This is a genomic window from Sporichthya brevicatena (assembly GCF_039525035.1).
Classification (GTDB): Bacteria; Actinomycetota; Actinomycetes; order Sporichthyales; family Sporichthyaceae; genus Sporichthya; species Sporichthya brevicatena.
The window spans coordinates 137,885-194,000 of sequence record NZ_BAAAHE010000014.1 but is presented as its reverse complement, the minus strand read 5'-3'; the positions used below and the strand labels follow the sequence as shown (position 1 = coordinate 194,000).

Annotated in this window: 52 protein-coding genes and 1 pseudogene (1 of these 53 only partly in view); 15 read left to right on the top strand and 38 right to left on the bottom strand. The window is 71.8% G+C overall.

The features are described 5' to 3' along the window. The 4 genes in view from ABD401_RS09855 to ABD401_RS09840 are tightly spaced (each overlapping or abutting the next) and all read right to left on the bottom strand, a layout consistent with a single transcriptional unit that may run on beyond the window. A protein-coding gene (locus tag ABD401_RS09855; protein ID WP_344604133.1) for an ABC transporter ATP-binding protein crosses the window boundary here: on the bottom strand, nt 1-432 show its 5' portion. The gene continues 393 nt to the left of window position 1, outside the view; 432 of the gene's 825 nt are visible here — the first part of the coding sequence; it begins with the start codon at nt 430-432; the stop codon falls past the left edge of the window. Further along, entirely contained in the window at nt 429-2,477 is a 2,049-nt protein-coding gene (locus ABD401_RS09850) for an ABC transporter permease (RefSeq protein ID WP_344604131.1), read from the bottom strand. The genes ABD401_RS09855 and ABD401_RS09850 overlap by 4 nt, the downstream gene beginning before the upstream one ends. Then, complete coding sequence (locus tag ABD401_RS09845) at nt 2,474-2,983, bottom strand: hypothetical protein (protein ID WP_344604129.1); 510 nt, start codon at nt 2,981-2,983, stop codon at nt 2,474-2,476. Before ABD401_RS09845 ends, ABD401_RS09850 begins: the two co-directional genes overlap by 4 nt. Further along, nucleotides 2,980-3,315, bottom strand: coding sequence for a hypothetical protein (locus ABD401_RS09840; protein WP_344604127.1), 336 nt, complete (start codon nt 3,313-3,315; stop codon nt 2,980-2,982). The genes ABD401_RS09845 and ABD401_RS09840 overlap by 4 nt, the downstream gene beginning before the upstream one ends. A 394-nt stretch (nt 3,316-3,709) precedes the next feature. Here ABD401_RS09840 and ABD401_RS09835 point away from each other — a divergent pair, with 394 nt between their 5' ends. Next, complete coding sequence (locus ABD401_RS09835; RefSeq protein ID WP_344604125.1) at nt 3,710-4,168, top strand: Rmf/CrpP family protein; 459 nt, start codon at nt 3,710-3,712, stop codon at nt 4,166-4,168. A 28-nt stretch (nt 4,169-4,196) separates the two neighbouring features. Here ABD401_RS09835 and ABD401_RS09830 read toward each other — a convergent pair whose 3' ends face one another. From ABD401_RS09830 to ABD401_RS09815, 4 genes are all read right to left on the bottom strand, one after another. Continuing rightward, nucleotides 4,197-4,679: a hypothetical protein gene (locus ABD401_RS09830; RefSeq protein WP_344604123.1), complete on the bottom strand. Its 483-nt coding sequence runs from the start codon at nt 4,677-4,679 to the stop codon at nt 4,197-4,199. Next, on the bottom strand, nt 4,676-7,012 hold the full coding sequence (locus ABD401_RS09825; protein WP_344604121.1) for a molybdopterin oxidoreductase family protein: 2,337 nt from the start codon (nt 7,010-7,012) through the stop codon (nt 4,676-4,678). The genes ABD401_RS09830 and ABD401_RS09825 overlap by 4 nt, the downstream gene beginning before the upstream one ends. Nucleotides 7,013-7,106: 94 nt before the next feature. Next, entirely contained in the window at nt 7,107-7,967 is an 861-nt protein-coding gene (locus tag ABD401_RS09820; RefSeq protein WP_344604119.1) for an LLM class F420-dependent oxidoreductase, read from the bottom strand. 57 nt (nt 7,968-8,024) lie between these two features. Further along, nucleotides 8,025-8,660, bottom strand: coding sequence for an exopolysaccharide biosynthesis protein (locus tag ABD401_RS09815; RefSeq protein ID WP_344604117.1), 636 nt, complete (start codon nt 8,658-8,660; stop codon nt 8,025-8,027). Nucleotides 8,661-8,816: 156 nt separating this feature from the next. Between ABD401_RS09815 and ABD401_RS09810 the strand changes: the two genes are divergently transcribed. Further along, nucleotides 8,817-10,946: an acyl-CoA dehydrogenase family protein gene (locus ABD401_RS09810; protein WP_344604115.1), complete on the top strand. Its 2,130-nt coding sequence runs from the start codon at nt 8,817-8,819 to the stop codon at nt 10,944-10,946. A gap of 1 nt (nt 10,947) precedes the next feature. Here ABD401_RS09810 and ABD401_RS09805 read toward each other — a convergent pair whose 3' ends face one another. The 5 genes and pseudogenes from ABD401_RS09805 to ABD401_RS09785 all read right to left on the bottom strand — a co-directional run bounded on the left by ABD401_RS09805 (nt 10,948) and on the right by ABD401_RS09785 (nt 14,617). Beyond that, on the bottom strand, nt 10,948-11,844 hold the full coding sequence (locus ABD401_RS09805; protein ID WP_344604113.1) for a hypothetical protein: 897 nt from the start codon (nt 11,842-11,844) through the stop codon (nt 10,948-10,950). A gap of 253 nt (nt 11,845-12,097) precedes the next feature. Continuing rightward, a pseudogene (locus ABD401_RS09800) lies at nt 12,098-12,777 on the bottom strand (GOLPH3/VPS74 family protein). Between the two features lie 80 nt (nt 12,778-12,857). Further along, the gene (locus tag ABD401_RS09795) at nt 12,858-13,640 is read right to left on the bottom strand and encodes a thioesterase family protein (protein WP_344604111.1); all 783 of its coding nucleotides are present in this window, start codon (nt 13,638-13,640) and stop codon (nt 12,858-12,860) included. Between the two features lie 23 nt (nt 13,641-13,663). Continuing rightward, on the bottom strand, nt 13,664-13,903 hold the full coding sequence (locus ABD401_RS09790) for a hypothetical protein (protein ID WP_344604109.1): 240 nt from the start codon (nt 13,901-13,903) through the stop codon (nt 13,664-13,666). A 36-nt stretch (nt 13,904-13,939) separates the two neighbouring features. Beyond that, nucleotides 13,940-14,617, bottom strand: coding sequence for a hypothetical protein (locus tag ABD401_RS09785; RefSeq protein WP_344604107.1), 678 nt, complete (start codon nt 14,615-14,617; stop codon nt 13,940-13,942). A 129-nt stretch (nt 14,618-14,746) separates the two neighbouring features. On the opposite strand from ABD401_RS09785, the gene ABD401_RS09780 reads away from it, so the two are divergent. Then, nucleotides 14,747-15,283, top strand: coding sequence for a hypothetical protein (locus tag ABD401_RS09780; protein ID WP_344604105.1), 537 nt, complete (start codon nt 14,747-14,749; stop codon nt 15,281-15,283). A gap of 80 nt (nt 15,284-15,363) precedes the next feature. Here the strand turns inward: ABD401_RS09780 and ABD401_RS09775 are convergent, their stop codons facing one another. The 7 genes from ABD401_RS09775 to ABD401_RS09745 are packed head-to-tail and all read right to left on the bottom strand — an operon-like array spanning nt 15,364 to nt 22,181. Continuing rightward, on the bottom strand, nt 15,364-16,128 hold the full coding sequence (locus ABD401_RS09775) for a hypothetical protein (RefSeq protein WP_344604103.1): 765 nt from the start codon (nt 16,126-16,128) through the stop codon (nt 15,364-15,366). Between the two features lie 11 nt (nt 16,129-16,139). Then, the gene (locus tag ABD401_RS09770) at nt 16,140-16,982 is read right to left on the bottom strand and encodes an enoyl-CoA hydratase/isomerase family protein (RefSeq protein ID WP_344604100.1); all 843 of its coding nucleotides are present in this window, start codon (nt 16,980-16,982) and stop codon (nt 16,140-16,142) included. Then, nucleotides 16,979-17,842, bottom strand: coding sequence for an LLM class F420-dependent oxidoreductase (locus ABD401_RS09765; protein WP_344604098.1), 864 nt, complete (start codon nt 17,840-17,842; stop codon nt 16,979-16,981). The genes ABD401_RS09770 and ABD401_RS09765 overlap by 4 nt, the downstream gene beginning before the upstream one ends. After that, nucleotides 17,839-19,347: a carotenoid oxygenase family protein gene (locus ABD401_RS09760; RefSeq protein ID WP_344604096.1), complete on the bottom strand. Its 1,509-nt coding sequence runs from the start codon at nt 19,345-19,347 to the stop codon at nt 17,839-17,841. The genes ABD401_RS09765 and ABD401_RS09760 overlap by 4 nt, the downstream gene beginning before the upstream one ends. Further along, the gene (locus ABD401_RS09755) at nt 19,344-20,951 is read right to left on the bottom strand and encodes an AMP-binding protein (RefSeq protein ID WP_344604094.1); all 1,608 of its coding nucleotides are present in this window, start codon (nt 20,949-20,951) and stop codon (nt 19,344-19,346) included. The genes ABD401_RS09760 and ABD401_RS09755 overlap by 4 nt, the downstream gene beginning before the upstream one ends. 37 nt (nt 20,952-20,988) lie before the next feature. Beyond that, nucleotides 20,989-21,759, bottom strand: coding sequence for an SDR family NAD(P)-dependent oxidoreductase (locus tag ABD401_RS09750; RefSeq protein WP_344604092.1), 771 nt, complete (start codon nt 21,757-21,759; stop codon nt 20,989-20,991). Next, a complete protein-coding gene (locus tag ABD401_RS09745; protein WP_344604090.1) occupies nt 21,756-22,181 on the bottom strand; it encodes a hypothetical protein in 426 nt (141 codons plus the stop codon). The genes ABD401_RS09750 and ABD401_RS09745 overlap by 4 nt, the downstream gene beginning before the upstream one ends. Before the next feature lie 64 nt (nt 22,182-22,245). On the opposite strand from ABD401_RS09745, the gene ABD401_RS09740 reads away from it, so the two are divergent. Further along, nucleotides 22,246-23,460 carry a cytochrome P450 gene (locus ABD401_RS09740; protein WP_344604088.1) on the top strand — a complete coding sequence of 405 codons (1,215 nt, stop codon included), beginning with the start codon at nt 22,246-22,248 and terminating at the stop codon, nt 23,458-23,460. On the opposite strand, the gene ABD401_RS09735 is transcribed toward ABD401_RS09740, so the two are convergent. After that, entirely contained in the window at nt 23,457-24,386 is a 930-nt protein-coding gene (locus ABD401_RS09735) for an acyl-CoA dehydrogenase family protein (RefSeq protein WP_425566095.1), read from the bottom strand. The two genes, ABD401_RS09740 and ABD401_RS09735, sit on opposite strands and share 4 nt — an antisense overlap. A 292-nt stretch (nt 24,387-24,678) precedes the next feature. Between ABD401_RS09735 and ABD401_RS09730 the strand changes: the two genes are divergently transcribed. After that, nucleotides 24,679-25,701, top strand: coding sequence for an acyl-CoA dehydrogenase family protein (locus ABD401_RS09730; RefSeq protein WP_344604084.1), 1,023 nt, complete (start codon nt 24,679-24,681; stop codon nt 25,699-25,701). Here ABD401_RS09730 and ABD401_RS09725 read toward each other — a convergent pair. Continuing rightward, on the bottom strand, nt 25,680-27,143 hold the full coding sequence (locus tag ABD401_RS09725) for an aldehyde dehydrogenase family protein (RefSeq protein WP_344604082.1): 1,464 nt from the start codon (nt 27,141-27,143) through the stop codon (nt 25,680-25,682). The genes ABD401_RS09730 and ABD401_RS09725 overlap by 22 nt on opposite strands. Nucleotides 27,144-27,209: 66 nt before the next feature. Between ABD401_RS09725 and ABD401_RS09720 the strand changes: the two genes are divergently transcribed. Together ABD401_RS09720 and ABD401_RS09715 are read left to right on the top strand one after the other, a co-directional pair. After that, on the top strand, nt 27,210-27,614 hold the full coding sequence (locus tag ABD401_RS09720) for an SCP2 sterol-binding domain-containing protein (protein WP_344604080.1): 405 nt from the start codon (nt 27,210-27,212) through the stop codon (nt 27,612-27,614). A gap of 26 nt (nt 27,615-27,640) precedes the next feature. Further along, nucleotides 27,641-28,336 (top strand): ABC transporter ATP-binding protein, encoded by a 696-nt coding sequence (locus ABD401_RS09715; protein ID WP_344604078.1) that lies wholly within the window; start codon nt 27,641-27,643, stop codon nt 28,334-28,336. Here the strand turns inward: ABD401_RS09715 and ABD401_RS09710 are convergent. The 4 genes from ABD401_RS09710 to ABD401_RS09695 form a co-directional block, all read right to left on the bottom strand. Beyond that, nucleotides 28,326-30,236, bottom strand: coding sequence for an ABC transporter permease (locus ABD401_RS09710; protein WP_344604076.1), 1,911 nt, complete (start codon nt 30,234-30,236; stop codon nt 28,326-28,328). The genes ABD401_RS09715 and ABD401_RS09710 overlap by 11 nt on opposite strands. Further along, on the bottom strand, nt 30,233-30,652 hold the full coding sequence (locus ABD401_RS09705; RefSeq protein WP_344604074.1) for a hypothetical protein: 420 nt from the start codon (nt 30,650-30,652) through the stop codon (nt 30,233-30,235). The genes ABD401_RS09710 and ABD401_RS09705 overlap by 4 nt, the downstream gene beginning before the upstream one ends. A gap of 62 nt (nt 30,653-30,714) precedes the next feature. Continuing rightward, on the bottom strand, nt 30,715-30,990 hold the full coding sequence (locus ABD401_RS09700) for a hypothetical protein (RefSeq protein WP_344604072.1): 276 nt from the start codon (nt 30,988-30,990) through the stop codon (nt 30,715-30,717). Further along, nucleotides 30,987-32,399, bottom strand: a complete 1,413-nt coding sequence (locus ABD401_RS09695; protein WP_344604070.1) for a hypothetical protein — start codon at nt 32,397-32,399, stop codon at nt 30,987-30,989. The genes ABD401_RS09700 and ABD401_RS09695 overlap by 4 nt, the downstream gene beginning before the upstream one ends. A 136-nt stretch (nt 32,400-32,535) precedes the next feature. On the opposite strand from ABD401_RS09695, the gene ABD401_RS09690 reads away from it, so the two are divergent. Beyond that, entirely contained in the window at nt 32,536-33,285 is a 750-nt protein-coding gene (locus tag ABD401_RS09690) for a TetR/AcrR family transcriptional regulator (protein WP_344604068.1), read from the top strand. Between the two features lie 15 nt (nt 33,286-33,300). Here the strand turns inward: ABD401_RS09690 and ABD401_RS09685 are convergent, their stop codons facing one another. The 4 genes from ABD401_RS09685 to ABD401_RS09670 are packed head-to-tail and all read right to left on the bottom strand — an operon-like array spanning nt 33,301 to nt 39,416. After that, complete coding sequence (locus ABD401_RS09685) at nt 33,301-34,875, bottom strand: class I adenylate-forming enzyme family protein (RefSeq protein WP_344604066.1); 1,575 nt, start codon at nt 34,873-34,875, stop codon at nt 33,301-33,303. Between the two features lie 29 nt (nt 34,876-34,904). Further along, the gene (locus tag ABD401_RS09680; protein ID WP_344604064.1) at nt 34,905-35,747 is read right to left on the bottom strand and encodes an enoyl-CoA hydratase-related protein; all 843 of its coding nucleotides are present in this window, start codon (nt 35,745-35,747) and stop codon (nt 34,905-34,907) included. 10 nt (nt 35,748-35,757) lie between these two features. Continuing rightward, the gene (locus ABD401_RS09675; RefSeq protein ID WP_344604062.1) at nt 35,758-38,409 is read right to left on the bottom strand and encodes an AMP-binding protein; all 2,652 of its coding nucleotides are present in this window, start codon (nt 38,407-38,409) and stop codon (nt 35,758-35,760) included. Then, nucleotides 38,406-39,416 carry a cyclase family protein gene (locus ABD401_RS09670; protein ID WP_344604060.1) on the bottom strand — a complete coding sequence of 337 codons (1,011 nt, stop codon included), beginning with the start codon at nt 39,414-39,416 and terminating at the stop codon, nt 38,406-38,408. Before ABD401_RS09670 ends, ABD401_RS09675 begins: the two co-directional genes overlap by 4 nt. A 144-nt stretch (nt 39,417-39,560) precedes the next feature. On the opposite strand from ABD401_RS09670, the gene ABD401_RS09665 reads away from it, so the two are divergent. Then, nucleotides 39,561-41,039 (top strand): ABC transporter substrate-binding protein, encoded by a 1,479-nt coding sequence (locus tag ABD401_RS09665; RefSeq protein ID WP_344604058.1) that lies wholly within the window; start codon nt 39,561-39,563, stop codon nt 41,037-41,039. A gap of 84 nt (nt 41,040-41,123) precedes the next feature. On the opposite strand, the gene ABD401_RS09660 is transcribed toward ABD401_RS09665, so the two are convergent. Together ABD401_RS09660 and ABD401_RS09655 are read right to left on the bottom strand one after the other, a co-directional pair. Further along, nucleotides 41,124-41,459 (bottom strand): cupin domain-containing protein, encoded by a 336-nt coding sequence (locus ABD401_RS09660; protein ID WP_344604056.1) that lies wholly within the window; start codon nt 41,457-41,459, stop codon nt 41,124-41,126. A gap of 17 nt (nt 41,460-41,476) precedes the next feature. Beyond that, on the bottom strand, nt 41,477-41,926 hold the full coding sequence (locus ABD401_RS09655) for a MarR family winged helix-turn-helix transcriptional regulator (RefSeq protein ID WP_344604054.1): 450 nt from the start codon (nt 41,924-41,926) through the stop codon (nt 41,477-41,479). A gap of 97 nt (nt 41,927-42,023) precedes the next feature. Between ABD401_RS09655 and ABD401_RS09650 the strand changes: the two genes are divergently transcribed. Beyond that, on the top strand, nt 42,024-42,986 hold the full coding sequence (locus ABD401_RS09650) for a universal stress protein (protein WP_344604052.1): 963 nt from the start codon (nt 42,024-42,026) through the stop codon (nt 42,984-42,986). Here ABD401_RS09650 and ABD401_RS09645 read toward each other — a convergent pair. Beyond that, nucleotides 42,947-43,336, bottom strand: coding sequence for a TraR/DksA family transcriptional regulator (locus tag ABD401_RS09645; RefSeq protein ID WP_344604047.1), 390 nt, complete (start codon nt 43,334-43,336; stop codon nt 42,947-42,949). The two genes, ABD401_RS09650 and ABD401_RS09645, sit on opposite strands and share 40 nt — an antisense overlap. 194 nt (nt 43,337-43,530) lie before the next feature. On the opposite strand from ABD401_RS09645, the gene ABD401_RS09640 reads away from it, so the two are divergent. Beyond that, nucleotides 43,531-44,703, top strand: a complete 1,173-nt coding sequence (locus ABD401_RS09640; RefSeq protein ID WP_344604045.1) for a PucR family transcriptional regulator — start codon at nt 43,531-43,533, stop codon at nt 44,701-44,703. On the opposite strand, the gene ABD401_RS09635 is transcribed toward ABD401_RS09640, so the two are convergent. The 3 genes from ABD401_RS09635 to ABD401_RS09625 are packed head-to-tail and all read right to left on the bottom strand — an operon-like array spanning nt 44,689 to nt 49,665. Further along, nucleotides 44,689-47,220 carry an ABC transporter permease subunit gene (locus ABD401_RS09635; RefSeq protein ID WP_344604043.1) on the bottom strand — a complete coding sequence of 844 codons (2,532 nt, stop codon included), beginning with the start codon at nt 47,218-47,220 and terminating at the stop codon, nt 44,689-44,691. The genes ABD401_RS09640 and ABD401_RS09635 overlap by 15 nt on opposite strands. Before the next feature lie 40 nt (nt 47,221-47,260). Further along, a complete protein-coding gene (locus tag ABD401_RS09630; protein WP_344604041.1) occupies nt 47,261-48,247 on the bottom strand; it encodes a hypothetical protein in 987 nt (328 codons plus the stop codon). Beyond that, nucleotides 48,247-49,665, bottom strand: coding sequence for an ABC transporter substrate-binding protein (locus ABD401_RS09625; protein WP_344604039.1), 1,419 nt, complete (start codon nt 49,663-49,665; stop codon nt 48,247-48,249). The genes ABD401_RS09630 and ABD401_RS09625 overlap by 1 nt, the downstream gene beginning before the upstream one ends. A gap of 107 nt (nt 49,666-49,772) precedes the next feature. Between ABD401_RS09625 and ABD401_RS09620 the strand changes: the two genes are divergently transcribed. Continuing rightward, complete coding sequence (locus tag ABD401_RS09620) at nt 49,773-50,579, top strand: class I SAM-dependent methyltransferase (RefSeq protein WP_344604037.1); 807 nt, start codon at nt 49,773-49,775, stop codon at nt 50,577-50,579. A gap of 57 nt (nt 50,580-50,636) precedes the next feature. Here ABD401_RS09620 and ABD401_RS09615 read toward each other — a convergent pair whose 3' ends face one another. Next, nucleotides 50,637-51,629: a hypothetical protein gene (locus tag ABD401_RS09615; RefSeq protein ID WP_344604035.1), complete on the bottom strand. Its 993-nt coding sequence runs from the start codon at nt 51,627-51,629 to the stop codon at nt 50,637-50,639. Between the two features lie 6 nt (nt 51,630-51,635). Next, nucleotides 51,636-53,159 (bottom strand): AMP-binding protein, encoded by a 1,524-nt coding sequence (locus tag ABD401_RS09610; RefSeq protein ID WP_344604033.1) that lies wholly within the window; start codon nt 53,157-53,159, stop codon nt 51,636-51,638. A 105-nt stretch (nt 53,160-53,264) separates the two neighbouring features. Here ABD401_RS09610 and ABD401_RS09605 point away from each other — a divergent pair, with 105 nt between their 5' ends. From ABD401_RS09605 to ABD401_RS09595, 3 genes are read left to right on the top strand one after another with little or no spacing between them, the layout of a single operon-like run. After that, on the top strand, nt 53,265-53,666 hold the full coding sequence (locus ABD401_RS09605; RefSeq protein WP_344604031.1) for a Zn-ribbon domain-containing OB-fold protein: 402 nt from the start codon (nt 53,265-53,267) through the stop codon (nt 53,664-53,666). Next, nucleotides 53,663-54,820 carry a thiolase family protein gene (locus ABD401_RS09600; RefSeq protein ID WP_344604029.1) on the top strand — a complete coding sequence of 386 codons (1,158 nt, stop codon included), beginning with the start codon at nt 53,663-53,665 and terminating at the stop codon, nt 54,818-54,820. Before ABD401_RS09605 ends, ABD401_RS09600 begins: the two co-directional genes overlap by 4 nt. Beyond that, on the top strand, nt 54,817-56,043 hold the full coding sequence (locus ABD401_RS09595) for an acyl-CoA dehydrogenase family protein (protein ID WP_344604027.1): 1,227 nt from the start codon (nt 54,817-54,819) through the stop codon (nt 56,041-56,043). Before ABD401_RS09600 ends, ABD401_RS09595 begins: the two co-directional genes overlap by 4 nt. The last annotated feature ends 73 nt before the right edge of the window (nt 56,044-56,116 follow it).

Genomic DNA, 56,116 nt, shown 5'->3' with positions numbered 1-56,116 from the left:
CGTGATCCCGCAGAGTTCCAGGGCGTCCGCGGCCCGCGCGGCGATCTTCCTGCGCTCCCCCGGCGGGCAGAACATCTGCCCGAAGGGGCGGCCGGCGGCGAGGAAGGACTCGACGCCGAGCTCGACGTTCTCCACGACCGTCATCGAGTCGAAGAGCTCCATGCGCTGGAACGTGCGGCCCAGGCCACGCGCCGCGCGCTTGGAGGTGCCGTGCCCGTCCAGGACCGTCCGGCCCAGCCGCACGGAACCGCTCGCCGCCGGGACGACCCCGGTGCAGGCGTTGAACGTCGTGGTCTTGCCGGCCCCGTTCGGGCCGATGAGGCCGGTGATCTGCCCGGCCGGCGCCGTCAGCGTCACCTCCGAGACCGCGACCAGACCGCCGAAGCGGACCGTGACGCCGTCGATCTCCAGCGACGGGAGCTCGCGCGTCATGCCGCCACCCCCTCACGCACACGGCCCTGAACTCGCTGGACCCGGACGGCCGTCGGGGTGCGCCGCCCGACGCGGGCGATGCCGCGTCGGCCGAGCGTCGGCACCCGCAGCGCCGGGGCGATCGCCACGCCGAGGGCGAGCGCACCGAAGATCGCGCCCTGGTAGTCGACGAAGGTCTCGCTGTTGAACGGCTCGTAGATCCGGATGACGACGAACAGCACCGCCGCGATCACCGGCGACAGGATCGGCCGGCGGCCGCAGAAGGTCAGGACCGCCACCAGCACGAGGGAGTTGAAGTACCCGAACGAGCCACCCGCGTTGCCGGAGGCGGACTGCGGGACGCCCGCGATCAGGACGCCACCCACCGCGGCCAGGAACGCCGAGAGGCTGAAGACCATCAGGCACGTCAGGCGCGTGTTGGTCGCGTGCGCCGCCAGGGCCGCCGGCGAGTCGCCGAGGCCGCGGAGCAGACGACCGAGGCGGCTGCGACGGACCGTCAGAATCATGGCGACGCACCCCAGCGCGATGACCAGCGCCGTGTAGTAGTAGCCGCGGTCGCTCGCGGTGTCCATGCCGAACAGCTCCGGACGGGAGACCGAGCGGATGTCGGCGGCGCCGAACATGAAGTCGGTGGCGTAGATCAGGTTCTGGAACAGCAGCCCGAACCCGAACGTGGCCACCGCCAGGTACGTGCCCGACAGACGGAACGACGGGATCGAGACCAGCGCACCGACCGGGATCGCGACCAACGCACCCGCGAGCAGCGCGAGCAGCCACGGCCACCCGGCGTTCTGCGCGTGGTAGAAGGTCGTGGCCCCGACGGCGGCGAACGCCATGTGACACAGCGAGAGCTGGCCCGAGGTCCAGATCAGCAGACCCAGCGAGGCGAGCACGATCGCGAACCCGATCGCGGTCGTGTACTGGTTGATGTCGGCGGAGTCGACGACGAACGGGACCATCACCGCGGCCGACAGCCCGAGCGCGCCGGCCGGGAGCATGACCTGCGGCGGGAACTGGCGGATCGGCGTCGCCCGCCGGGCCCGCTTCGCACCGCGCTCGATCAGCTTGCGCCTGGGCACGAACAGCAGCGCCGCGACCAGGACCAGGAACGGCACCTGCGTGTAGAGCTGCGAGAGCACGACGTCGGTCTGGCCGGCGAGCTTGTCGGACAGGATGTTCATCGTGATGCCGATGCCGATCGCGGACGCGAACGTCAGCGGCAGGCTGGAGAACCCGCCGAGCGCCGCGGCGCCGAACGCCGTCACGTAGAGCAGCAGCATCTGGTTGACCTGGATGCCCAGGCCCGGAGCGATCAACATGCCCGAGATCGAGACGAACGACGAGCCGATCGCCCACGCGTAGCGGCGGACCACGACCGGGCTGGTCGCCTCCAGCGCGAGCAGGTTCGGGTCCTCGACCACGGCCTGCATCGCGACACCGAGGCGGGCGCGCTTGAAGTACAGGTACAGACCGGCCGTGGAGGCGAGAGCGAAGACCGTGACGATGACCTGGCTCGCCTGCACGCGCACCTCGCCGATCGCGAAGCTGTCCGTCGGCAGGTACTGCGAGAACTGCAGGGTCGCCGGGCCGTAGGCGCCGGTGAGGACCGACTGCAGGAAGACCAGCAGACCGATCGTCGCCACGATCTTCATGACCGGGGGCGCCTCGGCCAGCAGGTAGGCCATCCGCTCCAGGATCAGCGAACCGCCGATGCCGACGATCAGCAGCGCCAGCAGCGCCGCCACCGGCCACGGCATCCCGGCGTCGATCCGGAAGCTGTAGAACACGTACGCCGACGCGGCCGCCTGGCCACCGATGGCGAGGTTGAAGATGCCGGAGGTCTTGAAGGTCAGAACCAGGCCGAGCGCCGCGAGAGCGTAGATCGAGCCGTCCGAGATGCCGTTGATGACGAACGGCCACAAGTCGTTCGCCGACGCCAGGAGCCCGCCGACCAGCAGCAGGACCACGGTCAGGCCGATCTGCTGCGGACGGCCCTTGAGGTTCGTGCGCGCGGCGTCGCCCGCGCGGGTGAGAACGGTGCTCATGGGCGGCACGCTCCGCACGCCGCGCGGCCCGCGGCCTCGTGCGCCGAGCGTTCGGCCGCCGGCCAGTTCCGCCCGGTCGCGAGCGGGCAGTCCGCGCGGTGGAACCGGCGCAGCGACTCACCCGCCACCAGCACGGGCGAGGACGCGCGGGGGGCCAGGCTCTCCTTCGCGGTCGCCGCGGTCTCGGGAAGCGCGGCCGCGCGCGCCACCGTGGCCGGGCGCAGCTGAGCCCGCCGGCGCTCGACGAGGCGGCGACGGCGGGTGCAGATCGAGCGACGCCCGTTGAGGAACCAGGACACCAGTCCCGCGCCGGCCAGCAGCGTGCCGGCGGCGGAGAGGTTCAGGGCGGCAATCTGGTCACCCTCGACGAGCTTGTCCGACGCGCTGTACCAGCCGACGAACCACAGCAGGGCGCCGACGCCGACCAGGATCGACGTGACCGCGAGGTCGGCCGGGGTCCACAGCGTCGCGGCCACCGGGGGGCGACGTCGCTGACGGGTCGTCACTGAGCCGACCCCACCAGGGAGTTCGGCGTCACGACGGTCGGAGCGGCCTGGGCGGCGGCGTCCTCCTCGGCCTGGAGGGCGAGCAGCTCCTCCAGCTTGTCCAGCTGCGTCCACTCGTCACGCAGGTCGGCGGACAGCCAGAGGATCCCGCCCAGACCGAGCAGGAACAGTCCCCCGAACCCGGCCGAGATGACGTACGGGATCTGCTCGGCGGTGTAGAGCTTGTTGCTGACCCCGATCCAGCCCAGCACCAGCGCGATCGCGCCGGCCACCACGCAGACCCACGCACCGGCTCGGTCCCAGCTGAGCCGGAGCCACTGTCCGAGATCCATCTGCAGTTCCTCTCCGTCCTGACGGGTCGGCGCACCGCAGCCGGCCGGCACGGGTCGGCCGGGTCGGCGTGCAGGTTGCTGCCCGTCGAGGGGCGATTCGGGGGCGGGTCGGGCCGCAGCCCGGGAAGTTCACCGGTTGTCGGGGGGGCGCCGGGGGTGGCGCAGGTCCCATGGTGACGAAACTTGCACAGGTTGTCTAGAGGGCTTGTCCAAGATCTTGCACAGGGTGCCTAATCAGCGTTCGGCGGGCGCCCGGGTCGGTTCCACCGGCGTCGATTCTGCCTGCGTACGGCGGGTCCGCTCGGTTCTGTCGGTCCGGAGCGCTACACAGTGAACAACGAGTCATCGGCTCCTGAGCAACATGCGCAACAGGCGAGACCGGAAGAGGGCAGCGATGGGGCAAGTCCTACGGCTGGTCGGGTCGCCCGACCCGGTCGAGGTGCTCGACGCCGAGGAGCGGCGAGCGGCGCTGGTGCTGATCTACGCGTGCGCCCAGCAGCGGCGGCGCGGAGCGCTGGCCCGGCACCGGCGGCAGCCGTGCGACCCCTGGGCGTTTCTCGACCCCGAGGAGCCCGACGCCCGCGCCCTCGCCCAGGCATGGGTCCGCGGGTGGGAGGACCACGAGGCGGTCCTGACCGCGGTCGGCCGCGGGGCCTGCGCGGCCGAGGCCGGCCAGTCCCCCGAGGCGTGCCCCTACCCCGCCGACTCCGACGACGAGGACGAGAGCTTCCTCGTCAAGCACTGGCTCTACGGCTGGCGCGCCCGCGGCGGCCGGTGCGGCGGTGAGCCCCGGATCGCCCCGGTGATCCCGCTCCCCCGTGAAAAAAGGGTGACACCCCTTACTGCGCAGTAAGGGGTGTCACCCTTTATTGACACGGGCGTCAGGTGAGCAGAACCTGGGTCGCGGACTCCTTGAGCTTCGCGTTCGCCCAGCGCATCTGACGGAGGTTCTCGGTGTGCGCGCGCTGGGCCAACTCGATCAGCGGGAGGTCCTGGACACCCTGCGCCCCCTGGGCGATCAGCTCCCAGTCGACCGAGACACCGGCGGCCGCCAGGTAGATCTCCCGCAGGTCGAGCAGCAGGAGCATCCCGGCCTCGGGCTCGCGGCCGAGGACCTCGGCCGCGCGCTCCCGGAGACGTTCGACCAGACGCGTCTCCAACCGCGGCTCGGGGTCGAGGTCCTCGTCGTAACGGCGGGCCTGCTCCGCGATCGCGCGGACGTGCTCGGTCGACCAGGCCGCGAGGGTGCGGGACAGGTGGTAGACGTCCTGGTCCGCCTCGTGTCGCTCGCCGGCGTGCAGCAGCCGTTGGGCGAGTTCGGTCTCGGAGCGGTGCAGTTCCCGCAGGGCCAGGCCGAGCTTCATCGCTGCCCACCGTCCTTCGTCAGGTTCCGCACCGACACCGCGGCGGTCTTGAACAACGGCTGGCGCGACGCCGGGTCCCAGGACGTGATCGTCAGTTCGTTGGCGGCGCGCTCGTGGCCGTCGTCCTCGGTCTTGGTGTCCCAGTAGCCGTAGTGAAACGGCAGGAACACCACGCCCTCACGGATCCCGCCGATCCGCGCCGGGGCGCGCACACTCCCGCGCGGGGAACGGATCTCGAGCAGGTCGCCCTCCTCGACACCGAGCCGCTCGGCGTCCGGGGCCGACACCTCCACCCACACCTCCGGCGCGGCGGCGTCGAGCTGCGGGGCGCGGGCCGTCTTGGTCCGGGTGTGGAAGTGGTAGAGCGTCCGCCCGGTTGTCAGGACGAACGGGTGATCGTCGCTCGGGGTCTCCGGCGGCGGCGTGTACTCGGCGCCCTTGAACATCGCCTTGCCGTCCGGGTTGAAGGCTCGGTACTCCGCCGGCTCCATCGGGGCGCCGGTGAGCAGATCGCGGCCGTAGGTCTCGCAGTAGTCCGCGGCCGCGAAGAACTTCCCGTCCACGTACAGCCGTTCGGTCCCGTCGGGGTTCTCGGCGGTGCACGGCCACTGGACGCCGCCGCGCTCACGCAGCATCGCGTAGCTCAACCCGGTGTAGTCGCAGGGGCGGCCGCGGCTGCACTCCTGCCAGGCCGCGAACGCACTCGCGGGGTCGGTCCAGTGGATCAGCGGCTCCCCGGACCGGTTGCGGAGGTCGAGGCGCCGGGCGTAGTCGAGGAAGATGTCGAGATCTGACCGAGCGTCACCCGGGGGGTCGACCGCCCGACCCGAGTAGTGCACGGTGCGGTCGGCGTTGGTGAACGTGCCCTCCTTCTCGGCCCACGTGGCGGCCGGGAGGACGACGTCGGCGAGCTCGGTGGTCTCGGTCGGGAAGATGTCCTGGACGACCAGGAACAGACGTTCCTGCGCGAGGATCGACCGGATCCGCGCGAGCTCCGGCAGCGACACCGCCGGGTTGGTCGCCGAGACCCACCACATGCGGATCGACCCCTCCTCGATGTAGCGCAGCTGCTGCATCACGTGGGTCGGCGGGCTGTAGTGCGGAATGTCGTGCATGTCGAGGCCCCACACACGCGCCAGGTCCGCGACCTGCGCGTCGGAGGACCAGTTGCGGAAACCCGCCAGGTCGCCGTCCGCGCCGCACTCGCGGGTGTTCTCCGCGGTGGGCTGGCCGTTCATCTGCAGGATCCCGCAGCCCGGCTTGCCCAGCATCCCGCGCAGGAGGTTGAGGTTGTTGACCTGCACGGCCGCGGCGGTCGCCTGGTGCGACTGGTAGAAGCCCTGCAGGACCGTCGACAGCAGTCGCTGCGCGGACCCCACCACCCGAGCGGCCGCGCGGATGTCCGCCGCCGGCACGCGGCAGATCTCCGCGGCCCACTCGGGCGTGCACGGCTTCACCTGCTTCGCGAGTTCGTCGTAGCCGACGGTGTGGGCGGCGATGTAGTCCTCGTCCGTCCACCCGTTCACGATCACCTCGTGCAGCAGCGCATTCATCAGGGCGAGGTTCGTCCCGGGCAGCGGCGCGAGATGCACGGTGGCGTGCTCGGCCACCGGCGTCCGGCGCGGGTCGACGCAGATGACCTGCGGCGGGTTCGGTCCGGCGAGGCGGTCGAGGATTCGCGACCACAGCACGGTCTGCGTGGCCGCCATGTTGTGGCCGAAGAGCGCGATCACGTCGGCGTGGTCGACGTCGGCGTACGAGCCGGGCTGGCCGTCGCACCCGAAGCTCTGCTTCAGCGCCTCGGCGGAGGTCGCGGTGCACAACCGGGTGTTGCCGTCGACGTGGTTGGTGCGCAGCCCGCCGTGCGCGAGGACGCCCAGCGTGTAGTACTCCTCCAGGAACAGCTGGCCCGACGTGTAGAAGCCGATCGCGGACGGCCCGTGCTCGTCGAGCAACTCGCGGGTCCGGCGGACGATCGCGTCCATCGCGGTGTCCCAGTCGGTCTCGACCAGGTGCCCGTTGCGCCGGATCAGCGGACGCGTCAACCGGTCGGTCGAGTTGTTCGCCTGCCAGCCGTAGAGGTCCTTCGGCCCGAGCCGGCCGTGGTTGACGCGGTCGTGCGCGCGGCCGCGCACCCCGACGATCCGGCCCCCGGCCACCGCGACGTCCAGCGCGTCCCCGTTGGAGTGCAGGATGCTCGCCGTCGGCACCCACCGCTCGACGTCAGCCTCACTCACCCCGTCGGCGAGGTAGCTGTCGACCCGCTCCGGCCAGGTCTCCCCCGGCCCGTAGGGAGTCCGTGCGCCCCAGGGTTCCGCGATCCGTGCGTCCATACCGAGGACGTGCCCGCCCCCGATTCCGGCTAACGCCCCGTTTCCTGGCCGTCCCCTTCGAACCAGTGGGGGTGGGGCCGGACGGATCAGCGCGTCAGACGCCGGCGGCGGTGAGGGCGTCGAGGGCGCGGTCGAGGTCCTCGGGCCCGAAGGCGGCGAGGGGGACGATGAGCCGGTCGACCCCGAGGTCGCGGTAGCGGTCGGCGAGGCCGGGGCCGAAGCTGCCGAACGCGGGGGCGATGGAGATCTGGAAGCCGTCGCGCGAACGGCCCTCCTTCTCCAGCTCGACGTCGAGCCGGGTCAGCACGCCGGGCAGGTCCTCCGGGGTGATGTTCATGCCGTTGTACCCCTGACCGAACCGGGCGGCCCGGCGCAGGGCGGCGTCACTGCCGCCGCCCACGTGGATCGGCGGGTGCGGCGTCTGCACCGGCTTCGGGTACAGCCGGCTCGGCGGCAGCTCGTAGTAGCGCCCGGAGTACGACGCGACCTCGTCGGTCCACAGCGCCCGCATCACCGCGAGGTGGTCGTCGGTGCGCAGACCCCGATTCGCCCACGGCACGTTCAGCGCCTCGTACTCCTCCCGCAGCCAGCCCACCCCGACGCCGAAGTCGACGCGGCCGCGGGAGAGGACGTCGAGGTCCGCCACCTGCTTGGCCGTGTAGACCGGGTTGCGCTGCCCGACGATGCAGATGCCGGTGCCGAGGCGGACCGTCGTCGTCCGCGCGGCGAGGTAGCTCAGCGCGACGAAGGGCTCCAGCAACCCGGCGTCCGCCGGCACGGGGGCCCGGCCGTCCGGGCTGTAGGGGTAGCGACTGTCGTAGGAGTCGAAGAGCACCACGTGCTCGGCGACCCACACCGACTCGATCCCCCGCTCCTCGACGGCGACCGCCAGGTGATCGAGGAACTCGGGCCGGCCCGCGCCGTACGCGAGCCCGAACATGACACCGATCTTCACACCGCACCTCCGCGGCGACATCTAAATGCATTAGGTGACGCGACGGAAGGGCCGGTCTCAGAACATGCTGCCCATCGCGGAGGCGACGGTCCCGGCGAGGGCGACGATCAGCGCCATCCCGCCGACCCCGGCCAGCACGCCGACGCCGACGAGAATCGCGTCGCCGAACAGCACCCCGAGGCTGACCAGCACGATGCCGGCCGACGGCAGGGTGTCGAGGCCGCTGAACGGGGGCGCGACGATCGCGCCGATCACGAAGAGCACGACGATCAGGCCGAACACGATCCGCCCCGCGTTGCTCTGCACCGTGCGGGCGAAGCGCGGCCGGGCGATCTTCTCCACCTTCTCCAGCGGAGTGACCAGCCGGCGCCGCGCCTTCTCCGACTGCAGCGACTTCAGCTCCTTGTCCCGCACCCGCCGCGGGAGCCACGGCTCGTCGCGGCCCACGACCAGCTGCAACGCGAGCAGCAGCGTCGCGGCTTCGAGGACGTGCGTGATGCCCGCCGTCGGGATCGGCAGCGCCGAGGGCATCATCAGCAGCACGAACGCGACCGCGAACGCCTGCTGCCCGAAGTGCTTGAGCAGCCCGCCGAGCGTCTTCGGCTCGTCGTCACCCAGCCACGCATCGAGGCGGTCGCTGAGCGCGCGCTCGGGGATGGCCTGCTCCGGGGTCGCGCCCCGCGCCGTCGTCATGCCCAGGCCCTACCCCCGAAGGGCCCGGTTCAGCCTCGGAGCACCGGTGCCCGTTCCACTCAACAAAATGAGATTTGGTATCTCTAAAATGGTCGCGCCAGTCTCGGCAGGGTGCGGACCGGCCCGCTACGGTGCGGCGAGACCAAGGAGCAGCCCATGGACGAAGCAGCACTGCGGCGCGAGGTTCGGGCGTTCGTCGCCGAGCAGGTCCGCGAGCTCGGCATCCGCCTGGAGTGCGACGCCTGGCTGTCGGGCTGCTCGCCCGCATTCAGTCGGGCTCAGGCCGCCCGCGGCTGGCTCGCCATGACCTGGCCGACCGAGTACGGCGGGCACGCGCGCGCCGAGCGCGAGCGCCTTGTCGTCAACGAGGAGCTCCTCGCCGCCGGGGCGCCGGTCGCCGCGCACTGGATCGGGGACCGCCAGTCCGGCCCGTCGATCCTCAAGCACGGGACGGAGGAGCAGAAGCAGCGACTCCTGCCCGCGATGGCCCGCGGCGAGTGCTTCTTCGCGATCGGCATGTCCGAGCCGGACAGCGGCTCGGACCTCGCGTCGGTGCGCACGACCGCCCGCCGCGACGGGGAGCACTGGGTCCTCAACGGCACCAAGGTCTGGACCAGCGGCGCCCACGAGGCGCACTACATGATCGCGCTGGTGCGGACCTCGCCCCTGGACCCGAAGGCGCGGCACGCAGGCCTGAGCCAGTTCCTCGTCCCCCTGCGCGCACCGGGGGTGACGATCAACCCGATCGTCTCCCTCGACGGCGGCCACCACTTCAACGAGGTGGTACTCAGCGACGTCCGCCTGACCGACGCGGACCTGCTCGGCGCCGAGGGCGACGGCTGGAAGCAGGTCACCTCCGAGCTGGCCTACGAACGCTCCGGGCCCGAGCGCTTCCTCTCGACCTTTCCCCTGCTCGCCGCTGCTGCTGACACCTCGTCAGAGTTCGGCATCGCCCTGGCCGAGCTGACGACGCTGCGCGCGATGTCCGCCGCGGTGGCCGAGGCTCTGGGCCGCGGGCAGGCGCCGGCGGTCGAGGCCGCCCTGGTGAAGGACCTCGGGACGCGGTTCGAGGGCCGGGTCATCGACCTGGCCCGGCGGCTGCACCCGCGCGAGGCCGACCCCGACTCCGCCGACGATCTGACGCGGCATCTGGCGCACTCGGTCACCCACTCCCCCGGGTTCACCCTCCGCGGCGGGACGAACGAGATCCTGCGCGGGATCGTCGCCAAGTCCCTCACCACCGACCCGGTCAAGCCCGCGAGCGAGGCCGGTGCCGCGGTCGCCGCCATGTGCGCCGGCACCGAGGTGTTCGAGCCGTCGGGCGTGTGGGCCCCCGAGCGCAGCCGCGCCCTGCTCAAGCGGATGCTCGACGACGGCTGGCACCGCGTCGGCCTGCCCGAGGAGCTCGGCGGGCACGGCGGCGAACTGCGTGACGCGGCGGACGTCGCCGCGGCGCTGGTCGGGTCGCCGTCACCGTTGGCGGACACCCTGATCGGGGCCACCGCGCTGCTCGCCGCGGCCGGGCTCGCCCTGCCCGACGACGCCGAGGTCGTGGTGGTCGTCCCGGCGACGGACGGCGCGCTCACGGGTGGCCGGGTCACCGCGTCCGCGCCCCGCGTCGCGTGGGCGAGCTGGGCGTCGCACCTGCTGGTACCCGTCGCCGACGGGGACGGGACGACCGTCGCCCTCGTCCGGGCCGCGGACGCCACGATCACGCCGGGGCGCAACGTCGCCGACGAGCCCCGGGACGCGGTCGCCCTCGACGCCGTCCCCGTCGCGACGGCGTCGGTCGACCGGCCGGTCGCGGACGTCCTCGCCGACGTCGAGCGCACCGGCGCCCTCACCCGCAGCGTCCAGATCGCGGCGGCGCTGGCGCGGTTGGTCCCGTTGACCGCGACGCACGTTCACGACCGGGTCCAGTTCGGACGCTCGCTCGTGCAGTTCCAGGCGGTGCAGCAGGCACTGGCCGAGCTCGCCGCGGAGGCGTCGGCGGCGCGGGCGATCACCGACCTCGCGGTGGCCTCGACCGGCACCCCGCGGGCGTCGCTGCTGACCGCCGCGGCGAAGACCCGCTCGAGCGTCGCGGCCGGGACCGGGGCGCGGATCGCGCACCAGCTCCACGGCGCGCTCGGCGTCAGCCAGGAGCACGCGCTGCACCGGCTGACCCGGCCGCTGTGGTCATGGCGCGACGAGTGGGGCAACGAGGCGACCTGGGGCCGGCACCTCGCGGAGCGGGCCGTGGCCGAGTCGAACGGCGACCTGTGGGCGTGGCTCGTCGACGCCTGACTCAGCCCGCCTCGCGGCGGTTGAACTCCGCCCAGGCGACGCGACGTTCGACGACGTCGTCGAGGTCGCGGAACCGGCACGTCCCGCAGTAGCGCTTGCCGACCGGGTCGAGCCCGAACCGCTGACGGTAGGCCAACTGAGGCCCCGTCAGCTCTGACTCGGGCGGAGTGTCGCGACGGCAGGTGAAGGCGAGGCAGCAGCCACCCTTCTGGGCGATCAGCACGCGGCCGAGGGCGTCGGACTCGGCCCACACCAGCTTCGGCCGCGCCTTCCACGGCATGCCGGGCACCGCCACCGCGGCGGTGACGATCTGCTCCGCCAGCGGTGTGACGGCGAGCTTGTCGCAGTACGCGAGCTCGCTGACCACGCCGTCGGCGACCTCGTCCCAGAGCCCGGAGAGGCCGACCTTCGCCAGGCTCCGGCAGGCCTCGATCAGCGGCGCCGCAACCTCGACGAGCGCCGCCATCGTCCGCGGGAGGACCTCCGCGGCCGGCACGACCTCGACGTCCGCGCTGCCGGCCCACGGGTGATCCAGGGCCACGATCGCGCGCACCCGGCCGGGCCGGACACGCTCGGGCCGCCCCTCCTCGACAACGTCGAAGACCAGCGAGCCGCCGTCGAGCACCAGCCCCGCCCCCGCGGAGGCGAGCCCGAGCCCGACGATCCGCCCGAGCTCCCCGGCGAACCAGCCGGCGAGGTAGGTCGCGCCCGCCTGCGGCGTCACGTCCCGGGCCCGCAGGCGCCGGTGCGCCTCCCGGAGCACCGCCGCGTCGTCGACCAGCACCTGCGCCCGGCTGAGCGGCCGCGTCGGGTCGGTGGACGTGCTCGCCGTGAGGGCGAGGAACTCCCCGCTCAGCCAGGTGGCGAGGTCGGGAGCCGTGGGGTCGGGGAAGCGCACGTCGGTCCTCAAGGGCTGCGGCACCGGCCGCCGGGACGGCCGCGATCAGGGTCCACGCGCTCCACGCCAGCGCTGCGCGCGAGGTAAGGCTTACCTTACCTCGGTCGCGGCAAAAGGAAACCCTCCGTTCGGACACCCCTCCCCCTGGAGATGACATCTCCACTCGACAAGGCCCGAATCAGTGGAGATGACATCTCCACTCGACAGGGCCCGACTCAGTGGAGATGACATCTCCACCGGGGCGGGGGGGCGGTCAGGAGCCGCTGCTGGCGACGGCGCCGCTCGCGGCGACCGCGGCGAGGATCGCGGCCTGACTCGCCTGGACCGCCTTGCGGACGGCGTCGCTGGCCCAGCTCGCCTCGGCGACCTCCTTGGCCCGCTTCTTCAGGTCGCGGGCGGAGAGCGGGCCGCGGTCGACGACCTTGGCCACGAGGTCGACGGCGGAGAGCAGGGCGATCACGGTGCCCGTCCGCTCCCCCGCGTCGCCCCCGTCGAGGAGGATGCGGTGCAGGTCGGCGCGGAGCTCCTCCTCGTGCCGGGAGTCCTCGGCGGGCCAGCGCGTGCGCGGGAACAGGCCGAGAACCTTCGTCTCCTCACGGCGCAGCACGGCACGTTCGACGAGACGGTCGCAGAGCTCGTCCGGCAGTCGCTTGCCGAGCCGCCCACGAGGTCCTGCGGGGAGCGGGGCTTCCGGTCGATCTCGTCGAGCGCGGCGAGCAGGACCGGGTCGTCGACCGCGGCGCGGTCCTCCACCGTGACGCGGGTCCGCTTCCACAGCCCGGTCTCGGTCTCGATCTCAACGGCCCCGGCGAGCGCCAGCTCCGCCAGCACCGCGCCGGCCAGCACCGGGCCGCGCTTGTCACTGCCGGCCGCGAACGCCCCCGACTCGTCGTCGAGGAGCAACAGCAGGACGTCCTCCGCGATCAGCGTCATGCCGTCCCCCCATGCACAAGAGATGTCATCTTCAATGCACGTGCACAAGAGATGTCATCTCCAACGGTAGGTGACGACGGTCAGGAGCGGGGGGCGACGAAGAGCGACTGCGCGCCGAGGGCGACGAGCCGGTCCCGGTCGTAGAGGCGGGACGAGGCGAGACCGAAGCCGGAGTTGTCGAGGCGGGTGACGGCGTCGAGGCAGATCCACTCCCCGGCCGGGGGCGCGACGAGGTGGACCGTCAGGTCGGTGTTGATGAACAGCCACTCGTCGGGTTCGAGGCGGTGGGACACGCCGTTGCCGGAGTCCGCGAGGGCGAGGACGCGCTGCAGGCCCGTCGGCTCCTCGCCGGCGACGAGCGGGAAACGCATCCGCGCCCACACCGCCGCCTGCCCGACCCCGCGCCGGGTGCCGGGCACGGCCCGCCACTGCATTGCGCGCAGGTAACCACCGCCCCATTCGAAGAACGGGCCGTCCTCCTCGGAGAACTCCGGGACGGGGTCGACGGGGCCGCCCTCCGGCACCGGCGGCAGGTCGATGGCCGCGGTGCGCATCCGCCACGCCTGGGCACGCAGCACCGCGCGGTCCCCGGCGACGAGTTCGCCCTGGACGAGCTCGACGTTGCGGCCGGGCCGGAGCACCTGGGTCCGGACCTGCAGGTCGGCGACCGGCACGGCGCCGAGGATGTCGAGGCTGATCCGCGTCAGCGTGCCGGGCCAGGAGGTCTCCATGCGCTCCAGTGCGCGGCCGAGGAGCGCTGACGGCGGTCCGGCGTGCTGCGAGTCGGGACCCCACGGGCCGACGGTGTGCTCGGTCGAGCGGTAGGTCTCATCGCCCAGAGGTTCGTAGAACGCGTCTGCCACGCGGCCAGCCTACGAACCGGTGCTCAGAGCTCCGGTGGTCGCATCAGCCGTGGCTTGCCGAGGCCCAGCCTGCGCTTCATCCGCGAGCGCCGCGACGGTGGTTGCCAGTCCGGCACCAGCCCGTCGATCTCCTTCGGCGGGACGCCCTGGATCCGCAGCAGGTGAGGTCCTTCAGCGAGGAAGCCGGCGAGCGCGGGCGCCGTCTCCAACAGGTCCGCGGCAGTCGCATCGAGGATGGCCCGCTCCCGCGCCGTCATCGACATGTAGATCTCCCCGTGTCGTCCGGTCTCGCCGAGGGCCTACCCGGACCTCTCCCGGCCACGCACGGAACGGGCCGCAGCGTAAGCACCCTCACGTAGTCGCTGCTCCCAGGCGTAGAACACCAGACCCGGCAAGGGATTCTGGACGGGGTCGAAGGAGATGAGCGGGTCCGTCGTGTCCGGCTCGGCGTCGAGGACGATCTCGCCGAACGGTGTCACCCCGCCGCGGGCGTCGGCCGCGGAGAGCCGGATCCGCCGCGGGAACGGGGCACGCCCGTCACCGCGGGCGAACAGCCACAGCGGACCGGTCGGCGTGCGGTAGGCCATCAGCGTCCCGTAGTCCGCGCCCGGGTCGCGGCGCGGCAGCAGGGTGAACTTCGTCAGGACGCCGGTACCCGTCGTCGCGAGCAGCAGGTCGGCGGGCCCGTCGGGACGCTGTACCCGGATCGTCAGGCCGAGGATGTCGGGCCAGGGGTCGGGCAGGCCGGTCGCGCGGGAGAAGCGGACGAGAACGCGGTCCTCGCCGGGCTCGTCGAGCCACGGCACGCCCCAGGAGCGCAGGCAGCCCCACCGGCGCAGCGTCCCGGCCACCTGCGCCCCCGCCGGGTGCAGCGGCTTCGGCGCGGGGCGGACCTTCGCCACCGTCCCGAACACCGCCGCGAGTGCTGCACCGCCGGCGTCCGCCGCGGTCCGGCCCAATTGTACCGCTCGCTCCACATCGTCCCCTTCGTCGCAGTCGGTGGCCCTACCCGGCGCGGGGATGATCAAGCACGCGCGGGCTTCGAACTGCCCGCTGCGGGGAAGGGGATCGTCGAGCGCATCGACCCGCGGTCACCGGAGGTTGTCATGGGCCTGCTCAAGCGACTGCTCGGTCGGGAACCGGACGTGCCGGCGCAACGGTCCCGATCCGCGGACGAGCAGGCACTCGAGCGCTATCGCTACCTGCTGCGGACCGCTCCCCCCGAGACCGTCGAGGACGCCCACGCCGAGGCCTTCGCCGCCCTGACGCCGGATCAGCGCCGCCAGGTCCTGGCCGAGCTCGCCGCCGTCACGCCCGAGCACGAGCGTCCGGCCTCGGACGACCCCGACACCCTCGCCCGCGCCGCCACCCGCGCCGAGATGCGCCAGCCCGGGACCCTCGAGCGCACCTTCGGCGGCCTCGGCACCGGCGGCCTGGGCACCGGGTCCCTCCTGGCCGGCATCGCCGGCGCCTACGCCGGGACCTCCGTCGCCGCCGCGCTGCACACCGACCCCACCCACGACGGCGGCATCGACTGGGCCGGCCCCTCCGAGGGCCACAGCTGGGGCGGCGGCTTCGACGGCGGCGGCTTCGACGGCGGCGGCTTCGACGGGGCCGGCTTCGACGGGGGCGGCGGGTTCTGACCCGAGGTCAGCGCTGTCAAGAAAGGGTGACACCCCTTACTCGCGAGTGAGGGGTGTCACCCTGTCTTGACAACGCCCGATCAGGGGACGGTGACCGGCGGAGAGGCCGGATCCGGAGACCCCACCGTCGCGGGTGCTGCCTCGGGAGCGGCGGGCTGCTGGGCGTCGATGGCCCGCCAGAGCAGGGTCGCCATCGCGGCCATCCACATCCCGAAGAAGGAGAGCGGGATCCACCACGGGAACATGCCGCGCCAGGCGAAGGGCCCGGAGTCGAAGAAGAACACCGCGACGCCCGGCACGAACAGGAGCGCGATGTACAGGTTGAGGTAACCCGCCCACCGGGGGAAGACGGGGTTCGGTGAGGTGTCCTGCAGGATCGCGACCGCGATGGACAGGTTCTGCAGCACGGCGAAGACCGGCGTCCCCACGAAGAACAACCAGGCGAGGTAGTACATCGCCTCGGCGACCTGGGGATCGAGCCGCTCCGGCTTGTAGGCCATGGCCTCCAGCACGATCATCGGCGTGAGGAAGAGGAACGCGCCGAGCGCCCCCGAGGCCAACTGTGTGGAGGCCATCGGCGTGTGCTGACCGCCTTCGACCCGGCGCAGCTGCACCGAGATCACGGAGATCCAGGGAAAGAGCAGGGCCGAGCCGAAGATCATCAGCACCCCGCCCGCACGGATGCGCCCCTGGTCCTCGGTGAAGAGCTGGACGATCTCCTCGCCGGTCAGCCTCGGGTCCGGAGGCGGCACGAAGCCCATGATCAGAAACGCGATCAGGAACGTCAGGGCCATCAACGGGCCGGACACCACACAGAGCTTCTGACTGAACGCGTTGACCTTCACGCCGACCGCTCCTATTCGCCGGTGTACTCGGTGGGTTCCTTGGCCAGCAGCGCGTGCAGGGCACGCTGGGCGTCCTTGCTGGGGATGCAGATGCGCTGGTTGTCCCACTCCAGCGACAGCTGCTGCTCGAAGGTTGCGCTCCCGGTGGTTCGCAGAGCCCGGATCGTGGCGCGCACGGCCAGGGGCGGCGCCGCGGCGAGCCGCGCGGCCAGCTCCTGCGCCGCCGGCAGGACCTGGTCCGCGGGCAGCACCCGGTGCACCAGCCCGCACTCCAGCGCGGCGGCCGCGTCCAGGGTCACGTCCTCCAGCATCATGCGCGTCGCCATCGGCACACCCACGACGCGCGGCAACGTCCAGGACAAGCCCATCTCCGGCCCGACGCCGACGCTGAGGAACCCGGACCGGAAGCGCGCACCCTCCGCCGCGATCCGTACGTCGTGCAGCAGGGCCAGCGACAACCCGCCGGCGGCGGCTGAGCCGTTCATGGCGGCGATCAACGGTTTCTGGATGGCCGAGAAGCGCAGCACCCAGCGTCCGATGCCGAGCCGGTCGAACCGACGAGCCTGTTCGGAGAGCACCGGAAGCCCCATGTCCCCGGCGAAGTCCGGGTCGTGCAGCAGGTCGTCGACCGGGCGCCCCACCCACTCCCCGAGGTTCTCGACGTCCGACGACGAGCACCAGAACGGGCCGTGCGCCGTGACCACCACCGCACGCACGGCGTCGTCGTTCTCCAGGGACTCGGAGGCCTCGAGCAGCTCACGGAACAGCGTCCCGCCGACGGTGTTGCGTTCGGCCTCACGGTCGATGGTCAGCGTGGCGACGCCGTCCCGGACGTCCACGATCAGATCGCTCACACCGCTGCCCTCCGGTTCGTGTGCGCCGCGAGGTACTCCCGGAACCGCTCCTCCGACGAGAGCGGCGCGCGCAGGACGACGCGGCTGGCCCCGGCGTCGAGGTACTCGGCCACCGTGGCCGGGTCCGTCCGTTCCAGACACATGACCGTGACGTCGAGGCCGTCGGGATCGCGGCCCGCCTCCCGGGCGTTCTGCCGGAGTGTCTCGATGCCCTCCGGCAGCGCACCGGGGTGCGCCAGGGACAACGGGAGCCACCCGTCGCCGTGGCGGGCCACCATCGGGGTTGGGTTGATGTTCCCGAGCAGGACCGGGATGTGGGGCTGCTGGACGCACTTGGGCCACGACCAGATCCGGTCGAAGTGGACCCACTCGCCGTGGAAGGAGGCTTCCTCCTGGGTCCAGATGGCTTTCATGGCCGCCAGGTGTTCCAACGCGCGGGCCCACCGACGCGAGAAATCGACGCCGTGATTCTCGATCTCGCCCCGGTTCCACCCGGCACCGATGCCGAGCAGCAGTCGCCCGTCGGAGAGGTGATCGAGGGAAGCGAGCGTCTTCGCCAGCAAGATCGGGTCGTGATGACCGATCAGGCTGACGCCCGTGCCGAGGCGGATCCGTTCGGTCACGGCCGCAACCGTCGCCAGCACCTGGAACGGGTCGAACAGACGGCTGTACTTCTCCGGCATCTCCCCCAACGGCCCTTGGGTGTGGCCGGCCGCCGGGATGTGTGAGTGCTCCGGCACCCAGATCGACTCGATGCCGGCGTCCTCGGCGATCCGCGCCAGCGTCCGCAAGGGGGCGGAGGTCTCGGTGTAGAAGAAGAACAGCCCGATCCGGGACGGCGGAACCGGCACTGCGCTCACGAGAAGTCCATCCAGTGCCCGTGCGGCGACCAGCCGATCTGGAAGGGCAGGGCGATCCGCGTGATCGGCCCGTCCGAGAACCCGCGCGTGTCGAAGATGAGGAACTCCGACGTCCGCTCGGCGAAGCGACACACCGGCACGAGGAAGAACCCGTCGCCCTCGGGAGCGTCCGGCGAGCGCGGGGCGAGCGTGCCCTCGAACACGGTGACGTGCCGGTCCTCGTCGACGAGGTACTCCTCCTCCGCCCCGGTGCGCACATTGCGGCGGACCACCGTGTTCATCCGCATGCCACCGTCGGGCTGCGGGTCGCCGGCTGTCAGGAACGCCCACTCGTAGGGCCGGCCGTAGTACCGCTCGTCCACCTTGGGCAGTTCCACCGGGCGATCGCCGAGTTTCTCGGTCCGCATCGTGCCGCGTTCGAGGTCGACGACCCACCGGCCGATCCCGCTCGTCGCCAGCTTCCAGAACGGCACGAAACCGTCTCCCGGCGCGAACCGGTCCTCGAACTGGAAGGGCGGACGGTCGAAGATCGGGGCGTCGAGCACAATCGTGTTGCCCACGTGATTGGCCGAGAGCATGTGCATGACGTACTCGGCCTCGAAGTCCGCGGAGATCCAGCGCACCGGGCCGTCGAGGTCGTCCCGATCGACCAGGGCGAGGGACATCGGCAGCGCCGGGTCCCAGGCGTAGGCCGAGTGGCCGGCGCGGATCCGGTCCTGCCCCACGGTGAACGGCTGGAACGGGACCACGAGGTACCGCTCGGTCAGCCACACGTCGTGCGCGACCGTGTTGTACGGGGCGTCCTCCAGCGGGCGGCTGCGGACCTTGCCGCCCGGCGCGACCCAGTGCAGCGTCACGTAGGGCGGACGGTCCGAGTACGACCAGCCGTACAGCTCGCCGGTGCGCTCGTCCCACTTCGGATGGGCGGCGAAGGCGCCGTCACCCGGATGGGCCCGCGCCACCATCGCCGTGCCCAGTTCGGCGGACCACGGGACGACCCCGATCGTCTCCAGCGTGATCGGGTCCAGCGCCACCGGGGCGTTGTTCTCCCCGAGCGCCAGGATCTGGTTCCCGAACGGGACGACGTTGACGCCGTTGGTCCCCTGCGGGACGCCGGCGGTGCGGGAGTTGCGCTCGACCTCGCCGAGGGCCCAGGCTCGCCAGTCGCCGAAGTGCGCGTCACTCCACTCGAAAAGGGCCCGCCCCGCGGCCTCCTCGGCCAGGTACTTGGGGGTGCGCGTCCACCGGTTGCGGAAGTCGGCACGGCCCTCGCGGAACACCAGCGCCTGGATCATGCCGTCCATCGAGTACGGGGTGTCGAGACCCTGGATGGTGGGGCGTTTCCAGGCCGGCCCGTTCCGGTAGAACCCCCCGTTGAGTTCGGGCGGGATCTCTCCGTAGGTGACGGCACAGTCCTCGACCGTAGCCTCGAAACGCATGGGGGCGAGCGGGCCGCGGAGCCCCCGCGGGACGCGGACCGGCACGGCCGTGGTCGACGCCGTCATCGGCGGTCCCCGGCGGCGACCGTGAGGCCCATCGCCTCGAGGTCCCAGGTCGAGTCGGTGACGCCCCGGGCGCGCAGTTCGTGCTTGAGCACCCGGTTCATCGCGTTCTTCGGCAGCGCCTCGACGAGTTCGACGTACCGCGGAACCGCGAAGAACGGCAGTTGTTCGCGGAAGAACTCGAACAGGGCCTCGGGAGTCAGGTCCGCCCCGGCGGCGGGGACGATGCACGCCTTGATGTCGTCCTCGGTCGCGGGCGACGGGACGGCGTGAACGGCGACCTCGGCGATCCCGGGGTGCTTGCCGATCGCCGCCTCGACCTGCAGCGAGGAGACGTTCTCGCCGCGGCGGCGCATCGCGTCCTTCTTGCGGTCCACGAAGGTGATGAAACCTTCGGCGTCCATCCGGCCGGTGTCCCCCGTGTGGTGCCAGAGATTGCGGAACGCCTCCACGGTGGCCGCCGGGTTGTTCCAGTAGCCCGAGAACAGGCTGTCCGGCTCGAGGGGCCGCACCACGATCTCGCCCACCTCGCCCCGGGGCACCTCGACGTCCGCCCCATCGACGATCCGCACCTCCAGCCCCGGCGCCGGCGCGCCACACGTCTCTCGCTTGCGTGGCGAGGACGGCGGGCTGATGCAGACCGGCGCGCACTCGGTCTGGCCGTACGCCTCCGAGCTGACAACGAGGTTGAAACGTCGTTCCAAGGCGTGTTGAACCGACTCGGGCAGCGGAATCCACGAGGCGAAACGCAACGGGTGGCTCGCGTCGTCGGCGCTCTCGGGCTGGGCACTGATCGCCAGCGCCATCGCCCCGACCCCCATCGTCACCGTCGCCCCGACCTCTCGCGCCCGGGGCATGAAACCGGACGCCGAGAACGCGGTCTCGACGTACAGGCTCAGGCCTCCGGTGAGCGTCGACATCAGGGCGTTGGCCTGGCCGCTGAGATGGAACAGCGGGAAGGCCGTGATCATGGTGTCCTCGTGCCGGAACTCCCACCCCGTGCGCATGACGTGACCGGCATGGACGAAGTACCCGTGCGTGAGGATGCAGCCCTTCGGCAGGCCTGTGGTCCCCGAGGTGTACATCAACGCGAGGACGTCGTCCGGCGTTGCGGTGTACCCCTCCGGCGGAGGTTCCGCATCGCGCAGATGACCGAAGCCGAGCAGCCGGACACCCGGCGCCAGGTCGCTCTCCGACGCGGTCTCGTCGTCGAGCGCCACCACGAACCGCAGATCGGGCAGGTCGGCCAACAGTGGCGTGATCGTCGCCAGGCCCGGACCGTCCACCACGATCCCGGTCGCGCCGCAGTCGCGCAACTGATGCAGCAGGAACTCGCCCCGGAGGAAGGTGTTCAGCGGCACCTCGATGACTCCGGCGCGCGCGCATCCGAAGATGAAGTCGATCATTTCGATCCGACTTCCCGTCAGAAACGCGACGCGATCGCCCGGGCTGACACCGACCTTTCGCAGACCACCCGCGAGGCGTTCGGAAACCTCCACCATGCGGCGGTAGCTGCGCTCCTGACCGCCGCAGGCGACCAGGAGGCGATCGGGCTGGGTGACGGCCCAGGAATCCAGCAGCGCCGTCGGAGTCGAACGTTCGAACATGGTGGGGGCGTCCTGTTCTCGGCAGCGAGCACGCCGACTAGGGCTTCATCCAACCGCCGTCGACGACGTAGTTCTGACCCACGATCATGCCCGCCTCGTCGCTGCACAGGAACAGGACGAGCGGGGCGACATCCTCCGGCTGCAACTTCTTCTTGACCGCCTGCATCTCGACGAAGATGTCACCCAGCACCGGGTCACCGAGGATGTTGTTGGTCGCCTGGGTGTAGGTGACGCCGGGTGAACAGCCGGTGACCCGGATGCCCTCCTCCCCCAACTCGTTGGCCAGGGCGCGCGTGAGGGCCACGATCGCGCCCTTGGTCGCGGTGTAGTGGAGCAGGAGCGGCGGGCCGATCAGCGCCGTGGTCGACGCGATGTTGACGATCGTCCCGGTCCCACGCTCGCGCATGTAGGGCACAACGGCCTTGCAGCAGTTCCACGTCCCGCGGACGTTGACCGCGAACATCCGGTCCCAGTCCGTCTCGTCCAACTCGGTGAACGGGGCCATCGCCATTCCGTCGTACATCGCGGCGTTGTTCAGCAGGATGTCGATCCCGCCGAACTCCGCGGCCGTCTGGCGCGCCAGTTCCTCGGTGCCGGCGCGCGAGGAGATGTCGGTGTGCACGAACATCGCGCGGCCGCCGGCCTCGACGATGCGCGCGACGGTCTCCTTGCCGGCGACGTCGTTGATGTCCGCCACGACGACGGACCCGCCTTCGGCGGCGATTCCCTCCGCGTAGACACGCCCGAGACCCTGACCCGCCCCGGTGACGATGACGGACTTTCCGACGAAACGGTCCGGGCGACTCATCGCGCTTCCGCCAAGTCGGCCCGGCCGTGTTCGGTGAGGAACTCCCGGTACAGCGGGAAGCACGGCCGCAGGGCCGGCAGGAGCTTCATCATCTTCGACATCGTTCCCGAGACCTTCACCTGCTGCCGAGCCAGCGCGAGGGTCATGTTGAGTCGGCCGAGCCAGAACAAATGCCCGTCGTGCGCCGACATCTGCAGATTGATCTCGGCCGGCGGGGCCCCGGGCCCGCAGGTGACCACCGTCGTGGGCCCCGTGCAGTCCACGGTCATCTCACACCCGCTGGGCTCGGTGTAGACGATGTGGAAGCTCGTGTTGCTCGCCGTGAACTTCGGCCCGATCTCCGGGTGGTTCACGATCTCTTTCATGAAGGCGCCGAGGGTTTCGTAGACGTCGTCAGGCTTCGCGAACGCGCTCTCTGGCATAGTAGGTACTATACATGCTTAGCTGAGGCAGGCAATGGACGCGGAAACCGCGGAGGACCTGACGATGCCCGCCGATGAAGCTCTGAGCACGGACCCCGACGACCTGCTGATCGAGCTGATGAGCGAGCCGCAGCCGGCCGATCCGTACCCGCTCTACCACGCCCTGCGCAGCGTGGCTCCGAACTTTCCGAGCATCCTCGGTGTGCGCTTCCTGTCGAGCCACGCGGCCTGTCTCGACATGTTGCGTTCGACGGCCTTCCAGAACGGTTTCGGCTCCGGGGCGGACGAGTTCGCCGACCACCCGTTCATCAAGATGACCAAAGAGATCCTGATCTTCACCAATCCCCCGCAGCACACCCGGATGCGCCGCCTCGCCGCGTTCGCGTTCACGCCCAAGACCGTCGTCAATCTGCGACCCGCCGTGCAGGCGTTCGTCGACGAGCGTCTGGACGCCATGGCCGATGCCGGAAAGTCGGAGATCATGGCCGACCTCGGGTCCCCGGTCCCCGCCATGGTGGTGTGCAAGTTGCTCGACGCCCCCATGGACGACTACGCGATGGTGCAGGCGTGGGTCGACGCGGTCAGCGCTCCGATGAAGCCGGTGCTCGAGGCGGACCTCATCGAGCTCGCGGACGCGGCGACGATCGAGTTCGACGCCTACATCAAGGACCTGATCGCGGCTCGACGCCGGAACCTCGGCGACGACCTGCTGAGTCGTCTCATCGCGGCCGAGGAGGACGGCGACCGCCTGACCACCACGGAGTTGGCGAACCTGCTGTTCACCATCATCGCGGCCGGCAACGAGACCACCGCCGGGTTGATCACGACGGGGACGTACCTGCTGCTGAGCAATCCCGAGCAGCGCGTCCGGCTGGGCGAACGTCCCGAACTCATCGAGAACACGATCGACGAGATCCTGCGGTACGAGTCCCCGCTGCAGAACGTCTTCATGCGGTTCGCACTGGAGGACACCGAGATCGACGGCGAACCGATCATCCAGAACGAGCAGGTGATGGGCCTGATCGCTGCGGCCAACCGGGATCCCGCAGTCTTCCCCGACCCGGACCGGTTCGACATCGAGCGGACCAACCTCAACGAGACCCTGGCCTTCGGCCACGGCATCCACTTCTGCATCGGCCGCGCGATCGGGCGACAGACCGGGGTTGTCACCCTCGGCAGCCTGTTCCGCCGCTTCCCCGACATGCGTCTCGCCGCTGAACCGACGTGGCGCAAGACGCTGCCGTCCCGTCGCCTCGACCGGCTCGACGTCCTGCTCTAACCGTTCCGCGGGAGCGCCGACCAGGGCGTGTCGGGCGCGGGACCCGGCTCGCGCGGCAACCCCAGCACCCGCTCCCCCACCACGTTCCGCAGCACGTTGCTGGTGCCGCCCTCGATGGTGTTGGCCTGCGCGCGCAACAGACCGTGAGCCGGATCCCCGCCCCGGGGGTCGGCGGGGTCCCAGGCCGTCCCGGCGTCGCCGAGGACGCGCATCGCGGTGCGTTGGAGGCGCCGGTTGTACAACGCCTGGGCCAGCTTCATCATCGAGCCTTCCGGACCGGGCTGCCCCGCGGCGCGAAGTCGACGGGCGCGAAGGTTCGCGAACCGGATGACCTCCCCCTCCACGTAGCGGCGTACCACGTCGTCCCGCAGCAGCGGGTCCTCCCAGGCCCCGGTGCTCCGGGCGCCGGCGATGAGCTCGTCCACGGCCCGGCCCCCGACTCGCGGGATACCGCCACCCGCCCCGGACAACGTGACCCGTTCGTTCGCGAGGGTCGTCCGAGCGACGTTCCAGCCGTCGTCGACCGCACCGATACGAGCCGAGTCCGGAACCCACGCGTCGGTCAGGAAGACCTCGTTGAACTCGGCGTCGCCCGTGAGCTGACGAAGCGGTCGGACCTCGACGGCGGCCTGAGTCATGTCGATCAGGAAGAAGGTGATTCCGCGATGCTTCGGGGCATCCGGATCGGTGCGCGCCAGCAGCATGCCGATCTGCGCGAGGTGTCCGAGGCTGGTCCACACCTTCTGGCCGGTCACCCGCCAGCCGTCGCCGTCCCGGACCGCACGCGTCGACAGCCCGGCGAGGTCCGATCCTGACCCCGGTTCGCTGAACAGCTGACACCAGAGTTCGGTCGACGTGAACGCCGGGCGGTGGTAACGCTCGATCTGCTCGGGCGTGCCGTGCCGCAGCAGCGTGGGAAGGCCCATGCCGACGCCGACCGGATTGCGGAGCACCGGGCTCTTGGCCCCGGCGGCGCGCAACCGGTCATCGATCAGGCGTTGCCAGTGCGCATCCAGGCCCAGGCCGCCGCGCCCGACCGGGAGATCCACCCGGGCGAGCCCGGCGTCGAACTGCGCACCGAAGAAGGCCTCGACCGGCGTCTCCGTGGGCGGGTGCGTGCGGATCAGGGATGCGACGGCGTCGAGGACGACCTCCTCCTGATTCATGTAGGTATAGTAATCACTAACCATAGTTTTGTCGCCGCGGAGGTGCGCCCCGATGTCGTCTGCCGCGACCGACGCCGACCGCGCCGCGCTCCGCGCGGCCGTACGCGACTTCGTCGCCGCCGGAGAGCCCGACTGGAACCGGGCGGCGAAGGAACTCGGCCTGTTCGGCCTCGGGCTGCCCGAGTCGACGGGCGGAGCAGGCGGCGGGCCACTCGAGCTGGCGATCGTGCACGAGGAGTTCGGCCGGGCGCTGACCGGGGGGTCGTTCTTCGCGACCACCGCCCTCGCCGCCCCCGTCCTCCTGGCGGCCGGCGACACCGAGTTCCTGCCCCGGATCGCCGCCGGCGAGGTCACCGCGACGCTCGTGCTCGATGCCGCGGTGACGGCCGAACGCGATGCCGGCACCTGGCGCCTGACCGGTCGGTGCGACCGCGTCCTGTCCGGCGCCGACGCCGACGTCGTCCTCGTCCCCACCGGCGGCCAGCTCTTCGCCGTCGTTGGAGATGACATCTCCAACGTGGTCGCGCTGTCCACCCTGGACCCCAGCCGGCCGCAGGCCCGGATCGAGCTCGACCGAGCTCCGGCCCGTCTCGTGACCACCGACGCCGGCGCGGTCCTGGCGTCGGCGCGCCTCCACGCCTGCGTCGCGCTGGCGGCCGAGCAGGTCGGGGTCGCGACGGCGTGCCTCGACATGGCTGTCGCCTACGCCAAGGCTCGGTACCAGTTCGGCCGGGTCATCGGGTCGTTCCAGGCCGTGAAGCACCTGCTCGTCGACCTCGCCACCGAGGTCGAGCTGGCGCGGAGCGCGGCCGAGGAGGCGGCCCGGGCCGCGACCGAGGACCCCGGCCGGCTTCCGCTGCTCTCCGCCATCGCCCAGGCCTGGTGCTCGGAGGCGCTGGTCCACGTCGCCGAGGAGAACATCCAGGTCCACGGCGGGATCGGCGTCACCTGGGAGCACCCTGCCCACCGCTACTTCCGGCGCGCGACGTGGGCGGAGTCCTTCCTCGGATCCCCCGCCGAGCACCGCCGCACGATTGCGCAGCTCCTGGCCCCTCAAGCCTCGAACAGCACGTAGGCGTTCTTGACCCGGGTCATCTCGAGCAGGCCCTCCAGGCCGCCCTCCTTGCCGTGCCCACTCTGCTTCCAGCCGCCGAACGGCGCGTTCGGGGGGAAGAAGTTGAACCCGTTCACCGAGACGTAGCCGGCCTCCAGGCCCCGGATCACCCGGTGCGCCCGGGCCAGGTCCGCGGTGAAGACGAAACCGGCGAGCCCGTAGGTCGTGGCGTTGGCGATCGCCAGCGCCTCGGCCTCGTCGTCGAAGGGGATCACCGAGAGCACCGGCCCGAAGATCTCGTGCTGCGCCAAGGCACTGGCGTTGTCCACGTCGCCGAAGACCGTGGGAGCGACGTAGTAGCCCTTCGCGAGGTCGCCACCCAACCGTTCGCCACCGGTGAGGAGGCGACCGGCGCCCTCGCCCTTGGCCCGCTCGATCACGCCGAGCACCCGCTCACAGTGACGTTCACTGATCAAGGGGCCCATCAGCGTCCCGCTGTCCATCGGGTCTCCGACCGCGATGTTCTCGGACAGGTCCACCACCGCCTCGACGACTTCGTCGTAGACCGAACGCTCGACGAGGAGCCGCGTCGGCAGCAGGCACCCCTGGCCGCTCTGGAGCGCCACCCCCATCTGCACGGCCATGGCGATCGCGTTGTCGAGGTCCGCGTCGGCGAAGACCAAATTCGCCGACTTCCCGCCCAGCTCCAACGTCACCGGCGTCAGGTTCTCCGCCGCGGCCGCGACGACGGAACGTGCCGTGGCACCGCCCCCGGTGAAGGTGATGCGGTCCACGCCCGGGTGACGGACCAGCAGATCCCCGGTCCGGCCGTCGCCGGTCACCACGTTGACGACACCCGCGGGCAGCCCGGCCTGCAGACACAGCTCCGCGAACGCCAGCGTGGTGAACGGGGCGAGTTCGGACGGCTTGATGACCACGCAGTTACCCGCCGCCAGCGCCGCCGCAACCTTGAGCCCGATGAAGCCCATCGGGGCGTTGAAGGCCGTGAGCACGGCGACGACGCCGTACGGCTCGTGCAGCGTGAAGTCGAAGGCGTCGTGCGGATAGACCGGAATGGTCCGTCCCTCGATCTTGTCGACCCAGCCGGCGTAGTAACGGAACCAGTCCGCGGGCGTCGCCGCACAGGCCAGCGCACCGAACGCGATGGGGGTGCCGTTCTCCAGACTCCCGATCAGGCCGAGCCGCTCGCCCTCCGCCTCGATGGTGGCCGCCAGACGCAGCAGGACGTCACGGCGCTCCCCCGGGTGCCAGGTCCGCCACTCGGCGAAGGCGGTGCGGGCGGCCTGCACGGCGCGGTCCACCTCGCCCGGACCGGCCGCGACGATCGAGGCCTGCACCTCGCCGGTCGCAGGATTCGTGTGGTCGATCCGGCCGAGATCGGAGGATGCGATCCGCTCGTCGCCGACGACCAGGTTTCCCTCGGGCAGCACCGTTGCCGTCATGGTCGCCAGCATAGGGCCTATGTATATATAGTGCCTACTGATGTAATCGCGCGAAGGAGCGCCACCGTGGACCGTCCGGTGTTCGGAACCGTCAGCCTCTACGAGTCGCTCGCCGCGAGCCTGAACGCCGATCCCGTGTGGCGTGAGCTGGCCATACCGATCACGTACACGATGGTGTACGCGTACCTGCCCCCGGTGGACAAGCGCTTCTACCTCCGCTTCGACGCGGGCGAGATCGTCGAGGTCCGCGAACTCGACCCGGCCGAGGATCCCGCCGTCGACTTCGTCATCAGCGCGAAGCCCGACGTCTGGGCGGCCCTGATCACGTTGGAGATGAATCCGACCGCCGCAATGGCGACCGGCAAGGTGAAGATCAAGGGCAAGCAGACCGTGCTGCTCCGGCACATGAAGCGCTTCTCCTACCTCATCGACCGGCTCTGCCACCTGGACCCGGCCTTCCCGGCCACCTGACCGGGAACGCGACCGGGACCGCCGCGGTGTTCGAGCTCGAGAACGTCCACGCCGGGTACGCCGGGGCCACCGTGCTGCGCGGGGTGAGCCTGCGGGTCCCGGCCGGGAGCGTCGTCGCTCTGCTCGGCCCCAACGGCGCGGGGAAGACCACGCTGTTGCGCGTCGCGAGTGGCTTGCTGCGTCCGACCGCCGGCCGGGTGCTCGTCGACGGCCGGGACTTCACCGCTGCCCCGCCCCACCGTCTGGTCGCTGCGGGCGTGTGTCATGTGCCGGAGGGCCGTGGCGTGTTCCCGTCGCTCTCGGTCCGCGACAACATCGAGGTGCAGGCCCGGCCCGGGACCGAGGCCGAGGCGTTCGACCGGGCCGTCGCCGCGTTTCCGCGACTCGGCGAGCGGATGCATCAGCAGGCGGGGACGCTGTCCGGCGGGGAGCAGCAGATGCTCGCGCTCGCGCGCGCCTACGTCCAGCGGCCCGCGGTCGTGCTGCTCGACGAAGTCAGCATGGGGCTGGCACCGAAGGTGGTCGACGAGATCTTCGCGTTCCTCGCCCGCCTGGCCGCCGAGGGCACGTCACTGCTGCTCGTGGAGCAGTACGTCGCCCGCGCCCTGGGATCCGCGGACTACGTGTACCTGTTGAACCGGGGCGAGCTCGCCTTCGTCGGGGAACCGACCGAGCTCGACGCCACCGCGCTCGCCGCGCAGTACGTCGGCGCTAGCGACTGAGGGACAGCGCCGCTGCCCGGTCCGGGGTGGTGCCCGTCGGCCGCGCGGCGCGCAGGGCCGTCGCGGCGACGAGGGGTCCGCGAACCTCACGTTCGCCGAGCGGTCGCTGCGCGAACAAGGCCGCCGCGATCGCCAGCAGACCGAAGGCCAACTGTTCCAGCACCAGGAAGTCGGCGTTCGTGACGTACCCGGGGAGGACGATGAGCAGCAGGGGCGCGACGACGGCAGCGTTGAGCGTGGTCCGCCCGGAGATGACGAGCACTGCGAGGATCACGATCGACTTGAAGTAGCCGAACTGGTCGACGCTGATCGAGCCGAACAACGCGGAGAACGTCGCTCCGGACAAGCCGGCGAGGAACGCCGAGATCGAGAACACGATGACGCGGGTGACGTTCGCGCTGGTGCCGAGCGTGATGAGCGCCAGAGGTGAGTCGGCGAGTCCGCGCAGCAGTCGACCGAGACGGGAACGCTCGATCCCGTGAACGAGGAGCAAGGTGGCGACGGCAATGGCCAGCAGCAGGTAGTAGAAGCCCCTGTCGCTCTCGAGCCCGAAGGCCTGCGGACGCGCAGTCGGCAGCGACCGCGTGCCGAAGAAGTAGTCGCGTTGGTAGAAGAACCCGGCGAGCAGGACGCCGAAGCCCAGCGTCGCCAACCCGAGGTACAGGCCGGAGAGCCGGATGGCCGGGATGGCCACCAGCGCGCCGACCGGCACCGTGACCAGCGCACCCAGCAGCACCGCGAAGCCCCAGGGGACGCCGGAGTCGAGCATGCGCGCGAAGGTCACCCCGCCCACCGCGGCGAAGCCCCACTGACACAGCGAGATCTGCCCCGAGCTCAGGACCAGCAGCCCCAGCGAGGCGAACAACGTGACGTGGCACAGCGCGTTGGTCCACACCGGCAGTTTCGAGCCGACGACGAACGGCACGAGCACCGCGCCCAGCAGCACCGCGGCGGCGATGCCGGCGCGAAGCCGAGGCGGCAGCGGGCTCGGCCTGGGCGCCCGCGGTTTGACCACGAGCCCGATCTCCTGCAGCCGGTGCTTCGGCATCGCCAGCAGGACGATGATGAGGATGACGAACGGCATGGAGATGTCCAGGCCGGTCAGTGACGGCGTGCCGGAGACCTCCTTGCTGGTGATCGCCTGCGCCAGACCGACGACCAGCCCGCCGACGTACGCGAGGGGGATGCTGGTGAACCCACCGATCGCCGCCGCACCGAACGCCTGGACCACCAGCAGCGAGAGGAGCAGGGCGTCCACCGATTGCTGCGTCGACGCGAACAGCACCCCGGAGACCGCGGCGAACGTGCACCCGATCAGCCAGGCGTACCGGCGTACAGCGACCGGCGACTCCCCGGCGAGATCCATCAACTGGGGGCTGTCGACGACCGCGCGCATGCACTTGCCCAGCCGGGCGTAGCGGAAGAAGACCGACAGCGCGATCGCCGCGACGATCGCGACCGCGGCGGTGATCAGATGGTCGTACTTGACCTGGACGCCGCTGATCGTGAACGCCTCGTCGCGAGGCAGGAACGGCGCAAGGCCCAGCTGGCGAGTCGAGAACATGTACTGCAACGCCGCGATGAGGGCGAGCATCAGACCGACGGTCGCGACGATGCGGTAGCCGGGCGGCACGCGGCTCAGACCGTCCGCGAGACGTTCCATGACCAGCCCACCGACGATCCCCAGCGCCGCCACCGCGATCAGGACCGCCAGCGGCCACGGCACGTCCTGCCGATCCCGTAGCCAGAGAAACAGGTAGGCCGCGCTGGCACCGAAAGCGCCGTGCGCGAAGTTGAAGACGCCGGAGGTCTTGTACGTCAGCACCAGCCCCATCGCGGACAGCCCGAAGATGGAGCCCGTCGTCAGCCCGATGATGAGGTAGGGGACGTAGTCGCTCATGACGCGCACACGCCGCAGGGCGCCAGGTCCGGCGTCACCGGCACCGTCGGCTTGCCGCGCATCAGCGGGCAGTCGGCGCGGTGGTAGCGGCGCATGCGCGCTGCCGTGACCAACTCGGTCCGCGGCAGCGGCACCGCCGCGGTCACGGGTGTCGGGCGGTCCTCGCGACGCCGGAGTTCGGCGGTCGTCCACGCCCGTTCGCGGCGCAGCGCCCGGATCCCGGTCGCGAGCCAGGCCAGGCAGCCGGCGGCGTTCAGGGCGCACGCCAGGAGGCCGAGACCGAACCACCGCACCTGGATGCGCCAGACGGTCTCTCCCGAGCAGCCGTACCAGGCGACGGCGAGCACCACGGCGGCCAGGACCGCGACGAGCGTGAGCAGCCGTGTCGTTCGGACCGGCCAGGGCGACGGCGGCATCGACGCCGGTGCCGTTCGGTGCGCGGACGCGGACGGGCGGGTCAAGGTGGCGCCGTGCCGGCTCACGGGGTGCGGTCCGGCTCCATGAGGTGCTCACGCAGCGTCCGGAGCTCCCGCCACTCGTCCCGGAAGTCGGCGGACAGCCAGAGCGTCGCGGCGATCGTGATGGCGAACATCCCGCACAGGCCACCGGAGATCAGGTAGGGCAGTTGGCCGGCCACCAGGTCGGTGCCGCTCGTCCCGAGGTAGCCGAGGAACAACGCGACCGCGCCGACGACCGCGGCGAGCACCGCCAGCGCGCGGTCCCACTGCAGGCGAAGCAGGGTGGAGATCTTCATCGACGTACCCCTCGACGCGAGACTCCGGCGGAGCGCAACACGCCCGTGCCGAGAACGGCCAGTGCGGTCACGGCGACGGCGAACAGGTACAGCGGCAGCGAGTCTCGGGAGACCGGGCCACGAACGGCGACCGTGCGCACTCGGTCGCCGGCGGCGGTCAGCGTCCCGTCCGGACCGATGACGGCACCCGGCGTCGTCCCCGGTAGCAGGCCGGCCAGATCGACCCCCGGCTCCGCCCGCACACCCGGCGCCGCCGACTCCGGGCCGCCGGAACCGTCAGCTGTCGCCGCGCCGGCGACGGGGCGGTTCAGCGCCAGACCTTTGATGCTCGCGATCGAGCGCCCGATGCCGTAGGAGATCGTCGTCGGGCCGCTGTAGCCGAGGTTCACCGGCGGGGACGGCAGGGTGGTGGAGAGGGTCAGGCCGGCGCTGATGATCCCGACCTTCCTCTTTCCCTCCAGAATGTCCGTCGCCTGCTGGTAGGTGGCGGTGATGCCCGCCGCCTTCAGCCCGTCCAGGACCGCCTGGGTCGGAACGGCGTAGCGCTGTGGTCCCTCGGTCGGGAGCGTGACCGTGAAGGTCCCGTTGGCGAATCCCAGTTCGGGCGCATGCAGCAACTGCCCGCCGTACGGCAGCGGGATCGGAGGGAACTCGGCGGGTGGAGGCTGCGGCAGATTCGGGATCGGGTTGACCAGCGGAACCTTTCCCGGCGTGGTCTCGGGGACGCGGATGGCGAGGCCGGGAACGATCAGCCGCGCGAAGTGCAGGTCCGACGCGGTGCTGATGCGCCCGGCCGAGTCGACGGACGCGCTCGCCGTGTCGGACACTCCGACGAGCTGAAAGATCTCGCCGGTGCCGGCGAGGGAGAACGCCGAGGTCCCCCGAGCCGCGAGTCCGCCGCCACTGCCGGTGTTGTCGGCGACCGTCGCCCGAGACTCACCACCCGACGGCGCCGATCCGATGGTCGCGTTCGCCGACGCAGTCTTCGCCTGGCTCTCCGCGTGGAAACTCAGACCGGGCGCTCCCCCGTCGCGGGACTCCCCGATGGTGTCGGTGCTCGTGTACATCGGGTACGCGGGCAGCGGGGCGCCGAAGACCGAACCGACGATCTGGGTGAGGCCGGTGATCGAGCTCCCCGGGTACGGCGCCGAGGCGAACGCGAGCGAGTTCCCGAGCGTGTCGAGGGACGCCTGGGCCGTCGGACCGCTGATCTCGATCTGCGGTACCGCGGGGATGGAGTCGTTCGCCAGGCCCACGAGCACCCCGCTCGACGACGCCAACGCCACATAGCTGGCCAGCGGCCCGTCGTCCGCCCGCGCCGCGGCCGGACGCAGAGCAGGCACAGCCGCGGCCAGCACCAGAGCCGATGCCGCCGCCGTCGCACCCGTGCGCCGGAGGACGCTCGTCATGGATAGCACTGTATATACATAATCGCGTCCGCACAGCCCTGAAGCGGCGGGGAAATTCCGCGACGGAGCCCCTCGCCACCACCCCGAAGCGGGCGCTATGTATAGCAACTGCCTACTAAGCCAGTAGGCTGCTCGAATGACGACCGAGGCACCACGCAAGCGACTGTCCCGCCCTGCCCGTCAGGCGCAGATCCTCGAAGCGGCCCGCGCCGTGTTCCTGGAGTCAGGGCTGTCCGGCACCCGCACTCGGGAGATCGCGCTCCGCGCCGGCATCACCGAGGCCTACCTCTACCGGCACTTCAAGAGCAAGGACGATCTGTACACACTGGCGATCGAGGCGCCACTCGAGCAGCTCGTCGTGACGCTGCACGAGGAGATCGAACAGCTCAAGGCCACCGAGGGAATTCGCCGCGACCAGCTGCTCGAACGGGCCAACCAGGTCTTCCTGCAGGCGATGAAGGAGATCACGCCACTGCTGACGGTGGCGATGTTCTCCGAACTGAGCAAAGGCAAGCCGTTCTACACCCGCACCATTCGTCCGCGACTGCAACAGGCCTTCGAGTCGATCATCGTCGACCTGTCCGGGTGGGACCCGCCGCGAGTCGACACCGACGTGGCCGTCCTCGGCTTCTTCGGCGTCCACTACGGGTTGTGCCTGGACTACATGCTCTGCGAGCGCAAGCTCGACGTCCCCAAGGTCGCCAAGCAGATCACCGACGTCTTCGCCGGTGGTATCCGGGAGTTCGCCGAGTCCGCTCCCCCGGCCGCGAAGGCCGGGACGAGGAAGACCGGTAAACCCGCACCGAAGCGGGCCCCCGCCAAGAAGGCCGCACCCAGGACCGCGACCGGTGCCGCCCCCAAGAAGCGGGCCGCCCGCAGCGCGTGACGCCCCGCGGGGGCATCAGCCCCGGGCGTCCACCGCCGGCCACTCGGCGGTCAGGACGTGCTTGAGCACCTTGCCGGAGTCGTTCACCGGGAGGGGCTCGGTCCGGAACCACCAGCGAGTGGGGACGGCGAAGCTCGCGACGCGGTCGGCCAGGTGGGCGGTCAGGAGCGCGACGTCGACGTCGCGATCGACCACGACGACCGCGGCGACCTCCTCACCCAGCTCGGGGTGCGGCAGCCCGAGCACCGCGGTCTCGACGACCGCGGGGTGCGCGAGCAGGGCCGCTTCGACCAGCGGCGCGGCGACGTTCTCCCCGCCCCGGATGACGACCTCCTTCAGCCGACCCGTGACGTAGACGTAACCCTCGTCGTCGACGTACCCCAGGTCTCCCGTGTGGACCCAACCGTCCGCGTCGAGGGCCGGGTCGTCGGGCAGGCCCCAGTACCCGTCCATGCACGCCGGCGAGCGGACCAGCAGCTCACCCTCCCCGCCACCGGCGACGCGTGCCTCGACGACGGGCGGCAGCTTCCCGGCGGAGCCGGGGTGGGAGGCGATCTGCGCGGCGACCCCGGTGCTGATGATGCCGCCGCACTCCGTGGCGCCGTAGGACTGCCCGACGCCCCGGCGGGCGTTGGGAAAGAGGACCGCCGTGCGCTCGAGCAGATCGGTCGTCACCGGCGAACCGCCGAGGACAACGGTCCGCATGCTCGTGAGGTCCCGCTCGACGGACCCCGCGACCGCGAGCATCCGCTCGATCATCGTCGGAACCCCGGAGAGCATGGTGATGCGCTCGCGCTCAATGGTGTCGAGGACGACGTCCGACTCGAATCGGCCCTCGAGGAACACCACGCGGCTGCCGGTGACGATCGGGACCAGGATGAGTTGGATGGCGCCGATGTGGAACAGCGGCAGACCGACCAACGCCGCGCTGTCGGCCGGTTGCGACGCCTCGTCCGGAAGTCGGCCGGAAACCACGAGAAGGTTCTGCAGGTTCGCGACCAGAGCACGGTGGGAGAGCACCGCCCCCTTGGGCAGTCCGGTCGTCCCGGAGGTGAACAGGATCATCGCCGGGTCGTTCTCGTCCACCTGACATCCGCGGTCGAATCGGCTCTGCCGCCCGGACGGTGTGACGAAGGCGCTCGCGAAGGACTCCAGGCTCAGGGTCCGGGCGCCGGCCGGCAGCCGCTCCCGGCGGCGTTCGTCCACGATCACCGCGGCCGGTTCGACCATCGCGCAGGCAGCGGCGACCTCGGCCTGGGACCACCAGCCGTTGAACGGCACGGCAACGGCACCGAGCTCGATCACGCCGAAGAACACCGCGACCCACTCCGGCGTGTTGGCGGCGAAGATCCCGACCCGGTCCCCCGGGGCCACCCCGAGTTCGGCCAGCCGTTCCGCGACGGCGAGCGCTGCGCGCTCGTGCTCGCCGAAGGTGAGCCGGCGCGCCCCCTGCACGAGGTAGTCGCGGTCCGCCCAGCGTCGAGACTCGGCGAGTACCTCACTCAGGCTCGCCGGGCGACGGGCGTACAGCCGGCACGGATGGCCGTTGACCGTCCCGGCGATCACCTCGGAGCCCCAGCGCGCAGCCACCGGGGCACGGTACGCGGTCGGCTCCGCCGTCACGAGGAGGGCTTCTCCGTCGTGCGATAGTCCCCGAAGGCGCCGTCCCGGGCCGTGAGGGCTGCGGTCACGTTCTCCGCCAGCTGCTTGGCGTACGCGACCGACGACTTCGACCGCATGCCGAGCGCGGAGATGTCGGTGGCGGCGCGCATCGCGTCACGGATGCCCATGATCTCCATCGATCGGTGGAAGGATCGCTTGTTCACGGCGAGGATGTCGTGCGGGATCTTCGCCACCTTCGCCGCCGCGGCAAGCACCGCGTCCTCCAACTCGTCGGCGGGGAACGACCGCGTCGCGAAGCCCGCGGCGGCGGCCTCGACACCGGTCATCGCGTCGCCGGTGAGCACGGCCTCCAACCCGCGTCGCATGCCCAGCAGCCACGGATGCCACGCCATGTCCGGCGACGACATCATCCGCACCGGCGGGTAGCCGATCTGTGCGTCGTCCGCGACGTACACCAGGTCGCACGCGGTGGCGAGTTCGCTCCCGCCGGCCAGGCACCAGCCGTGCACCTGGGCGATGACCGGCGTCGCGTAGTCCCACATCTCGAACCAGCCGGCGAGGACGTGACGTGGCCAGTACCCGTCCTCGATCGCGGTGTGGTGGCTGAGCTCGGTCGGCACGTCGCGGCCCCGACCCAGGTCGTACCCCGAGCAGAAGGCACTTCCACTGCCCCGGAGGACGATGACCCGGACCTCGCGGTCGACGTCAGCGGCACGCAACTGCGCGAAGAGCTCGGTCCGCAGCGCGTTGTTCATCGCGTTCCGCTTCCCCGGCCGATTCAACGTCAGCCGTCGAACCAGCGGAATCGGCTCGTCGACGAGAACGAGGCCGCCACTCACCGACGCGCCCTCACCCGTCCGTTCGGCTCGGCAGAGACGCGACCGCCGTGCCGGTCGCGGTGACCTCCTCGTTCTGGTTCACGCCCTCGACGCGGACCTCGACCCGGTGGTCTCCGTTCTCGACGTACTTGCGGACGACCTCACCCCGACAGGTCGTCAGATCTCCGATGATGTTGTGCCTGCGCACCTGGACGTTGAGGCGGTTGAGGAAGCCGTCGTCGCCGATCCAGTCCGTCATCAGGTTGCCGAGCCAGGAGACGCGCTCGGGCCCGTAGTCGTACGCGGCCGGCACACCGACGGCCTGCGCGAGGTCGTTGTCCCAGTGCACCCGCTCCGGCGGCTCGGGCACGCCCTGGGCGTTGGGGATCCCGAGGGCCGGGTGAGTGCGGAACATGTCCATGGCGACGCCGTGCGCCTTCACGTAGAGGCTCCCCCAGCCCTGCGTGAACGCGACGAATCCCGTGACGGTGCTGGGGCCCTTGAGCAGCTCCGGCAGCGCCTCGCCCTCTTTGACGTCCTCCCAGTACCGGGGTTCGGCCCCGCGCCGGGTGTAGGCGGCGTAGCGCGCATCGATCTCGGCGATCTCCTCCGCGGTCCAGGTCCTCGGCTTGACGAAGTCGCGCTGGCCACGCTGGCGCGCGATGTCCCGCTGGGTGCGGATGCACCACGAGTCCGCGACGCAGATCAGTTCGCCCTGCGCGTCGCGGAACGTCACCTCGTAGACCTGCTTGACCGCCCGGCCGGAGAAGTCGCTCTTGAGGTCGATCAGCTCCTTGAGCACCGGCTCCGCGGTGATCACGTCGCCGAGGCGGATCGGCCGGCTCCAACGGAAGTCGGTGCCCGCGAACATCGCGTGGATGCCCGGCAGACCGGAGACGTACCCGCTGACGACCTTGTCGAAGGCGTAGAGGAACGACCCGGGTGCGGTGATGCCACCCCATCGGCTACGGGCCGCGTACTCGGGGTCGCCGTAGAGGGGGTTGGTGTCGCCGATGCCCAGCGTCCAGTGGCGGATCGAGTCCCGGGTCGCCTCGGTGACGTGCGGATGCGGCCGCTCGAACGCCTGCCCGATGCGCGTCCGGAGCTCGTCCAGCGCCTCGTCGGTGATCAGGGGGAACGAGCCCGGGACATGGCGCGACTGCGCGACTGAGGTCATGCCAGATGTATAGCAACTACTTATTTTACTTGCAACCGGCCAGCTCGCGCACAGAACAGCCTTCACGACCTTGCCCGCAGCGTTGCTCGGCAAGGGATCCGTGCGCAGCCACCAGGAGCCGGGGACCTCGTGACGCGCAAGCCGAGCGCGGGCGAACGCCACCAGATCGGCCTCCGTGCACGCGGTTCTCAGCACCACGGCGGCGGCGACCCGCTCCCCCAGATCACCGTCGGGCAACCCGACGACAGCGACGTCCGCCACCGCCGGGTGTGCAGCGAGGACCTCCTCGACCCGGGGACAGCTGATGTTCTCCCCGGCCCGGATGACCACGTCCTTGGCACGGCCGGTGACGAAGAGGAACCCGTCCTCGTCGAGGTGGCCGCAATCGCCCGTCGCCAGCCATCCTTCGGCGTCGACGGGATTGTCGGCACTCCCCCAGTAGGCCGTCATGACCGCCGGCGAACGAACCTGAATCTCGCCGTCCACGATGCGCACGTCGACCAGTGGCGTCGGGCGTCCGACCGATCCGGGCCGGCGATCCAGATCCGGTCCCAGACCGGCCGCGACCACACCGCCGGCCTCGGTCAGTCCGTAGGACACACCGGCTCCCCGGGACACTCCGGGGAACACCTCACGCACCCGCCGACGGAGTTCAGGGGACACCGGCGCCCCACCCATCGTCACCGCGCGCACCGCCGAGAGGTCCGCACCGGCCGCGGCGTCCAGGACCCGGCCGACCATCGTCGGCACCGCGGCCCACACCGCCACGCGTTCCCGCTCGAGCACCTCGAGCGTGCGGGCGGGGTCGAACCGGCCCGTGTCGAACACCAGGGTGCTCCCGCTCAGGGCCGCCGTGAGCACCTGCTGCAGACCACCGACGTGGAACAACGGCACGCTCATCAGCGTCACGGTCGAAGGCTTGGGCGGGTCGCCCGGCAACCGTCCCCCGTGATGGAGCAGGGCCTGCAGATTGGCGATCACCGCGCGGTGCGCCAGGGTGACGGCCTTCGGCTCCCCGGTCGTGCCCGAGGTGAAGATCAGCACCGCCGGGTCGTCCTCGTCCGGTGGAGATGTCATCTCCATCCGCTCCTCCGGTGGAGATGACATCTCCACCGACGAGGGGTCGAGGACGACGACGGGGTCCACCAGCGCGACGGCGGAAGCGACCTGGCCGGGCGTCCAGGTGATGTTGCCCAACGCCGCGACCGCACCGAGCCGCCAGGTCGCCCAGAGCGCGACGACCCACTCGACGCCGTTCGGTCCGAGCAGCAGGACACGGTCGCCCCGTTTCACACCGCGGGCGCGTAGTGCAGCCGCGCCCCGCTCGACCAGAACGCCGAGCTCGGCGAAGGTCACGACCCGGTCCTCCTGCACGAGCGCGCGACGGTCGGCAAACCCGGAGGTGTCGTCGAGCAGGGTGGCCAGCTCACGAGGGCGTTGCGCGTAGACCCGGCACGGGAAGCCCCGAACGAGATCGGTGGTGATCTCCCGACCCCAGCGACTCACTTGATCGCGAGCGGGTTGACCGGAGAGTTCACCGCGCCGGTGATGGGCAGCGGCGGCGCGACGAAGAGCGCGGTGTGGACGCCGTCCGCGGCGTTGTCCGCCGCGAGCACGTCCAGGTCGAACATCTCGCCGATGCTGATCCCGCAGCGCGAGAGCAGGATCTGATGCAACGGCGCCACCGTGTCCGAGGTCTGGTAGGGCAGCACCTCGGCACCCCAGGTGTCGGTCGCAACCGCGGCCACGTCCCGCTCGGCCAGCCAGGCACCGCACCGCACGCCGAGGCCGGCCTGCGGACTGGTCGCGTACCCGGCCCACGTCCCCGTCGCCCGCACCGCAGTCAGCGCCCCGGTGCGGACGAGCACGACGTCACCACGCTCGACGTCGACGCCCTGCTCCGCGCAGGCGGCGTCGAGGTGCTCGGGATCGACCGCGAAGCCTCCCGGCAACCAGTCGACGCCCTCCAGACGCGCGATGTCGAGGAGGACCGAACGCGTGACCACCCGGTCCTTCAACGCCGCGACGGACTGTCGACGAGCACCGCGGTTGGCCGTCACCTGACCCGCCGGCAGGTCGTTGTAGGTCACGCCGTCCATGAAGACGTGGGTGAAGCCGTCCCACTGGGTCGAGCACGAGAGGTTCATGACGACCCAGTCGTCCGCGAACCCCGGGCTGACGGGCGCACCGTCGCCGGCGACGAGGTCGGTTCCCGTCATCGTCATGAAGTGCATCGGGTCCGAGCGACCGGGCGGACCGCCGGAGTTGGGCCCATCCAGACCGAAGGGCAGGCTGAGACTGAACACCTGTCCGCGTCGCACCGCCGCCACCGCTTGCGCCACTTTCGCGGCGTCCACGAGGTTCCACGCCCCGATCTCGTCGTCCGGACCCCAGCGTCCGGCGTTGGAGAGGCGCGCGGCCTCCGCTGTCAACCAGGCCCGATCGAGTGCATCCGGGTGGTCTCGATCCGCGAGTGCCTCGAGCGCGGCGTTGCGCCGCACGGGAATGGTCACCGCTTCACCGTCGCTCGCAAGCGCTGCGCGAGGCCACTCGCAATCATAGTGATTACTTTACAACCTTGCGCGGGCCGACGACCAGCGGTCAGAGTAAGCACTATCTGTACAAAGCCTCCGGCACCGTCCCGGGAGGAGCCCCCGATGCGTCCCCGCCCGCACGTCCGCAGTCGCGCCGTCGTCGCACTGCTCGCGCTCGTCACCGTGAGCGCGTGCGGTTCACGCGTCGACCTGTCCGCGCAACGTGCCGCCGAACTCGGTCCGGTCGTCGAGACCCGGACCCTCGAGGACCCGGCGGGGCCCGCCGTCGACATCGCACCCGGCGCGATCGCCGCCGATCCGCTCTCCCCCGCCGGCCCGGCGACCGCCGCACCCGGCTCGAGCGTCGCGCCGACGACAGCTCCCGCGGGTTCCTCCGGGTCTCGCGGCGGCACGAGCGGTGTGACCACCACGACCGGCAGCGCAAAGCTCGACGGTGCCTCCCGCGGCGAGGCCAACGTCTGTCCGCAGCAGGGACCTCCGATCACGATCGGCCAGGTGGGCAGCTGGAGCGGCCTGATCGGCCAGAGCGTGAGCCAGGGAAAGACGGCCCTGCAGGTCTGGGCGCGGTACATGAACGATCACGGGGGCGTCGCGTGCCACCCGGTCCGCGTCATCAGCAAGGACGACCAGAGCGACTCCAGCCTCGCCACGTCGGCCGTCCAGAGCCTGATCCAGGACGAGAAGGTCTCCGCCCTCGTGGGGTCGTTCTCGATCATCTCCGTCGCCGGCTATGTCCAGGGCATCAAGAACTCCGGCGTCCCGACCATCGGCGGCGACGGCACGACCGAGCCGTGGACGACCAATCCCCTGCTCTTCGACGTCGGCGGCGCCATCCTCGAGCAGTACTTCCTGGCTGCCAAGGCACACGCGCAACGCGGTTTCACCAAGCTCGCGATCATCACCTGCGTCGAGGCGACGAGCTGCACCGACGCGGCCGAGTCACTGTCCTCCGGGCCACTCAGTGCCGAGGCCGCCGGTCAGCAGGTCGTGCTCAAGCAGACCACGTCGATCACCCAGGCCGACTACACCTCCGCCTGCCAGAGCGCGAAGAACGCCGGCGCGAACAGCATCTTCCTCGGGCTGGACGCGGCCTCGATCACCCGCTTCGCCGCGTCGTGCGACACCCTCGGCTACCACCCTCAGCTCTACACCGTCAGCCTCGCCGCCAGCTTCGACGTCGCGAGTCCCTCGCTGCAGGACTTCGAGATCCAGGTCGGCTCCCCCGTCTTCCCGTACACCGAGAACCGCACCGCGGCCCAGCACGTCTTCCACGAGGCGTTCGCGAAGTACGCGCCGGGCGTGAAGGTGAACTCCGGCGCGAGCCAGGCCTGGACGGCCGGGATGATGTTCGCCCGCGCGCTGGAGAAGCTCGGTCCGGCGGCGATCAGCCAGACCATCACCCCGGCCCACGTCCTACGCGGTCTGGGGATGATCAAGGCCGAGACCCTCGGTGGCCTCATCCCGAGCACGACCTACACCTTCGGGCAGAGCCACACCCCCGCCGGGAAGTGCGGGGCCATCCTGATCTTCCGCAAGGGCGCGTGGTCCGCCATCAACGGCGGGCGCTTCACCTGCGTCTGACCCCTCGCCGCTGTGAAGAAAGGGTGACACCCCTTACTCGTCAGTAAGGGGTGTCACCCTTTCTTGACAAGCTCGATCAGGAGGTCACGAGGCGCGGGTCGCGATGCTGAGCAGGACGACGGCGTCGGTGTCGGCGTGGAGGTCGTGGCGCCGGGGCGGGATCGCGAGGTGGTCGCCGGCGGAGCCGGTCCAGGTCTCGTCGCCGGCGTTCATGCGGACGGTGCCCTCGAGAACCTGGAGGGTCGCCTCGCCGGGGGCCTCGTGCTCGGCGAGGGCGTGACCGGCGGCGAGGGCGAGGAGCACCTGACGCAGGTCGCGGCCCTGGCCGCCGTAGATCGTGTGCGCGCTGCGGCCGTTGGCGGCGGCGCGGGCGATGTCCAGGTGTTCCTTCGCGAGGGCGGCCAGCGATTGGCTCTCCATCGTTCGTCCTCCGGTCGTCATTCGTCGTGCCAGATCGGCAGCGCCAAAGCATCCCCCATGCGCTTGAGCTGGTCGCGATGGAGGGAGGCGAGCCGGCTGAGCACCTGCTCGCCGTGCGGGGTCAGGACGACCCGGACGGCGCGGTTGTCGTCGGGGTGCGGCTGACGCACGACCAGGTCCTGGGCCTGCGCCCGGTTGATCAGCTCGACGACGCTGTGGTGCCGGAGCTGGAGCCGGTCGGCGAGCTCGTGAACCAACGCCCAGTCGCGGTCGGGGAAACCCTTGATCGCGAGGAGCAACTGGTACTGCTGCGGGGTCAGTCCGAGGGTGCGGACGATGTCCTCACTGAACCGCAGGTAGCGCCGGATGCCGAACCGGAACCGGGCGAGGGCCTCGAAGTCGGACTTCGTCAGCGGTTCCGAGATGGCCAGGGTCTCTGAGCCGACCTCCCGGCGCCGTCCTGCCACGGCCCTATCTCATCACGGGCGTCCCCGGCCGTCCCTCCGTTCACGCCCGCCCGCCGGTAAATATCGTGTTACGATAGAAAGCACCGCAGGAGGAAACGTGGCCGACCCATCGACGCGTGTGCTCGTCGCCGTGGACGCGGCCGGCAGCGCAACGGACGCCGTCGAGTGGGCCGCCGCCGAGGCGAGTGCCCGCGGACTCGGGCTGCGGGTCGTCCACGTCCTGCGTCCGACCCCGAGCCTGGACCCGTCGGGGTTCGACACCTACGCCCGGCTCCGGACCGCCGCGGCCGTCGCCGTCGAGGTTCTGGAGCAGGCCATGGACCGGGCCCGCCTGGTCGACTCCGACCTGAACGTCGACGGCGCCCTGCTCCGCGGGCCCGTGATCCGGACCCTGAGCGAGGCCGCGCTCTCCGCGCCGCTGCTCGTCGTCGGCCGCCGCCACCGCTCGGCCCCGCGCCGCCTGCTCTCCCCGTCCGTCGCCGGCCGTCTGGCCGCACGGACGCCGTGCCCGGTCGTTGTGGTCCGGCACCGTGACCTCGTGCCGATGCCCACCCCGCCCCGCGTGGTCGTCGGCGTGACGCCCGGCCCGGCGGGTCTCGCGGCCGTCGAGTTCGGGTTCGCCGCGGCCGCGCAACGCGGGGTGCCGCTCGCGCTCGTCCACGTCGCGCCCGAGGACGCGACGCTGAACGCGCTCGCGGGGGTGCCGCACGGCAGCCCCGCCACCACGGGCGAGGCCGCCGTGCGCGACCCGGAGATCCGGGCCGCCCTCACCGCGGGGCAGCAGCAGTTCCCCGACCTCGACGTCTCCGTCGCGGGTCCCGTGGGCGACGCGGCGACCGTGCTCCTCCGCGAGTCGGCGGGGGCAGCACTGCTCGTGCTCGGCTCCGCCGGGCGGAGCCCCCGCCGGCCGTGGGAACTGCGCTCAGTCGGGCAGCGACTGCTGCCGGCGGCACAGTGCCCGGTCGCCGTCGTCGGGTCGGCGGCCGCGCGCACCCGCCTGGGTGGCGGGGCCCGGGGCGGTCAGTCCCGCTCGCCCGCGGACGCGCGGAAGGCGCTCTGACACGAGACGCACAGGCGCGCGGCGGGCAACGCCTCCAGTCGCGCCGGCGGGATCGGCAGGCGGCAGCCGTCGCAGATGCCGTACTTGCCCTCGTCGAGCCGCTTCAGCGCGGCCTCGGTCTCCTCGAGCTGACGACGGGCCGCGGCCAGCAGCCGGGCCGCCAGGCGGGACTCCTCGGTCCGGGCACCCCCGACGGCCTGACCGTCGGCGTCGCGGGAGGACTCCACGTCGATCGACAACCGCGTGACGTCGTCGAGCTGCGTGCGCCACTGGGTCACGAGCAGCTCGCGGTAGTCCGGCAGGGTCTCGCCGGACCCGGCCGATTCGGTCTGCACCGAGACAGCGGACATGGGTGTCCCCTTTCAGAAATCCCGCAGTCGACACGGCGGGCGTCGGCAGCGGATCAGGCCACCCCGGCGGGCGGCTCTCCCTCCCACTATCGGCCCGTTTCCGCGCGACAACCAGAGGCGAAGCCGGACGACTCCGCGCTAAGCTGATTGCAGGATTTCGGCAAACAACCGCGTCACCGACCTGGGAGGTCAGCGTGGGCAGCCCCGCCCCGTCCGCGGCGGTCCAGGCGGTGCTCGACGCCGCCGGCGACGCCTCCGGCGCTCCCCCGGAGCTGCTCGGCGAGTACCTCGTTCTGCTGGAGCAGGCGGGACGCTCCGGCGAGCACGCCTCCGACGTGGACCTGGAGGCGATCCGCCACCTCGGCGCCCGCGCGGCCGACGAGGGCATCTCGGCCGAGGCCGCGGTCCGGCTGTACCTCGCCGCGGCCTGGCGACTGTGGCGCGAGCTCCCGATCGGGGCCGACCCCGCCGACCCCGCGACCGTGCGCTCCGCGGGCGAGGCCGTCCTGCGCGTGGTCGACGACGCCGTGGCGGCACTGGTCGCCGGCCACCAGGCCCGCCGCCGCGAGGCCGCGTACGAGGAGGAGCGCCAGCGGCGCCGGTTCGTCGACGACCTGCTCCGCGGCGACGCCGATGTGGCCGCACTCGTCGAACGCGCCGAGCCGTTCGGTCTCGACCTCGCGCGTCCGCACCAGATCGCCCTCGCGTTCCCTCTCCGCGGCGGCGCCTCCGCGGAGGGCGCAGCAGCGACCCTGGAGCGCAGCGTCGTCGACCGGTTCGGCGACCGCGAGGTGCTCGTCGCCGACAAGGACGACGTCGTGGTCGTACTCGTCCCCGAGACCGAACCCGACCCCCGTGGTGACGTGGGAGACCTGCTGCACAGGGAACTGACGAAGCATCACGGCGGCACGTGGGGCATCGGCGTCGGCCGTCCCCACAGTGGCGCGTACGGGATCGCCCGCTCCTACGAGGAGGCCCGCGAGGCGCTCGCACTGATGCGGCGGCTGCCGCTGGACACCAACGTCCTCCGGGCGCGCGACCTGCTCGTCTACCGCGTCGTCGCCCGCGACCACGCCGCGATCGCGGACCTGGTCCACGCCGTGTTCACCCCACTGCTCGCCGCCCGGGGCGGGCCCGAACCACTGCTGCGGACGCTCGAGACGTACTTCGCCGTCGGCGGCAACGTCACCGAGGCCGCGCGCCGGCTGCACCTGTCGGTCCGAGCCGTCGACTACCGCCTGGAGCGGGTCGCCGCGCTGACCGGGTTCGCGGTCAGCGAGTCCCACGACCGGTTCACGCTCAACGTCGCCGTCGTCGGGGCCCGCCTGCTCGGGTGGCCCAACAACCAGGAACTACGCCTGCCCTGACCGCACGGGCTCGGCGCTCTCGAGAGCGGCCGGCAGGCCCAGGTAGACCTCGCGGACGACGGGGTCGGCGAGGACCTCCGCCGGCGGGCCCTCGGCAAGGACGGCACCGGCGTCGAGGACGACGACCCGGTCGGCGGCGTCGACGACGTGCCGCGCGTGCTCGACCAGCAGCACCGCGGCGTCGGGGGCGAGCTCGCGAACCAGGCGCAGCATCCGGTCGGCCTCGGCGCGGCTCAGCCCCGCCGCCGGCTCGTCGAGCAGCAGGACGGCGGGCTGCAGCGACGCGGCGCGGGCGATCTCGACCAGCCGCGCGGTGCCGTGCGCGAGGGAGCCCGCGTCCCGGTCCGTCAGGTCGGCGAGGTCCGCCGGCAGGTCCGGCTCGGGCCGGCCGTGCCAGCGCGCCGGCAGGGCGAGGTTCTCCCGCACCGTGAGCCGGCCGAACAGGCCGCCGGACTGCAGGGTCCGCACGATCAGCCCGTCGCGGCGGCCGGCGACGCGGACCGTCCCCGCCGCGGGCCGCACCGCCCCGGCCACCGCGTCGAGCAGGCTCGTCTTGCCTGCGCCGTTCGCCCCGACCAGGGCGACGATCTCCCCCGGTTCGACCGTCAGATCCACGCCGTCGACGGCCGTCCGCGTCCCGTAACGGACCGTCAGTCCCCGGACGGTGAGCGCCCCCGAGGTCGGCTGCGTCGCGCCGCGCAACGCCGGCCGCCGCACCGGGCGGCGCAGGCTGACCAGCCCACCGGGCCGGAGCAGAACGACCGCGAGCAGCACGACCGGCGACACCAGCGCCGCCAGGTCGGGGGCATCGGCCTGGCGCAGGATCTCGGGGGCCACCGTGAGCAGCACCGCCCCGAGCAGCGCACCCCACGGCGACTCCAGCCCGCCGAGCGCAGCGGCCGAGAGGATCGGCAGCGCGGTCAGCGGGTGGGACTGCTCCGGTGCGACGGTGCCGAGCTGATACGCCGTCAGGGCGCCGGCGAGACCGGCCAGAGCGCCCGCGACCACCAGCGCCGCGATCTGCGCCCGCACGACCGGCAGGGCGAGTCCGGCGGCCGCCCGGTCGTGCTCACGGCCGGCGACCAGCGCCCCACCGAGCCGCGATCGCGCGAAGGTGCGCAGCGCGAGGAACGCGAGCGCGGTGACCACGAAGACGGTGGCCGTGAACCGGTGCCCGCCCAGGTCGAGGCCCGCGACGGAGGCGGTGGACAGCGTCCGGTCCTCGGCGGTGCCGGCGAACCGCGGCCAGGTGAACAGCGTGCCGTGGACGGCGGCGCCGAACGCGACGGTCAGCAACGCGAACGGCAGGCCGGTGACGCCGCGGGCGACGAAGATCCCGAGCACGGCGGCGGCTCCGGCTGCGGCAACCGCGCCCGCCACCAGTGCGAGCGGGAACGGCCAGCCCGCCTCGGCGGCGCAGCGGGCGGCGACGATGCCGCCGACCCCGGCGAGCGCGGGCTGCGCCAGACAGAGCCGACCGCCCCATCCGGTGAGGACGACGTGGGTCGCGGCGAGCAGGGCCGTGATGGCCGCGAGCTCGGCGATCGTAGCCTGATAGGCCGTCAGCAACGGGGTGACGGCCAGCGCGAGCACGAGCAGGCCCGCCGCCGGGACGAGACGTCCGGTGCCCGGCGGGTGGGTCGGGCCGGTGGCGAGGGCGGTGTCCCGCGACTCCCGCGCGCGGCGGGCGCGGCGGGCCAGCAGCGCGAGACCAGCGACCGCGAACGGGACGCTCTCCCCCAGCCCGGGGACGTCCTGGTACTTGACCGCCACGCTCTCCAGCACGCCGATCGAGACCGCCGCGCCGAAGGCGATCGGGAGGCTGACCAGCAGGCCCGCGACCGCCGCCGCGGCCGGCTTGAGCAGGAAGAACAGGGTGAGCGCGGTGGCGTCGAGGTAGAGCAGCGGGGCGAGCAGCACCCCGGCCAGGCCCGCGAGCACGGCGGCGAGGACGTAGCAGCCGGCCTCGATGCGCCCGCGCCGCAGGCCGATCAGCACCGCCCCGAGGGCGTTGTCCGCACACGCCCGCCAGGCGAGGCCGGCCGTGGTGAGGCGGAGCACGGCCGCCCCCGCGCCGACCGCGATCACCGCGACCGCGATGACGAGGAGCTGATGGGCCGACAGCGTCGTGCCGGCGACGTCGAAGCGGGCGGAACCCCAGGGCGCGACGAACTGGACGTCCCGCCCGAAGAACAGGACGCAGCCCGCGGTGAGCACACCACCCCAGGCCAGGCTCGCCACCGCGGCGGTGATCGGACGGTCCGGCCCGATCACGCGCGCCGCGGCCGCGCTCACCCCGCCGCAGGCCGCGGCCACCGCGAGGGCAGCCACGAACGCGACCGCTCGTGGCTGCCCTCCCCCCGTGCTGGTGTGGTGGTAGACGTAGGCCGCCGCCGCCGCGACTCCCCCGAGGGAGAGGTCGACGTTCCCCGTCGTCCGGTGCACGACGAGCAGGCCGAGGGCGGCCAGCCCGTACATCGCCCCGAGCGGCAGGCCGGTGAGGGCCAGGTCCAGCACGTGTGAGGCTCCGTCAGGTCAGGTCAGGTCAACGGCGGGGTCAGCCGATGCGGTCGAGCTGAGCGTCGGCGATCGCCTCACCCAGCACGACCGTGAGCACCCGGCCGTCCGGCGTCGTCAGCCGGAGCGTCGGTCCGGTCGCCCGCGCCGACGAGCGGCTACCCGCGACCGTGTGCGTCGCGCTGCCCGGCAGCACCAGCTCGATGCCGGCGGCCTGGAGCGCGGACAGGTCCGGCGTCCCCGGCCCCGGCTCGAAGCCCTTCGGCGTCAGGCGGAAAGCCTGCCCACCGACGGTGATGCCCGAGACCAGGCTCGTCGCTGCACCCTCCCCCGCGGCGCCGTCGGCGACGGCGCGGGCGTCGAGCACGATCTGCTCGATGTGCAGGGTGCCGAGGACGACGTCGAGCAGGACGACCTTCGACGTCGACAGCGACCCGGTCGCAGCCGGCCCGGCCAGGGCACGGACGTCACCGACGCGCGCCGTGACGCCCGGCGCGAGGTCGGCGACGACGGCCGCGGCCTCGGCCAGCGGACCGTCGGTGATCCGGACGCACGCGTCGCCGCCCGGCCCGCCGAAGGCGAGCTGAGAGTCCTGCGGCGGACGGCCGGCGACCTTGGCCCGGCTCGGCTCGCTGATCGCGCCGGTCGGCAGCTCCGCGCCGGTGAAGGCGTTCGGCAGACCGGCCGCGTCGCTGTACGGGCTGTAGAACGGCGAGGCGACCGCCTGGCCGAACCCGGTGCGGTCGACCGAGGCCTCGGCCAGCGGCGAGCTCACGTCCGGCGGCGCGATGGTGCCGCCGTCGAGGACGGTGTCGTTGTCGCTGTAGGTCACGAACAGCCCGCGGGCGACGGCCTTGCCGGCGCGCAGGGTCTTCGCGGGGCCGGCCTCGGGTGCGACCGACAGCGTCGTGGTGCCGCACAGCTGGGTCGCGGCCTGGGCGGGGGTCGCCAGCGCGGCGGGGACGCCGGCGGCGAGCACCGCAGCCAAGGCCGGGACCAACACCGGGCGGGTCCAACGGGCCGTCATCAGACACCTGCCGGGGTGTAGAGCTTGCCCACGCGGACCCACGTGCCGTTCGTCACCTGGACCGTCGCGGTCAGGTCGTAGGGCAGGTGCTCGTCGTTGGCGTAGCTCAGCGGTGGGACCAGGTCACCGAAGGAGAACGTCCGACCGGACTCCAGCGCCGAGATCAGCCCGGTGCGCTCGAAGCCGCCGATCTTCACGCCCTCGATGAGCAGCTTCGTGCCGAGGCAGCCGACGATCGAGAAGAACTGCAGCCGCGACTCCGGGTAGAACTTCTTGATCGCGCCGCACTGCTCCGCGAACGCCGCGCTCGAGGCGCCGGTGAACGGGCTGGAGGAGAGCATCCCCTCGCCCGCCTTGCCGGCTCCGCGCAGGATCACCGGGTCGTCGGTGTTGTTGTACGAGATCGACACCGGCACGTTCCAGCCGAGCTGGTCCTTGGCCTGGAGGCACTTCACGGTGCCGAGGTTCTCGGTGATGACGATCAGCGCCTCGGCGCCGGACGCGCGGGCGGCGACCATGCGGCTCGCGCAGTCGGGCGCACCGGGCGCGGTGGCGCCGTTGAACACGACGTCCGCACCGAGCTTCTTCGCCACCGCGGTGAAGTACTTCGTGCAGTTCGAGACCGCCTCGACGTTGACGTAGACGACGGCCAGCTTGGTGAGCTTGCGCTCGGACACCAGGTGCTGAACGTTGCCGGCCATCTGGCGGCCGCAGGGGTTCGTGACCGGGAAGAGCATCGGCTCGCCGAACTCACGGTCGTCCGAGCCCGACGGGAACACCGGCACCTTCGCGGCACGGATGACCGGCAGCGCGGCCTGCGTCGTGAACGGCGAGAAGATCCCGGCGAACGCGAAGACCTTGTCCTGCTCGATGAGCTTCTGGACGACGGCCTTGCCGCGGACGGGGTCGAACTGGTCGTCCTCGACGACGAGCTCGAACTTCGTGCCGCGGACGCCGCCGGCGGCGTTGGTCTGGGCGATGACGGCCTGGACGCTCTCCATCATCGCGGTCCCGACCGAGCCGAGCGGGCCCGAGAGCGGGAAGACGCCGCCGAGCTTGACCACGGCCGGTCCGGCCGCCGGCTTCTTGCCGCCCCCGGTGACGGCGGCGACGCCGTCCTTGGTCCGGCTCACGGCGTCGGTGGCCGCGGACGCGCCGGGGGCCGGGGTGGTCCCCGGGGCAGCGGAGTCGCCGGGCGCGCCCGGAGCGGGTGAACCGGTCGGCGCGGCGCTCGGGTCGGTGGCCGGCAGCGCGGGGTCGACGGTGTCGGCCCCGGTGTCGAGGACGGGGGTCTCGGGCTGGCTCTCGACGGTCGCGACGGCGTCCGGGCCGGCGGCGGTGTCGTCGTCGGAACCGGAACATCCGGCGGCCAGCAGCGAGGCCGCCAGGACGGCGACCAGCGCGCGGGGGAGCTTCACAGGGGGCCCTCCGGCAGAGGTGGAAACAGGGGCATTTCGGGTCAGGAGAGCCTAAGCTAAGTTCTGTATCGTTCGACAAGAAACTGTCGTGGATTCGGAGCGTGAGAATGGCCACCGAGCGCGTGCTGCCCGACCCGGGGGCGGGCCTCGACCCGGCGACGATGCCCGCCCACTGGCTGCTGGCCCAGATGGGCAAGACCGTCATGCGGCCCGGGGGCGGCGTCGTCAGCGACGTCATGCTCCGGAACCTGAACATCGGCCCCGAGGACGACGTCGTCGACCTCGCCCCCGGCCTCGGCACCACCGTCCGCCGCGTCGAGGCCCTGCGCCCGCGCAGCTTCCACGGCCTCGACCGCACCGAGGTGGAGGCCGAGCGCTCCCGCCGCCAGGTCAGCGCGGTGCCGTACACCTGCGTCGTCGCGCACCCGTCCGACACCGGCCTGCCGACCGGCTCGGCCAGCGTGATCTACGGCGAGGCGTGCCTGAGCCTGGAGACGAACACGAGCAAGGCCGCGATCCTCACCGAGGCGGCCCGGCTCCTGCGCCCGGGCGGCCGCCTCGGCCTGCACGAGTTGCTGCTCACCCCGGACGACCTGCCGGCCGAGCGCAAGCGTCAGGTCGGGATCGAGATCAGCCAGGCCGTCCGCGTCGGCGCCCGGCCCCTGACCCGCGCCGAGTGGACCGACCTGCTCGCCGAGCACGGCTTCCGGGTGACGCTGTTCGAGCCGTCCCCGATGCTGCTGCTCTCCCCCGCCACGGTCGTCCGTGACGAGGGCGTCGCCGGCACCGCCCGGATGGTCGGCAACATCCTCCGCCGCCCGGTCGTCACCCGCCGGGTCGCGCACCTCTGGCGCGTCATGCACCGGCTCCGCCACAACCTCGGCGCGACCGCGATCATCGCCGTCCGCGACTGACGTTGCGTCCGAAGATGTGGCTGCTATTGCGGCCACATCCTCGGACGTCCGCGAGGGTCAGTGCCGGAGGAGCTCCTCCTCCTTCATGCGGTCGCTGAAGGCCTCGACCCAGGTCCAGCCGGTGACGACCTCGCGGGTGTCGCCGCGGCGCCGGGTCATGCCGCCCTGGGCGCGGTAACCGCCCCAGCGCGCCTTGTTGAAGCCGGAGAGCTGCTGGGCCGGGTCGCCGACGAAGTCCCAGACGCCGGCCTCGCCGAGGTCGTAGCTCGCGCCGGTGACGTAGCCGTCGGCGTCGACCTCGAACTCGGCGCCGACGTGATTGGCCTCGGCGATCGCCTGGTTGCCCTCGGCGACGATGCCGGCACCCCAGCGGCGGCGGCCCTTGGTGATGTTGCCGAACTCGATCGTCCCGTCCGCGTACTTGTTCGCGAAGATGTTCCAGACGATCTGGACGTCGGTGTAGTACGGGTACTCCTTCCACTCACTGCCGTGGCGGAAGTAGACCTGGTCGAAGAAGATCGGGCCCTCGACCTGCTCGCCGAGGATCGTCCCGGTCAGCCAGTACGGCTGGCTCGCGTAGGCCAGCGGCTCGTCGCGCATCGAGGACAGGAACTGGCCGCCGAGGGTCGGGCGCGGGCCGCTCAGCGAGAGCAGCGAGCCCTCCTCCCACGTCATCGCGTTGTCGTCGATGCGGAGATCGATCGGCTCCTCGTGGTCGCCGGAGAGCATCCCCTTGGTGATCCAGCGGCGGAAGTCCGGCTCGATGGTGCGGACCATCTCGCCCTTCGCGCTGCGCTTCGAGCCCTCGTGCAACTCCATGCGCCCGCCGCCGTTGTGCAGCAGGTACAGGCCACCGGTCATCGGGCCGATGAACTTGCGCTCGAGCACGTACACGGTGCCCGACTCGGCGCGGAACCCGCCGTAGAGGTACTGCGACTGCAGCGACAGACCGGCGATCGACGTGTGCGGCAACAGCTCGGAGAACTTCGGGGTGTACGTGCCCACGACGGGCGCGTAGTGGAAGTCGCCGAAACGCTGATCGTCAGTCATGTGTCCTCATCTGGTTGTGGTCAGGGCCCGGTACTGCTTGCGCAGCGCGCGCTTGTCGAGCTTGCCCATGTCGTTGCGGGGCAGGTCGGTCACGAGTTCGTAGGAGCGCGGACACTTGTAGCCCGCGAGCTCGGTGCGGCAGAACGCGTCGAGGTCGGCGACGTCGACACCGGCGCGGGCCGGCACGACGAGGGCCAGCAGCGTCTCGCCGAGGTCGTCGTGCGGGACGCCGATCGCGGCCACCTCGGCCACGTCCGGGTGGCGGTTCAGGACCTGCTCGCACTCGGCCGGGTAGAGGTTCACCCCGCCGGAGACGACCATGTCCGAGACGCGGTCGGTGATGTAGACGAAGCCGTCGTCGTCGACGTGCCCGACGTCGCCGAGGGTCGCGACGCCGGTGGCGAGGTAGGCGCGGGCACTCTTCGCCTCGTCGCCGAGGAAGCGGATCGCACGGCCCGGCGGGAGGGTGATGCCGAGGACGCCGGTGGTCCCGCGCGGCTGCACGACGCCGTTCTCGTCGTACGCCTCGATCGTGAGTCCCGGCACCGCACGGCCGACCGAGCCGGGGTGCGCCAACCAGTCGGCGCTGTTGATCCGGCAGACCGTCCCGATCTCGGAGCCGCCGTAGGACTCGGTGAACACCGGACCCCACCAGTCGATCATCGCGCGCTTGACGTGTTCGGGGCACGCGGATCCGGTGTGGGCGACGGCGATCAGGCTCGAGACGTCGTACCGGTCGCGGACGTCGGGGGCCAGCGCGAGCAGGCGCGTCAGGTGGGTCGGGACCAGGACGGTCGAGGTCACCCGGTGCTCGGCGATCTGGCGCAGGACCTCCTCCGCGTCGAAGCGCGGCAGGACGACGACCGGCCGGCCGGCGAGCAGGTGGCGCAGCGCGGTCAGGGGACCGTTGTGCTGCAGCGGCCCGACGACGAGGTGCGGGCCGTCGGGGAACCCGGGCTCGGCGGCGACGGCCTCGACGTAGGCGCGGGCATCGGTGATCGAGGGGTCGCGCAGCCACTGGACCTCGGTCGCGCCCGCGCGGCCCGTGGTGCCGGAGGTGAAGACCAGCAGGGGGCGGACCGTGCGGCCGGCGAGTTCGAGCTCGACCGGCGAGGTGCTGACGAATGCGTCCCACTCGGGGCCGGGGTGGACGACGACCCTGGCGTCTGACGCTGCCTCAGAAATGGCGGCACGGGATCCCTCGCCGATGACCGCGAGGGCACACCCGGTGTCGGTGAGCTCGTGGGTGAACTCGCGCGCCGTCGCCTGGCGGTGCAGGGCCACGGTGCCGACGCCGGAGAACAAGCCGGCGAGGTGGGTGATCAGCGTCGGGACGGTGTTCTCCCCCGTCACGCCGACGCGGGCGCCGGGCGGCAGCGCCGACAGCGCCGCGGCTGCGCCGCGGAGCTGTTCCGCGAGCTGGGACCACGTGAGAACGCCACGCGCGTCGCGGATGGCCGCGCCGTGCGGATCGTCCGCCGCACGCGTGCCGATACCGGCCAGGTACATCGACCCTCCGCGCCCGGGCATGTAAGTGGTGTCGCTCTAAAGTAAGTACAGGCCAGCGCGAAAGCAAGTGTTACTGTTCACCGAGTCCAGTTATTCGCTGTCCGCCGACCCGGAGGTGTGTGGCCGGTGAGCACGCCCGTGGCCGCTGAGCTCTTCGCCTCCCTGGAGCCGCTCACGCTGGCCGGCAGCCGGTGCACGACGTGCCGGACCGTGCAGTTCCCGAGGGCCGCCCAGTGCGCGCACTGCGCCGGTGAGGCCGTCGAGGTGATCGATCTGCCGACGACCGGGCGCGTCTGGACCTGGACCGTTCAACGCTTCGCCCCCAAGGCCCCCTACGTGCCCCCGGCGAACGGATTCGCGCCGTACGCCGTCGGCTATGTCGACCTCGGGGAGGTGCTGGTCGAGTCGATACTCCGCTACGACCTGGAACGCGGACTGCCGGCGATCGGGGACGAGGTGACGCTGGTGGCCGTTCCCGCCGACGGGGAGAACGTCACCTACGCCTTCGCGCCCGTGGGAGCGGCATGAGCGCCGAGGTCTACATCGTCGGGGCGGGCATCCACCCCTTCGGACGGCACGAGGGCGTCAGCGGTGCGGACCAGGCGGTGGTCGCGACCCGCGCCGCCCTCGCCGACGCCGGGCTGAGCTGGGACAAGATCGAGATCGCCGTGGGCGGTTCCAACACCGGCAAGCCGGACTCGCTGGTGGCCCGGCTGGGGCTCACCGGTGTCGCGTTCACCGGCGTCCGCAACGGGTGCGCGACCGGCGGTGTCGCCCTCGCGGCCGCGGCCAACGCGCTGCGGGCCGGGGCGGGAGAGGTCGCAGCCGTCGTCGGTTTCGACAAGCACGAGCGCGGGGCGTTCGCGTCCGACCCGGCGGCCTACGGACTCGGCGCCTGGTACGGCTCCACGGGCCTGATGGTCACCACGCAGTACTTCGCGATGCGGACCCGGCGGTACCTGCACGAGCACGCGGTGCCGGAGCTGACGCTGGCTCAGGTGGCTGCGCGGGCCAGCCGGGGCGGGGCCGCCAACCCGAACGCGTGGCGGCGGCGGGAACTCTCGGTGGAGGAGGTCCTCGCCGCGCCGATGGTCTCCGACCCCCTGACCAACCTGATGTTCTGCCAGCCGAACGAGGGCGCGGTGGCGCTGATCCTCGCGCGCGGGTCGCGAGCGTTCGACCTCTGCGAACGGCCGGTGCGCCTGGCCGCGGTCGCGGTGCGCACGCGCGGCCCGGGCTCGTTCGAGGTCTACAGCCCGTGGCTCTCCCCCCAGCGGGGCGGCAGCCCGACGGTCGCCGCGTCGACCGACGCGTTCCGGACCGCGGGCATCACCGCCGCCGACGTCCAGGTCGCGCAGGTGCAGGACACCGACTGCGGCTCGGAGCTGATCCACCTCGCCGAGACCGGCCTGTGCGCCGACGGCGAGCAGACGGCGCTGCTGGCCGACGGCTCGACCGAGGTCTCCGGCCGGCTGCCGATCAACACCGACGGCGGGTGCCTCGCGAACGGCGAGCCGATCGGTGCGTCCGGGCTGCGGCAGGTGCACGAGATCGTCCGCCAGCTGCAGGGCCGCGCGGCCGGGGCGGCCGTCCCGTCGCGGCCGAGCGTCGGCTTCACCCACGTGTACGGAGCGCCGGGGGTCTCGGCGTGCACCGTGCTGACCACCGAGGAGCGCTCATGACTCCGGATCCCGCGGCCTGGGCCGCCGAGGCCCGCGCGTGGCTGGCGGCGACCGTCGGCCCCGCCTCGACCGAGGCCGCCCGACCCGACCTCGCGGTGTTCCGGAACCTGACGGATGATCAGGAGACCGAGCTGCTCGACGCGATCCGCGCGTACCGGCGGGCGCGCTTCGAGGCCGGGTACGGCGCGCTGACCCTCCCCGAGGAGCACGGCGGGGCCGGGCTGCCGGCGTCGTTCGCGGCGATGTTCTCCCAGTTGGAGACCGAGTACGCCGTCCCGCCGTCGACGGAGCTGATCAGCGTCACGACCGGCCTGGTCGCACCCGCGATCGCGCTGTACGGGACGCCCGAGCTGCGTGCGCAGTTCCTGGAGCCGCTGCTGCGGACCGACGTCCTCGCCTGCCAGCTGTTCAGCGAGCCGGGCGCGGGGTCGGACCTCGCCGCGGTCGCGTGCCGTGGGGTGCGCGACGGCGAGGAATGGGTCCTCGACGGGCAGAAGGTGTGGTCGTCCGGGGCGCGGCACGCGGACCTCGGCCTGCTGCTGGCGCGGACCGACCCGTCCGTCCCGAAGCACAAGGGGATCACGGCGTTCCTCGTCCCGCTCGACCTCGCGGGAGTGACGGTGCGTCCGATCCGTCAGATGAGCGGTGGGTCGAGCTTCAACGAGGTGTTCCTCGACGGCGTCCGCGTCCCCGACTCGCTGCGTATCGGCGAGGTCGGCCAGGGCTGGGCCGTCGCGACCGCGACCCTCGCGTTCGAGCGCCAGGCCTCCGGCACCGGGAACCGGCGCAAGGGCGGGTCGTTCGACGACGTCCTCGCGCTCGCCCGGGCCCGGGGCGTCGCCGGCGACCCGGTCGTCCGTCAGCAGCTGGCGGACCTGTACGTCCGCAGCGTCCTCAAGGCCTGGACGGCCCAGCGCGTCGCCCGCGCCGCCGCGGCCGGCGTCTCCCCCGGCCCCGCGGGGTCCGTCGGCAAGCTCGTCGCCTCCGACCTGCTCGTGCGGACCGGCGAACTCGCCGCCGACCTCGCCGGGAACGGGATCCTCGGCGACACCGGCGACGGCACCTTCGCGTGGACCGAGCACCTCCTCGGCGCCCCCGGCTACCGCCTCGCCGGCGGCACCGACCAGATCCAGCGCAACGTCATCGCCGAACGCGTCCTCGGCCTTCCCCCCGAGCCCCGCGTCGACAAGGACCTCCCCTTCTCCGACCTCCCCCGCGGCTGACCCCCCACCCCCGCCGCGTCCCCGCCCCGCCCCCGGGGTTGCGCTTCACTCGCCGCAGCCAGGCCTCACTCGC

Excerpts from the sequence above, each read along its gene's own strand:
- ABD401_RS09850 (WP_344604131.1), bottom strand. The coding sequence starts at position 2,477 with ATGAGCACCGTTCTCACCCGCGCGGGCGACGCCGCGCGCACGAACCTC.
- ABD401_RS09840 (WP_344604127.1), bottom strand. The coding sequence starts at position 3,315 with ATGGATCTCGGACAGTGGCTCCGGCTCAGCTGGGACCGAGCCGGTGCG.
- ABD401_RS09835 (WP_344604125.1), top strand. The coding sequence starts at position 3,710 with ATGGGGCAAGTCCTACGGCTGGTCGGGTCGCCCGACCCGGTCGAGGTG.
- ABD401_RS09830 (WP_344604123.1), bottom strand. The coding sequence starts at position 4,679 with ATGAAGCTCGGCCTGGCCCTGCGGGAACTGCACCGCTCCGAGACCGAA.
- ABD401_RS09825 (WP_344604121.1), bottom strand. The coding sequence starts at position 7,012 with ATGGACGCACGGATCGCGGAACCCTGGGGCGCACGGACTCCCTACGGG.
- ABD401_RS09815 (WP_344604117.1), bottom strand. The coding sequence starts at position 8,660 with ATGACGACGGCGCGGGGCGCGACCCCGGAGCAGGCCATCCCCGAGCGC.
- ABD401_RS09810 (WP_344604115.1), top strand. The coding sequence starts at position 8,817 with ATGGACGAAGCAGCACTGCGGCGCGAGGTTCGGGCGTTCGTCGCCGAG.
- ABD401_RS09790 (WP_344604109.1), bottom strand. The coding sequence starts at position 13,903 with ATGTCGATGACGGCGCGGGAGCGGGCCATCCTCGATGCGACTGCCGCG.
- ABD401_RS09780 (WP_344604105.1), top strand. The coding sequence starts at position 14,747 with ATGGGCCTGCTCAAGCGACTGCTCGGTCGGGAACCGGACGTGCCGGCG.
- ABD401_RS09760 (WP_344604096.1), bottom strand. The coding sequence starts at position 19,347 with ATGACGGCGTCGACCACGGCCGTGCCGGTCCGCGTCCCGCGGGGGCTC.
- ABD401_RS09755 (WP_344604094.1), bottom strand. The coding sequence starts at position 20,951 with ATGTTCGAACGTTCGACTCCGACGGCGCTGCTGGATTCCTGGGCCGTC.
- ABD401_RS09750 (WP_344604092.1), bottom strand. The coding sequence starts at position 21,759 with ATGAGTCGCCCGGACCGTTTCGTCGGAAAGTCCGTCATCGTCACCGGG.
- ABD401_RS09745 (WP_344604090.1), bottom strand. The coding sequence starts at position 22,181 with ATGCCAGAGAGCGCGTTCGCGAAGCCTGACGACGTCTACGAAACCCTC.
- ABD401_RS09740 (WP_344604088.1), top strand. The coding sequence starts at position 22,246 with ATGCCCGCCGATGAAGCTCTGAGCACGGACCCCGACGACCTGCTGATC.
- ABD401_RS09735 (WP_425566095.1), bottom strand. The coding sequence starts at position 24,386 with ATGGGCCTTCCCACGCTGCTGCGGCACGGCACGCCCGAGCAGATCGAG.
- ABD401_RS09730 (WP_344604084.1), top strand. The coding sequence starts at position 24,679 with ATGTCGTCTGCCGCGACCGACGCCGACCGCGCCGCGCTCCGCGCGGCC.
- ABD401_RS09725 (WP_344604082.1), bottom strand. The coding sequence starts at position 27,143 with ATGACGGCAACGGTGCTGCCCGAGGGAAACCTGGTCGTCGGCGACGAG.
- ABD401_RS09710 (WP_344604076.1), bottom strand. The coding sequence starts at position 30,236 with ATGAGCGACTACGTCCCCTACCTCATCATCGGGCTGACGACGGGCTCC.
- ABD401_RS09705 (WP_344604074.1), bottom strand. The coding sequence starts at position 30,652 with ATGCCGCCGTCGCCCTGGCCGGTCCGAACGACACGGCTGCTCACGCTC.
- ABD401_RS09700 (WP_344604072.1), bottom strand. The coding sequence starts at position 30,990 with ATGAAGATCTCCACCCTGCTTCGCCTGCAGTGGGACCGCGCGCTGGCG.
- ABD401_RS09695 (WP_344604070.1), bottom strand. The coding sequence starts at position 32,399 with ATGACGAGCGTCCTCCGGCGCACGGGTGCGACGGCGGCGGCATCGGCT.
- ABD401_RS09690 (WP_344604068.1), top strand. The coding sequence starts at position 32,536 with ATGACGACCGAGGCACCACGCAAGCGACTGTCCCGCCCTGCCCGTCAG.
- ABD401_RS09665 (WP_344604058.1), top strand. The coding sequence starts at position 39,561 with ATGCGTCCCCGCCCGCACGTCCGCAGTCGCGCCGTCGTCGCACTGCTC.
- ABD401_RS09660 (WP_344604056.1), bottom strand. The coding sequence starts at position 41,459 with ATGGAGAGCCAATCGCTGGCCGCCCTCGCGAAGGAACACCTGGACATC.
- ABD401_RS09645 (WP_344604047.1), bottom strand. The coding sequence starts at position 43,336 with ATGTCCGCTGTCTCGGTGCAGACCGAATCGGCCGGGTCCGGCGAGACC.
- ABD401_RS09630 (WP_344604041.1), bottom strand. The coding sequence starts at position 48,247 with ATGACGGCCCGTTGGACCCGCCCGGTGTTGGTCCCGGCCTTGGCTGCG.
- ABD401_RS09620 (WP_344604037.1), top strand. The coding sequence starts at position 49,773 with ATGGCCACCGAGCGCGTGCTGCCCGACCCGGGGGCGGGCCTCGACCCG.
- ABD401_RS09615 (WP_344604035.1), bottom strand. The coding sequence starts at position 51,629 with ATGACTGACGATCAGCGTTTCGGCGACTTCCACTACGCGCCCGTCGTG.
- ABD401_RS09610 (WP_344604033.1), bottom strand. The coding sequence starts at position 53,159 with ATGCCCGGGCGCGGAGGGTCGATGTACCTGGCCGGTATCGGCACGCGT.
- ABD401_RS09600 (WP_344604029.1), top strand. The coding sequence starts at position 53,663 with ATGAGCGCCGAGGTCTACATCGTCGGGGCGGGCATCCACCCCTTCGGA.
- ABD401_RS09595 (WP_344604027.1), top strand. The coding sequence starts at position 54,817 with ATGACTCCGGATCCCGCGGCCTGGGCCGCCGAGGCCCGCGCGTGGCTG.